This is a genomic window from Butyrivibrio sp. XPD2002 (assembly GCF_000423945.1).
In the GTDB taxonomy this organism is placed as follows: Bacteria; Bacillota; Clostridia; order Lachnospirales; family Lachnospiraceae; genus Butyrivibrio.
Genome location: NZ_KE384117.1, coordinates 9932 through 67602, shown reverse-complemented (window position 1 = coordinate 67602; position 57671 = coordinate 9932). Strand labels below are relative to the sequence as shown.

Below are 57671 nucleotides of genomic sequence, written 5' to 3'. Positions count from 1 at the left end.
AGGTAGCACATCATATGCATTGCATGAATAGCTTCAATCGACCATAACTCATATTCATTATGTTCTCTATAAAATTCAAGCTTATCCAGATATGCATCAATCAGTTGAAGGTTAACTCTTGTTACTTTTTTGCCGACTATACTATCCTGTCTCTGAAAATAGTAATAATATGGGTATTCTATATATGCTATTTTTTTAGCTCTATACAACAGTCTATGCGTCCTGGCCTCATCCTCATGTATCCTTCCTTCAGGATAGGTTATACCGTCGAACAATTCTTTTCTATATAATTTATTCCACGCAACTGTAAATGTTACTCTTCTTTCATATGATTCATTTGCCTGATACTGAGCACTTTTACCATCAATAATTGTTACTATAGGATTGTTATTACTACTATTACTCTTACTATCAGCCTCATCCGAATATGCATATTGATAATCACACATTACAATATCTGCGTCATTCTCAATAAACTGTTTCATCATATCCGAAAACATATTACTATTTATATAATCATCAGAATCAACAAGTGCTATTATTTCACCTGTAGCATTTTCAAGACCTGCATTTCTGGCAGATGAAAGGCCTCCATTCTCTTTATGAATAGTCTTAACTCGATTGTCTTGTATCGCATACTCATCACATATAGCAGAACATCCATCGTTTGACCCATCATCAATAAGTATAATTTCCAGATTTCTATACGTTTGATTTATGATCGAGTCCACACATCTTCGTAGATATTTCTCAACCTTATATACCGGGATAATAACCGATATCTTATATTCCATATACTCTTTTTCCATACCAGTAATGATTTGCCTCATTTTCCCTCAAAAATTACCCAATAATATAATTTCTCAAATTAACAATCAAAACTTCCCTAAATTACGCGCATCGTAACATATTTACACATAATCTTTGAAATTTTAACATTTATTTTCATATAAATATATTGGCATTTGTCTTAAAAATAAAAATTTACTAATGATTATTTTGTAGTATTTGTAAAACAAGAAGATGATAGCTACATAAAAAGCCGCAAAGAAGCCTGTTTTAGACCCTTGCGGCAAATAATAATCAATTCATATTGTAACTATATTTTAGTTTTTATTGATACTATTATTGATAGGGCAGACTTTGATGCAGCTGTTACAGCCAACACATAAGTTCTTATCAATGACAGGATACATGAATCCCTCTTGGTCCTCTCGCATCGAAATAATACCTTTAGGACATGTATTAACGCATGCGTAACATCCACAACATTTGTCCTTTTCGGTGTATAATACCGGAGCTTTACCAGTTGTCTTATCCTTAGGCTGGAAAAGAGACGTTTTACTATATAGTTTATAAATCCCTCTATAAATTTTATTTCTTACCTTCTGAAGCTTATTAGGCTTAATAATACCTTCTATAGCCCTGTTGACGCCTCTTCTCATAGTCATAAAGAAAAGGTCATGCATTATATGTTTCTCTGAAGTCTTCACCAAAGAAGGGTTGTGTTTTATTACCTCTTCAACATCTATTTCTTTGCTTACTATAACATCAATAATATCTGTAATTAGTTGCTTGGCCTTCTCATTATGCAGTAAAAGGACCGATACTCCATTTTTGTCATAAAAATCCGGTTCCTCTTCCTCGATTCCCCAAAAATCCCCCATTGTAATATCTGTATTTCTATTTATGCCCTTAAATCCACATTCATAGCATGATGGTCTCAAAAAGAAATTAATAATGAACCCCTTCATGTAGTTATTGTCTCTGAATATAGTCTTAAATACATCCCCATTCTTATACTTTACCTTAAAAGAATAATCTAACCATCCATTTTCCTTGTCTCTGAAATTGATTCTATCAATCTCGCGACCTTCTGAAATCTCTTTAAGATATGTATTAAAAACCTTAAAACTTGGTACTCCATGACAAATAAAATCCATCAGAATAAGCTTATCCGGCTTACCCCTTAAATAATTTATCAGTCCCTGAGCCTGACAGGGTGTTCCACAAAAAAGAACCTGCTTTCCCTCTTTCAGAAAAGACTTAACCGACTTATATACCATCCCAACATCACTTTGAACATATTTACTGCCCATAAGATCATATATTTCTTCTTTTGTTGTTATATACTTATGATATACTTTCCCTTCAGTATCGATGGTAGCACCAACTACTATCCCGGAATTATCTATCACTCTTTTTGCTATTTCAGCAAAAATTCCTCCGGATGATGATTTAATTCTATCTTTGTCGGTACTATACGCAGCCAAACATATTGGATAGTTTTCCATCTAATTCTCCCTAGCGAAAGGCCTTATCTGCAAAATCAGATGCTTCCTTTCGTTTCACTTCTAATATCCTTTGCACCTTTTCGACATCAAAATTCATATCCAGGTTTTCAACTGCACTCAAATTAGCTATTCTATGATTTTCAAGTTCAAAGGTTCTAAGCAAGGTATCTATTCTGGAATTCATATTTCCAGTTCCTTCTGTACCGATTCTATCAAATACAGCAAATGGCTTGTTAAAAAGGATTGAAAATACACTTCCATGAAAAGAGTCAACAAATGCAGCTTCTGCATGTTCATAAAGATATACAAATTCAGAAGGTCCAATTATCCACGTTTCATCCGAATGAAGAACATCAATTATCTGAGCTCCTAATTCTCTGGCTTTCTTTTCTATGAACTCATCATATTCTTTTGATACTTCTCCCAGGAAATACTTAACTACAAATTTCCCCTTAGGTTTAAACTTGCTTTTTTTAGCAAGCAGACTCCATCTTTCCTTGCTCATTAACATTGTCGGGTCTACAAGCACCTGAGCATCTTTTCCTGTAAGCTTCTTTACTATCTCTGCGCCAGCATCTTCACGTACTGATATTTGCCTAAATGATGAAAGAGCTTTTGTATATTCTTCGACATTTTCCTGCGGAATATCTGATACTCCAAAGCTTGCCGAAAACGCCACCTTCTGATCATCATCAGCATATTCAAGAAATGCTCTCGGCACATAATAATAAAAATTCGGATTCCATACCTGATCACTTCCAACAGCAAAACAATCGAATTTTTCTTTTACATTCTCCTCAACATTTTTAGCATCGTATGGAATAATGACATCTGACCAATCAATATTTAAATCAAACAATTCCCATGTATAGTTATAAGACTTTTTCCCTGTTAATTTTAAATAAACTTTCTTGATAATAGATTTTACAATAACTTTTTTTCTATCGAATTTTCTCCAGCCTATGGTTGCTACAGCATATCCTTTATCCTTAAGGAATTCCTGCAGAGCATAATTTTGCAATCGATTTCCAAGATTGTAATCAACAAGTGTAACTATGCCAATCCTTCGTTTCATTTCAAACATACTCTCCATTCAATAAAGTCTCACTGCAGACCATATTATTTCTTAAAGTCTCCTCTATACCAGGAAATATTTTCTTTAACTACTTTTGCAGGTGTACCTACTAAAATAGCATTCATACTTTTTTCTTTTCTTGTAACAACACTTCCCATTCCTACAATGCAGCCATCAGGCACAACTGCCCCTTTTAAAACTCTGCTTTCTGCACCTATCCAGACGTTATCCCCAATCTCAATGGGCTTGTTTTCGTTAATAACGTTATTTTGGGAATCATATATAGGATGTCCATCTGTATCCATAACCAGCACATTCCATCCCCACATATTATCTTTTCCTATACTAATGTTTTTTCTGCACCTTATAGAACAATATCCATTGGTATAAATACCGCTTCCTATAGAGATAATTGCATTATCCGTCACACGTATAGATATCCCCTGCGACAGATCTGCCTTTCCTTTAAAAACAATGCAGCCATTTCCTTCAATAACTACACTTGACGTTTTTCCTCCAAGCAAGCCTGTAGCAATTCTGTCAAAGCCTATCTGTAACATACCAGGATATATCTCATCTGTTTCCAAACGTATACACCCTTTCTTTACTCCAGACCACTTAACATGCCATGAAGAATAAATGGGCATCTTTCTAGCAATATCTTTAGTAAAAATCTTATTATTTATCCGATAAGAAACTATCTTATTTAGGACACGATCTACGATATTCATACTCATCAGCTTTCCGAATAATTACTTTTATTTCACCTCTGCATCCAAAAGGTCTAACAGACCTCCGGACACCTCACTCCTTACTTTTCTGCAAAACAAATCCGGTAATCCTTTAAGCTTCTCATAATCAGCACTTGTAAGAACTGATACTTCTCTTGGAAACTCAAAATACGTAAGGTTTCTCCAGTTGACAAGCCATCTCTGCTCAGGCTCATCATACTTTACGCAATGTGTTTTAAATATGGAATTATGCACCACTGTGTGGAAGTACTCCTCATCAGGGAACTGCATAATCTTCATTTTCCTATTGAACTTAAGGTGCGTTCTCTCGAATTTATCAAGATACATCGCGCAATCTCTTGTTATTGCCCACTGCGCACAACCGTAATGAATCTTATAATCACGGTCTTTTTCTTTTATCGTTCCGTTAAAACCAATCGTTGTAAGGCTGAGTAAAGATGAAACTACTGTAATCAGAAGTTTATTAGGATTCTTGATAGATGCTTTACCATAAGGATTATCCTTCATGTAGTAAAGCTTATATTTTCTGGAAAATTCCCAGTCCTTAGTTCCCCCAATCGGACAACCTCTAAGGAATTCTCTTCCCCTGTTAGCTTCAAAGAACTCCTTAATGTATTTGTTACTTTTGATCGGATAGTCCAGATTCTGCATCATGACAAAATAGTCATAATGTCTGTTACTTGCAAGCGCACATCTAAGCAGCTCAAAGCTTGCATGTATCGCATTATATCCGCCCCAGTACACCTTATGTCTGTTCGGTGTAAAGAAGACCCTGTCTATACCGCTCAAATGCTTTTGAAACGGCTCTATATCCTGTTTTGCATCGACATGTACATACATATCAAAATCCGGATCAGCGCACAATCTCCTTGCACATCTAGCCACCAGTGCAGGATCCGTATGGCACAAATTCAAAAATGCAATTCGCATGTTTTCATACCTTTATTTCACAATTCCATGTTTTAGTTAACATCCAGATATTTTCTGAACTATTTTTCTTCTTATTCTCTGAGGAATTGTAAAATCTCCCAAATGTTCTATATCAATGTTATAAAACCACAAAAGATTCTTATCTACAGTCTTGGCTGTATAGTTTTTTCTGAGCACTCTTTGTATAGGAGCATATCTGGGGCCTGAATAACCTCTCATTTTATCTCTATACATGTGCATTTTCTTAAGAAGCTTTCCAAAATCATCAAATAAAAGCATCAATAAGCGGCTTGTACTTATCAGAAAGATTAAGGCTCTCCTTCTGTCCTTCAATATTGTAAAAGGCATCTATAAGTGAAATTGCCTCATCCACTGATCCAACAAGCTGAATGTGTTTAAGGTTTTTGATCCACTCATAGCATCCGCTTACCTTATGATGATTATTACCAAATACGATACAAGGTGTACCGGTAAGCGAACAGAATACCATAGCATGAAGTCTGTCCGTAATAATAAGCTTATATCCTGAAATTCTCTTTAGCTTTTTACGAATGAGTTCTAACCTGTTCTCAATTGTAATAGATACATCATCAACCATATCGAACAAATCGTATTCATATCCTTTTTTATCAAGGTATTCATACAGAACCTTCATGGAATCATCATCTAATGCTCGCTCAACATCATTCCTCATACAAAGACCAATATTATTTCTATGGTCACTGTCATAATCCTTAAAAAGATTCCCAAAAGAAAGGACAATATCAGGGGTGAGTACTATGTCACATTTATCAAAAGCCTTTTTCATGCTTTCATATGTAATCTGATCTCTTGCAACCATCGTCAGCTTTTTATGCCCATTATATACTCTGCGTGCTCTCTCAAGATTTTCTTCAGATTGGAACATCATAGTCTGTGGAAACATTATTATTCGATTGTTATGGAAACGTTCGATAACTCCCTCTCTAAAGAGTTCTTCATCATACCAGAGATCCCCAAGATTTCCACCACCATGTAGACAGATAATATCCTTCTTCTGAATGAGCTTATCCCACATCTCATAGTCATATCCATAATCATCAATAAAGACATCTGCAATCTTGCAATTTCCCTTAAACGTATCAAAGATAAACTTTTTTTCAGCCTCAGCTATTGCACTATCGCCAATATTCCCATGTCTAGGCTCTCCTATTATGAAAATATGATTTTTATGAAACGAATAATACTTTTTATATAAATATAATTTATGCCTTGTACTGTGCAAAAACACCTTAACAAAACTCAATTTAATAATCTCCTAATAACTTCTTCCATATTAAAAAATCCGCTTAATTCTCAGCAACTTCTCTGTCCTGAAGCAACATGATGCCTATAGCTGTAGGAATCGATATCATAACACAAAGCACATATCTAAACTGGATTGCTATAGGTACAGATACCATAAGACTAAGCCAATTTGCTAAAATCGGTATGCCAATCAAGTATATTCTCCAGCCTTTACGCATAGCCATAGATGCTAAAAGGATCATAAAGAGCCAAAATAACGGTCCCTCTCTCAGCGAGAAAAATATCACAGAAGCCAATTTGTCATTTGAAACATCGTCCTGTATATCAAAACCGTTCTCAACATACCATCCTTCGAATTCTTTAGGCAACGTGTAATATGCTTGATTCCATCCCTGAGTATTATTTATAGACCAAAATCCATATGTAGCCTTTAAATAAGCATTCATATAAATCTTCGGATTATTTCTGCCTATATCTATCCATTTTTTCATTACATACTTTTTGTTATTGTTAAGATAGTCATCATTTAGACCTTCCCCACCATATTTAATCGTATCAAAATTATATGGATCATACTGTTCTTTAATTTTACTTAATGGCATTATGTTATTCAGAAAATCCTTATCATTTTCAGAAAGCACTCCATCATTAGCAACAACAGCTGACATCTGCTGCATAGGAATTCCTATAGTCTCTCTGAATAGATGCTCCACATGAAAGAATCTAAGTACAGTACTATTAATCAAAATAGTCATCAATAAAGCAGCAAAAAGTACTAATATCTGCTTAAACTTTTTTGAACCATACATAATAAAAAGTGCAACTATAATAATTCCGGTAATATATACCCCATTATTTCGTAGCATTGAAAAAAAGATCAAAACTACAGCAATTTCCAAAAAGGTCTTATTACTTAAGACTTCACCTTCCGTATCCCAGCACTCATATAATAATGGTAACCAAGCCAGAATAATTAGTGAAAAAGGGACATCCTTTACAATAGTTATCATATATAGATCACCAATAGGTAAAAGACTATATACTGCACAAATAATATGAACAACAATTCTTGATAAATTACGAATTCTCATCCACATTAGTATAAGCGCATATACTGTTGCACAAAATATAATCTGCAAAAGGGCCAGTGTGAAAATAATATACTTAAATCCTATACTTAACTTTGTAAAAATTACTGTTAGTAATTTAATAGGAAGACAGTATATCCATGGATGCTGGCCAATCATCCCACCTCCCCATCTAATAATATATATTGTGTCTATCATTCCGGTGCCAGGAAAGAAAACCACCAAGTATATAAGTCCTACGAAAAATATAGGAATAAAATAATGTATAAAGAGTAGTTTTTTATTTTTTGTTGCTATATCAGGTACGTTTATATTAAATGCCTTCAATGTCGGTATTTTATACAAGACAAAAGCTGCGACTACATATAGTATTATTGGTACGATAATACCAGAAATATTCCCCCCATCTGAGTGATATAAATCATATATTGGTGTCATTAAAGCGGCTATGCAAAACAATACAAAAGTGCATATATGAGGGATTATCTTTTTTGACATTTCCATAATAATACTCCAACCTTACCTCATTATTAACGAAAATAATCGTTCATCTAAGATATTTATAAGAATTCCAAGCGCAATACCAATAGTTACACAAATCACTCCTGAAAAGCCAAAATAATCTTTAAAACAGGAATAATAAACTGAATATACCAATGGGTGAATCAGAAATATTTCCCATGATGCTTTTCCTAATCTACTTAACATAATTGAACTTAACTTTAAGCTATGCTCCAAAGAAATAATTAAGCATAGAAAAATCTCACTACAAATTATTTGAATCCACCAATCTTGATATCCTTTTGTTGTTGCAAACAATATCCCCCCACAAATTATTGTCAATATTGGAACCAACATATTCTTCATTCTGTTTATAATAGTACTTATTTGTTTTCTATATATACCATAAGCAATACCAGTCGCATAAGCCAAAGCACTATTATACCAATAGTTACCGTTATGTAATACAAATCCATTTACAATAATGTATATGATAGTTCCAATAACAAAGATTCCCAATCCTATTTCACTTTGACTTGTAAATCTGAAGCTAATCCAGAATAGCATTGTAAAAATAAGAATTGCGGCCAAAAACCACACTACCGACCACTCATTGTATTCACCGCGAATCTGTTTAAGTGCAAGCATAGCTTTAAAATAATTAGTAATTGAAGGTCTGTAAAACAAAGCATAAATTGTATTAGTTATCACAAAAGGCAATAGTAAACGGATAAGTCTTTTAAAAAAATACTTATCCCAAAATCTATTAGCTTTTCTTTCTAATTGATACCAAGACGCATATCCTGACAGAAAGAAAAAAATTGATACTGCCAAATACCCTACAAACCAATAATAGAACATCTTTTGAGGGGGTTGAATTCTTAATGCATAGTGATGAATCATTACAATAAGCGCAGCAATCCCTCGATACACTAAAGCGGTATCCTTAGAAAAAATATCTGATTCATCTTTATTCGTTCCAATAAAAACTTTTTTAATTGAAATAACTATCATTAAAGGAACTACTACAAACGAAATAACATAAATCGGCCAAAGACTTGTCAATATATATTCTTTTGGAAAATAAAATATACCATTCATAAACATAATATTCCTTAGTTCTTACCTCTTAAACTCGTATCCCACAACATGCAGCATCTCTGTTGCCAAGAACAGAAGCCCGAACCATCCCATCTTAAGGAATATGAAAGGAATTCTCTTTACTATGGATCCCTTGCCTATCTTAAAGTTCTTGATGAGCTTTCTTACTCTCTTGTCATCCACAAAGCTTCTGAAAGCATTGTAGCGCTCTTTTCTTGAGTGCTTCTCATCCTTTTCAGAGAGTCTGAAAGCAACCTCCACCGCAGACATAACGATCGTACCTGCAAAGGTGCTTGTAACGTCTACTCCTGATCTCTCCTTGATCCTGTTTACAAGTCGCTCTCTGGCATCATTAAGTTTTTTCTTGCCTTCGAGCTTTGAAAGAGGCTCTCTCTCGTATCTATAAATCGCTGAAGTAGAGCGTGTCACAAGGTAGTAATAGCACTTCTGCTGCACATAAACCTTATTGCAGCAGCTGAGATACTCTGAAATAAAGCAGGTATCTTCTCCAACCTTGAGTGTTGTATCAAATAAAAGAGTATTCTTCGTAATCACACTCTTTTTGCATAAAATTCGCCATAAGGCAGGATTCTCAACATAGAGGGCGTCAGGCTTACCTGCCAGCCAGTTGTTGATATCCTTGTTGGAAAGGCCGATAAATGCAGGCATGACTTCCTTAATAATGGACTTGCCTTCATAGACCTTCTTAGCAAATCTGGGATAGTTGGTCTCATATACCTTACCATCCTCAAATCTGTGGTATCCGTATATAACAGCATCAGCAGATTCTCTCTCAGCTATTTCAACAAGCTCTCTACAAGTCTCCTTCTCCTGGAAATCATCTCCATCGAAAAAGAAGATGTATTCACCTGAAGCTGCTGCTATTCCATCATTTCTGGCAGCAGAAACTCCTGCATTTTCCTTGTGAATAGGTCTGATATTATCATGCATTGATGCATACTCATCAATTACATCCCCGGTTTTATCAGTCGATCCATCGTCAACAACAATAATCTCCAACTGATTTTGATCAATATCCTGCGCTAATACGCTATCAAGGCACTTCCCAATGTAGCCTTCAATATTATATGCAGGAATAATCACGCTTACTTTCATACCTTATTCCCCTTTTTCATCCCCTAAACATAATCTTTCAAATTTTATCATTTTTTTAGAAATTATTGTATTGGCAGATGTCTTAAAAAATATTGTAAACTAATGATATTTTTGTAGTAATTGCGGAAACACCCAAATCGATTATGCGACATACAAAATCCATTTGGGTGTTTCTGCTATTTGTTCATTTTTCTCTTAATTTCATCAGTTAATAAATCTGGCCTATCCTTGAAGAAATTGGCATTAAATTTTCTGTTTTTTACCGGAACCTCCACACCATACTCAAACATTTCTATATTATATCCAATAGGGAGCCCATTCTGATACTCCATAAAAAGATCAATTTTATTTTTATATGACTCCATTATGATGTCTGCCTTAGCCCGATTTATTGCGTGCTCAATATAAAAATCCCTAACCTCTTCCGGCTCTGGTAAAAGCTCAATTTTAATCAGGCTTCTGTCATTTACAACCTTTAACCTGTCTGTTTCTCTTTTCATTATTCCAGAATCTTCTACCCTTAGAATTGTAGGTCTGTTCAGGACATTATACGCATCAAAAAACATAGAATTACCATTATCATAAATTGGTGCTAATGAAATAAATTCCAAGGTTTCGCTATCCCTGATAATGCCAAAGTTATTCCAATGTCTATCTGAATTGGATATAGCAAAATCAGTTAATATCATGTAATCGATAAAGTTGCATACATATTCTCTTTTCAACCCAAATTCAGTACAAGTTCTGATAAAATGTTCAAGCTCCAGCTCGCCGTTATATTCATTCTTATTACGGAATCCACCTGACACTTCAAAAGCGGAAACAAACTCATGACCAGCATCAGTAAAATATCTACATCTGCACAGTTTGTTCAGCTCATCGCCCTCATTCAACAATTCATATCTGACAAACTCTTTAAATTCCTGCTTTTCATGGACCAATGACGCAAACAGCTCATTAACATTTAAAAGCCCACCCGGATATTTGGGATCACTATATTTATCCAAATACCATACGCCATCAATTTTTACAGAATGCTTCTCAAGATGTCCTCCCAACGCAGCATCTTTACTGTTTGAATAATGGACTTTACCTTGACCATCATGGAAATCTATTGTTTCATCGCCATTATCAAAAAGATTCACTTCCTCCCATGTAAGGTCTAGTTCTGCGGGTGAAATCCAGTAAGTATCGTTAAGACTAAGTCCCAGGTTTTTCATAAGTAATTCCTGCGGACTCTCGCAGTCATACTCTTTGAGAATATACACAAGACGTTCTCTCCCCTCAGGAATAGCTCTGTCCTTCCACCATGAGTATAGGTGTTTTTTCTCAGTTGAACCCAGATAAGGCATTCTTGCAGGATTGATTATTTCATAATTTTCTATATCACCTTCCAAAGAAAGCTGCAGCACAGCAACATCATGATTTTTTTGTTTCAGTATGAACAGTCTGTTTTCGCTCACGATATCTTGATACCTCTTCTTTAAATTTCAATTCATGTAAAAACTTCTCAACATAAAAGCCCATTCTGGATATTTCCAGTGAGTCTTTCCTCTCTTCATTTATAAAGTATGGCTCATATTCTATAGTGTATTTTCTTTTCTTGTAGTAGAAATTCAACAAATATGTCATATCCTCTTCTTCATACGAATACTTTATTCCTGTTTTCGTCTGAGCCTTAAAAGAATGATATTGTTTATCACTACCCTGCTTCATCTCATCACTGAACATCCGATCGACCGCTTCATCAACAATACATGAAGCAGATTGAATATATTCCGCTATTCTTTGATGGTAGTTCTCATTGACATAGAGCATCGGAATCTCATATTTTTTCTTCTTGCCATAATAAGTGATAATATATTTCCCCTGAGAATCATCATAATTTATTTGGAAAAGAGTCTTATGTCTGGCACTCAAGCCTATGACATCATCAAGAATTTTTCCGTTTTCTGCTCTGTTGCAAGGCTCAACGGGAATATTTTGCAAAAGCTTAAGATCCTCATCAATACCTTTAAGTGCAGTCTCTAACTCAGCTCTTTTATCAAAAGCATATTGGCATAATAAAAGCTTCTCCTTAGACAAATATACAGATGTCATCCTGTAATACCTGTCCTTAAACTGTAGATAATAGGTCTCTTTTCCTCTGATATTCTTTTTATTTATATATCCCGGAAGACTGTATTTTATAACGCTTTCTTCAAGCATTTGCTTATTTGCCAAAAGCTCTTCTTTTCTCTTCGCAAGAGTCATTATAAGGTCGCTCATAAAACAACCTCCTTTAAGATGTTTATATAGATATTGTAGGTTGTTTATTGTAGTAAGTCAATTTCTCTGTCATGAGTAAAAAAATAAGCAGCATACACGAGGTATACTGCTTATTTAATAGCGAGAGGGGGATTCGATCTACGCTCCGCTTCGGTCGGCGCAAAACCGAGGTCCCCCGGACCTCGTGCGCCCTCTCCACCGCTCCCCGCGGTGTCTCGCATTCAAATCCTATTCATGATACAAAAAAAAGAACAACATACATACTGTATGTTGTTCTTTTTGTAATAGCGAGAGGGGGATTCGAACCCTCGACACCGCGGGTATGAACCGCGTGCTCTAGCCAACTGAGCTATCTCGCCATATTCAGTTTTCGTCGGTGTCTCTCGCCGACCGACTAGTGTAGTATATCGCTCCCCAAAGATAATGTCAACAACTTTTTTAAAAAATTTTATATTCTTTATTTTATCGTTTTTTTATACTTTAAATTTTCATTTTATAGTTCATCGATTGACTTTGCTTTTTATCTACAATACCATTAATCTATAGGTTTTTGTCGATTTTAGCGCTCATACTACATGAGGTGAAATATACTGACATGATTAATTTACCTGCAATTTACGCTTCAAATGTAATTGGCTTTTTAATCATGATTGTCCTTCTGCTAAGTCGTGGATGGCGCATTCAGACCAAGAATTCTGAAAGCCAAAGTCTTCTAATGATGATAACCGCTGTAATTGCTGCCTGCATCACAGACCCGATCGTCTTCTATTTTGATGGTAGGCCCGGCGTATTACCGCGTTATATCATCCTGCTCGGCAATACTGTCCTCTTTTCCATGAATGCGATTTTAGGACCTTCCTACATTACCCTTATTGTTAATCACATCAACGAACACCAATCCAAAAAGCAAAAATATTTTCTTTCTGCCCTGATTTTCTTTCAACTCTTCATCTTATTTATAAACCTGTTTACTCCGATTGTTTTTGGTATTGATGAAAGCAACAGATACTACAGACTACCTCTCTACTGGATGTATATTATCGCAGAAGGTATGTTCCTTCTATACGGTCAGTATGTTTATTATGCAGCCAAAGCCAGAGGCAGATTCTTAAGCTTTTTCCCTACCTGGCAATTCCTGATTCCCATCATAGTCGGCATGCTCGGTCAGAGTTTCTTTTATGGTATCTCCCTTATCTGGCCCTGCGTCGGTGTGTCCGTCTGCTGTATTGCCCTCAGCCTTCAGAATGAAAATATCTATCTGGATAAGCTGACCGGAGCTTTCAACAGATTCTACCTAAACGAGATCATGGAATCAGCAAAAAAACATGGTGAACAGCTTTCTGCCATCATGCTTGATATGAACGGTTTCAAGGCCATCAACGATACTTATTCCCACACAGAAGGCGATAACGCTCTGATAGCCATGACAGATATCCTTAATCAGGTAGTTGCTACAAATGGTGTCGTTATCCGCTTTGCAGGTGATGAATTTATCATAATCCTGGATAAAACTGCCCATCACTCCGTCCAGGATTACATAAGCTATATACACGAAGCAATCGATAAATATAACGATAGCTCTGACAAGCCCTATAAGCTCTCCGCTTCAATGGGTGGTAATACATTTAGTTTAAGCAATAATTTAGACTTTGATTTAGTCAATGAAATTGATAAACTAATGTATGCTGATAAAGCATTATATTACCAGAATAATAACAGGAGAAAGTAATAATTATGGGCTACGAACTTAATGAAAAACGTTTCCTCGAAGAACTCGAGAACGAGCTGGCTATCGATTCCGTTACAGGCCAGTATCACGAGCTTCAGGACTATCTTATAAAGGAGATTGAAAGCCTTGGATTCAAGACCACTACCCTTCACAAGGGCGGCATCCTTGCCGAAATCGGCGGCGAAGGCAATCCCCTTCTTATCACCGCGCACGGCGACACAATCGGTCTCATGGTTCGTCACATCAACGATGACGGCACCATAAAAGTCTGCAAGGTTGGCGGTCTTTACGCATATCACACAGAACGCGAGAACGTCCGCATTCACACCCGTTCCGGCAAGGTCATTACAGGCTGTGTTCAGAGAAAAAATGCCTCCGTTCATGTAACAGAGGATGAGCTTAACACTGAGGTTGCTGATTTTAATAAGAACTCATTTGTTGTACTGGATGAGGATGTAAAGAGCGCTGATGATGTAAGAAAGCTTGGCATCGACATCGGTGATTATGTAGCAATTGAGCCCCGCTTCACTTATGCTAACGGCTATATAAAGTCTCACTTCATCGATGACAAAGCACTTGTAGCTGTTCTTATGGAGCTTCTTCATGATGTAAAAGATGGAAAGGTAAAGCTTTCCCGTAAAGTATACATCTACATCTCCTTCTATGAGGAGATAGGCCACGGCGGATCACTTATTCCTGAGGACGTTAAGGATTTCCTCGCAATCGATATCGCCTGCATCGGCCCCGAGCAGACAAGCTCAGAGCGTAAGGTATCTGTCTTCTGTCAGGACAGCCGTTTCCCTTACAATATCGATATGACAAGGGAGCTTGAAGAAGCAGGCAGAATATCCGGAGCTGACTACGTTCCCGATATCTTCACTCCTCACTACGGCACCGATGCAGATCCCGCGCTTGTTGCAGGCTTTGATATCAGACACGGCGCTATCGGCCCCGGCACAAGAGCAAGCCACGGCTATGAGAGAACTCACATCGATGGCATTAAGAATACATATAAGCTCCTTGCTGAGTACGTGACAATGTAATACAAAAAATTGGGAAGCCCACAAAATGGACTTCCCTTTTCATTTTAATCAGTGATTTTCTGTGAATCTCCGTTAATTCCTCTGGACTTAAGGAGCTTTTTATATGATTTAAGCTTATTCTCAGGTACGATTACCTTGGCTTCCTTATGTATCTTCTTGAAAGCCTTCTTACCGACTCTATCCTTTTTCAGATATGTTGTCTCAATCTTTACCTTCTTAAGCTTTTTACACTTGTAGAATGCCTTCTCACCTATCTTCTCAATATTCTCACCGATTGTAACCTTCTTGAGCTTTTTATTGCCTTCGAACGCATTAGCAGCAATCTCTGTAACTCTGTACTCGTTACCATCAACAGTAATTGTTGATGGAATGGTTACACTGCTTACTGTTTCTGATCTTGCCTTCTCAAATCTGACAGTTAAATCTGTGTCATCATCTGAGGTAACAACGTATGTGTCGCCAAGGCCTGTCAGAACCTCGCCCACATTATGTCGTACAGCGCTATTAACCATTACAACCTGGTTCTTTTCGTCTTTCTTATTGTTTGAAGATTTATCATCGGATTTAGTTTTGTCCTTGTACTTATCTTCAAGCTTGTCAATTAAATCCTTATCTTCCTTGTCTTTGTCATCGTCTTTTCGCTTTTCGTCGATCTTATCTTTGACTTTATCCTCTTTATCTGCCTGTTCCTGAGTTACGATGCGGAAGGAATTTGTAACCTTCTCAGTATAATTTGAACTAAGCGGTGAAACTACTGCTGTTGCAATACCGGGTTCAACGTTATTCTTATACTCAACTTCGTATTCATCTTTATTGAGTTCCTTACCCTTTACAGTTACTGTTACTTCGGGAGTCTTGGCAGTTCCATCATAGATGTATCTCTCCTCACTCAGCTTAACCATTGAAGGAAGAAGAACTATCGGTAGAGTCTGAAAATCGTTGGCAATCTCCTCTGTCTGCTCACTACCATCTACATTTTTCACACTGATAACAGCAACTGCAGTGTATTTTCCTACCTCGGTAACTTCTGATTCATCAATTTCATTTCCGTCTCGGTCTCTGTAAATAACATCACTTACAGTAATCTCATCAGGAAGGTCCTTTGAAGTATTTACCTTTACAGAAGGCTTTTCACCATATTCTTTTCCGGTAGCAACAATTGTTACTTTATACTTTTCACCACAATCTTTGCATTTGATAGTAGCATTATCATCGCCTGCAGCGATATACTCTATTTCCCATGTATGATCATGCTTACCACTATTAAGATCAAAGTATTTCGGAGCACTTGCATAGTCAGTTTCTGTAGCTTCTCCAATCTTCTCACTTACAAGATAGGGAAATTGCAAATTCTCATATCTGCTGGGAATTGTGAATGTTCCTTCAACATAATTGTATTTTTTGTTGCCACTTCCCTGCTGTGTAGTGCTGGTGACATCAACAGGTATATAAGCGAAATCAGATGTGTTTCTTACTGTCATTCCCGCTTCATATCTATCCTTAAGAAGAACTACCGAAAAAGATAAATTCTCATTATAGGATGTCTGCGGATACTTAAAACTGATCCTTGCAATATTACCATTAGTCTCACACTTTACATTTTCCATAGTGCCTAAGGCAGGATCAATAAGAGTAAGCTTATATGTATTACTGCTTACAAGTGAAGAAAACAGAATTGATGAGCGTTCTACATTAAAAGCGGGACTCACACCTGAAGCTCTTGTAGTGTACTCAGTTTCAATATCTCCATCGTAATCTATAACATAAAGCTTCTTCTTTACTTTATCCGTTAGCTCTGAATCCTTATCAAGGCGAAGCCACCATTTTTCGAGGTTGTTGCCCTTCAAAGTTCTCTTTTTTCTATTGCTTTCAATAAGTAATTCCGTAGCGCTGTTTCTATATCCATAAGTTGTATTTGTTGCTTCTGCAGGATCAAGCGCAAAAATCTTGCTTCCCCTCAACTGTTCAAAAGCACCCGTATCACCAACTCCATCCGTCTGAGATCTGGCATCCTTCTTACTTAATGCTATAGAAAGTCTTTCTGCATCAGTAAAAACTCCATCATGGTCCAAAAAGCCCTGATCATTCAAGTCTTCAAGGAGTCCTGTCTTACTTCCGGGCTTTAACATATAAAGCACATTATCACAATCAAGGAGCATTGTCTCCTTACTGCCATAATCACTTGAATCCACATCAAGTACTCTGTACTTCACGCTCTCGTCATCATATTTACCATAATACACATAGTTCCACTGACCGCTTCCCTTAACAGGATTAGCAATAGAACCTGTTCCAAGACCTGTTATTGTCTTTGAACTGCATGCAGCACTGACAGTCATAGAACCACCAAAAGCAGGTAACAGTGAAACAGACATGGCAAGAGCCATTGTTAACGACAACACCCTCTTAGGCATCGCAATCTTCATACATTATTCCTCCCAAATTTATTACTCTATAATAATACTGACTAACAGTCATAATTAAACATGCCGTATTAGTATATAACAAAACAAAGCCGCCAAGAATACAAAATATGAAATACCCCATTCATATTTCGTACTTGACGACTTTGAATTTCCATGAACCCTAGATTTCAGTAGGGCTTAATTTTTATAAATAATCCCAGAGTTTCCAGATTACATTCTGTCAGGTGCTGAGAATCCAAGTAAATCAATTCCTGTTTCCAACACTTTAAGTGTCACATTGAGGAGTGCGATATATCCGCTCTTCTTCTCCTCGTCAGCCTCTGTAAGGATCTTTGTTGAGTGATAGAAGCTGTTGAGTGCGTTTGAAAGCTCGTAGATATATGCACAGATTCTGTTGGGCATAAGGTCTCTTGCTGCACTCTCAACTGCATCTGCAAAGCGTGTGATAAGAAGCATAAGGTTCTTTTCATCTGCAGACTCAGCGTTTCTAAGAAGTGCTTCCTTTACATTTCCACCCTCTTTTTCATATTTGGAGAGGATAGACTTAATACGAACCATTGTGTAAAGGATGTACGGACCTGTGTCTCCCTCGAAGGATGTGAATTTATCTATATCGAAAATGTAATCCTTTGAAGGCTGGTTTGAAAGGTCTCCGTACTTGATAGCTGCAAGAGCAACCTTGTGGGCTGTATCCTTTGCCTCAGTATCATCGATATCCTGGTTGCCTTCCTTGATACGGCTGTACATCTGCTCATCGATCTCAGCGATAAGCTTCTCAAGACGCATAACACCGCCCTCTCTTGTCTTGAAGGGCTTGCCGTCCTTGCCGTTCATGGTACCAAAGCCTACGAAATGAAGCTCTGTCTCAGGAAGAACAAGCTTTGTCTTTCTAGCGCAGCGGAATACCTGTGTGAAATAAAGCTCCTGGCGCTTATCAACTACGTAGATAAGTCCCTCAGGCTTGAACTCTTCCATTCTCTGCTGGATTGTAGCAAGGTCAGTTGTATTGTAAAGAGAAGCTCCGTCTGACTTAAGAATCATGCAGGGCGGAATTTCCTTTGTATCAGTTTCCTCAGCAACGTCAACAACAAGGGCACCCTGGCTCTCGTGTGCGTAGCCGTGCTGCTTCATGTAATCAACCATTCCGGGGATTACTTCGTGCACGTCAGACTCACCTCTCCAAAGGTCGAAGTCAACGTTCAGGTTCTTATAGTTTTTCTTAAGGTCATTTACAGACACGTTAAGGATGTGGTGCCAAAGTGCACGATATCCCTTATCGCCATCCTGAAGAAGTTTTGTTGCTTCCATAGCCTCAGCCTTGAAAGCCTCGTCCTCTTTTGACTTTGCACTTGCTGCAGGATAAATTTCCTCGAGCTCACTGATTGTGAAAGGAGCTTCCTTGGGATACTGTCCCTTGTGGTCTTTATCAAAATAAGGAAGATCAGGCTGGCGCTTTTTAAGCTCAGTGATGATGAGTCCCATCTGAAGTCCCCAGTCACCGAGATGAATGTCGCCTGTTACCTTGTAGCCTGCATACTTAAGGATTCTCTTTAAGCTCTCTCCGATAACTGCTGAACGAAGGTGTCCAACGTGAAGGGGCTTAGCAACGTTCGGTCCGCCGTAATCGATCATGAAATTAGGCGCATGAAGAGGTGTCTTCACGCCGAAGTGATGCTCGTGAAGCATTTTTACGATGTAGCTTCTTACGAAATCTTCACTCACCTTAAGGTTAAGGAATCCGGGCTTAACGGATTCTACTGATGAAAAGATCTCACTTCCCTGAAGCTTTTCAGCAACAGCATCAGCAATCATGAAAGGTGCCTTGCCATACTTCTTGGCTCCTGCCATTGCTCCGTTGCACTGATATTCACAGAGGTCAGGGCGGTTAGAAAGAGTAACCTTTCCAAGCTCTGCATCAAAACCGGCTGCCTCAAAAGCAGCAGATACTTCTTTTGAAATTAACTCTAAGATTTTTTCCAAAGTAATCTTCCTTCCTATATATATGTAAATTATTTCTATATTTTACTTATGCATTCTATCACAAATATTTAAAAATGGGGAAATTTGTTTAAAATGTCCGCAAATCGTTCCCATTTAGGGCTTTTTCATCCTCACTCATCATCCATCCCAGGGTGCCATAAGAACCTGTCAACGTCCACATGTGTCTCATCAACAAATTCTATTCCATCTGCCTCCAGCATTTTTATCTGAATATTCTCGCCGCCAAAGGCAAAGGCTGAGGACACCCTGCCCTCACGATTAACAACTCTGTAGCATGGAATGTGCTCAGGATCAGGATTTACATGAAGAGCATAGCCTACAACTCTGCTCCACCTTCTGTTTCCGGCAAGCATAGCTATCTGTCCGTAGGTTGCAACCTTCCCCTTTGGAATCTTCTTTACAATCTCGTAGATCTTATCAAAGGTATTATTCATGACTCATTCCTTTAAGAACTTTATATCTCTTAAGTGGCTCATCTGCTGAATCTATTCCTTCAGAGCCACCCACCTTCTCAACAGCACATGATGCAACAGCACAGGCAAAGCATCCGCAGTCATCCAAAGAATAGCCTTCTGATAAGCCATATAAAAAGCCCGCCGCGAAGCTGTCCCCTGCTCCGGTAGAATCTATCATCTTACAATCGGGATACGCAGGAATCTCATAGCATTTATCTGCTGTTTTAATAAGACATCCCTTACTTCCCCGCTTAATTACGGCGCATCCAGCACCTGCAGCAACTACCTTCCCTGCGTTTTCCTTAGCATCCCTGCAGTCAGTAAGCATCGCGATTTCATCCTCATTTGCAAGATAATAATCTATATAAGGAAGAAAGCACGCAATGTCACTTAGCTTCTCACCCTTCTTAGGCTTTGTCATGTCGGTAAGTAGTGTCCTTTTGGAATCACTGCCATTCTTAATCGCCTTAAATACCCTCTCCATCGCAGGAATACCAAGAACCGGTGATACAAATATGCTTGCAAAGCTCACAATCCCGCCAAGGCTATCGGCATGCGCCAATATATCTTCTTCCGAGAGCTTCCTTAGGCAGCTCTTAGGGTCAGTTAAGAAAAAACGCTCACCCTTTTCATCAACAAGAACTATATTCACAGATGACGGGAATTCATCTGAAATTGCCGAGCGCTCCGTTGACACTCCATTATCATTAAGAAATACCTTGGTTCTGTCTCCTGCTTCATCCGTGCCAAGTCTTGTAATCAGCTCAGTTTTCTTACCAAGTCTCGATAACACAACGGCTTCATTCAGAGCATCTCCCCCAAATGATGTCCTTATAAACTCCATCGGCATTGATCCGATATCAAAGACTCCAGGATTTACAGGTCCTGCAAGGACGTCCATGACCGCTGCACCTATGACTGATATATCTACATCAGATTTCTGAATGTTCTGAGTCTGGCTTAGTCTCTCCTGCCTTGAAAACTCGCATCCGCAGAAATCCTGCCTGTAAAGATCAAACATGTGAGACAGCTCTATAGACCTCTTATAACCTTCCTTTTTCTTAAAGTCCGAAGGAAGAAAACTGACCCCATATTTATCTCCCATCTCGCTTCCGATTCTGTTAAGTCTCTCTGCATCCTTAAGAGGTGAAATTGTAAGAGTCGTTGTAAAAAACTCAAAGCCATGCTCTTTTGCAATCTTCGCAGATTCTTCAAGTCGAAGCTCAAAGCACTTCGTACATCTGTCTCCGCCCTCAGGGCATTTCTCCAAACCTTTAACAGCCTTCAGGAAGTCTGCCACATTGTGGTCACCCTCGATAATTTCAATTTTCCTGGCGGACGCATCGGAATGCATTCCCTCGAAATTACCTTCTTCAACCTGTCTGTTGTACTCAGCAATAAGGCGCTTTTCCTCCTCTACACGCTTTACATATTCAGGATCATTCATGATATTCGGGTTGTAAAAAAACACCGTGATGTCAAAGTACTGCCTAAGGTACTCGAGGCAGTAGGATGAACAGGGCGCGCAGCAGGCATGCAGAAGGAGTTTTGGGTATCTGCCTTCCTTCTGGAACTGTTGTATTTTCTTTTCAAGCTCTTTTGCGTAGTTTACTTTATTCATATTGGAATTCTTTCTATATCTATTCCTAAGTTTTTCTTTTTTGTATTAGAAATCCAGGGTTTATTCATTTATAATGTTCGTATTACATAATATTATCACAAATCGGAGGTCACATTCCCATGAATATCAGACGCGCTAATGAAAAAGACATTCCTCAGATGCTTGAGCTCTTAAGACAGGTAAATCTGGTTCACCATATAGGTCGTCCGGATCTTTTCAAAAAAGCCACAAAATACACCGGCGATGAATTAAAGGAAATCTTAAAGGATGAGACCCGTCCCATCTTCGCTGCAGTTGATGATTCCGATACCATGCAGGGCTACGCCTTCTGCGTTCATCAGCAGCACATCGGCAGTAATCTCCTCACTGATATCAAGACCCTGTACATCGATGATATCTGTGTTAATGAAAACTGCAGAGGCCAGCATGTTGGCAAAACGATCTACGACTATGTTATAAAGTGGGCAAAGGAAAATAACTACTACAACGTCACCTTAAATGTCTGGAACTGTAACGAAGGCGCAATGAAATTCTATGAATCCCTAGGCATGACACCCTACAAAATAGGAATGGAGCAGATTTTATAATCTGCCCCATTTTTTAATAAAGTTATTATCGTCTTACAGCACTATACTTGTGTAAACAAGATCATCAAGTGCTTCACTATTTCCAAGATAAATCTTGTATTTCATTCTCTCAAGCTGCCACTCTCTGTAAACAGGATTGTACCACTTAAGCTTCTCAAGAGGAGTCTTAACGGTTACAACCTTTGACTCGCCTGCCTTAAGAGATATCTTCTCAAATCCGCGAAGCTGTCTTATGGGACGATCAACTGCGGAATTCTCAAATCCCACATAGAGCTGAACAACCTCTTTACCTTCACGGTCGCCTGTGTTTGTAACCTTGACAGATGCCACAAGCTCATCTCCCTGAATCTCAGCCTCGGGATCCTCGAACCTGAAGTTGGTATAGCTAAGGCCAAATCCATAAGGTATAAGCGGCTTTACGCCATTTTTATCAAGTCTTGTGTAGCCATGATAATATTCGTAATACTGGTCTGTTGCCTCCCAGTCCACATGAGGAAGATCTTCCTCAGAAACCGGTACAACAAACGGAAGCTTTCCGGAAGGATTTACATCTCCAAAGAGAATTTCCGCAAGGGCTGTGCCGCCCTCCATTCCGGGATAATAAGCCATAAGAACCGAATTCACCTTATCAATCCAGTCTGTCATCATGATCATGTTTCCGCCGATCAGAACAACAACAGACTTTTCATTAACATCTCCTGTCTCCTGAAGGAGCTTCACATCCTCATCATGAAGTCCAAGTCCTCTCTTTCTGTCACCACCGATAGCTCCTGTGTAGTTATCAGAGGTGTCTGTTGAAATGAACTCACCTTCGTCATCATGATTATATCCAACAACATAGATAACAGCATCTGCTTCAGAAGCAGCCTTCTTTACCTCTGCTAGGTCGGAGCCATCCGCATACAAAATCTCAGCCGATGGAACTGCTTCCTTAATACCCTGAAGAGGTGTCTTTACATAAGGAGGTCTGACCCAGCTGGAGCCTTGATCACCGATAACCTCAGCATCAGCCAGTTTTCCAACTACAGCTATCTTCTTAATGTTCTTGGCAAGAGGAAGAACATTTTTATTCTTCACAAGAGTGATTGCTTCTTCAGCTGCTCTCTTTGCAAGCTCGATATGCTCCTTACTTCCCACAACTGACATATCGTACTCTTTATGATCCTTATCAAAGGCGAGAATCGTGCGGACAATTCTGATAGCTGCATCATCAATTCTGCTCTCCGGAACAAATCCATCCTTAACAGCCTGAACAAGCCTCTTACCAAAGAACTGTGTCCACAGCATCTCCATATCCTGACCGCCGTTGGCAGCTTCAACAGTATCAAGAACACCCCAGCAGAAATCGGACATTACAAAGCCGTCAAAGCCCCACTCCTTCTTAAGCACCTGACTTAAGAGATATTTGTGGTGACCACACTGTACACCGTTGTAGCGGTTGTAGGAGCTCATTATGCTTGCACAGCCTGCGTCCACGCAGTCCTTAAAGTGCGGCAGATAAACCTCCTGCTCCGTTCTCTGATCGCAGGTTACACTAACCTTGAATCTGGCATTTTCCATGTCATTAAAAGCAAAGTGCTTCACACACGCCATAACATCTTCGCTCTGGACACCCTTAACAAGTGAAGCACCCATTCTTCCTATCTGGTAGGTCTCCTCACCATAGGTCTCCTGGCTTCGGCCCCATCCGGGATTATACGGAAGATTGATACATACACCTGCAAAAAGGTTTCCGCCAAAGGCTCTTACCTCCTGCCCGATGGCATGTCCAATCTCCTCCTCAAGCGCAGGATTAAAGGTCGCACCTCTCGCCATGGAAACAGGAAAACAGGTCGACTGATTGTTACCACAAACAACGCCTCTTGGCCCGTCAACAAATTTCATAGGCGGAACGCCCTGCTCCGGAAGGCCGCCTGCTTCGTAGGGCTTTACGTTATAATGAGCACCCTCCTCTGTTCCGAGGACAAGCTCCATGATTTCGCTCTCTTTCATGGAAGTGGCATCAATATTTCCTGCCATGAGACTTACCTTCTGCTCCAAGGTCAACTTCCCAACAATTTTCTTAGCTTTTTCGTCAAATGTCATTCTTAATTTCTTGTCTTTTTTCATCCCTTAACCGCTCCTGCCATCATACCTTTAACAAGTTTATCCTGGAACACAATGAACAGTGTAATCATCGGAAGTACCGATAAAGTCAGAACCGACAAAATAATCGGTATATCCATTGAATGCTCGCCCTTAAACTGTCCAAGTGCAAGAGGAAGTGTCTTATTCTGAGGACTGATTATCAGAGTATTTGCAAAAGCAAACTCATTCCACATTGAAACACCGTTATATATTGCCAGTGTTGACAGTCCTGATTTTGATAAAGGAAGAATCATCTTAAAGAAATTCTGATAGCGGTTACAGCCATCAATTTCCGCAGATTCTTCAATCTCTCTCGGTATTGTTTTCATAAATGCCGTAAGAATGAAAACTGACATCGGAAGAGCAAATGCTACATAAGGTCCGATAAGTGCCTTAAGTGAATCATAGAATCCAATAGATGTTGTAAGCTTGAAAATCGGAATCAAAGTTACATGCATAGGCACTGCCATCATAGCTACGATCATTGCGTAAATCAGAGCATTCAGCTTAAAACTCATTCTTGCAAGCGGATATGCTGCGAAGGCTGAAATAATAAGCATCAGCACAAGTGATATCGCAACAACTATTACACTTCGGAAAAAATATCCGAAAAATCCGTGTGTAACAACTTCAACATAGTTATTGAAATACCAGGGATCCGGAAGATGGAATACACCCTGCTGCAACATGTCGAACTGCTTACGGAACGAATTCATTATCATAAAGAAAAATGGTGTAAGCGTCAGCACCAGCTGTATAATTGCAAAAATAAATGCTATTGTCCACGCAATCCTTGATTTAATCTTGGATATGCGATAATCAGCATCATTTGATTTTCCGAGACTGTTTATATCGACTGCCATGGTAGAGTCGTTTATATTGTGATTACCCTTCATAATTAATAATCCTCCTTAACCTTAAATACTTTGTTAAAGAGCAATGCTATAGCCGTTATCAGAATGAACATTCCGGCTGCTACGCAGGAACCGTAGCCCATGTTAAACTGCTGGAATGACAGCTTATACATATAGGTAGCCATAAGCTCTGTAGAACCTGAAGGTCCGCCCTGGGTCATGTTCCAGATCATATCGAAATATTTCAGTGATCCGATAAGGGACATTGTGCATGCTGTCTTGAAAATAGGGCCAAGGAGAGGTATCGCAATAAGGCGAATGTACTGCCCTCTTGTTGCACCATCTATTACAGCCGCTTCATAAATAGTAGTATCGATGTTTCCGTATCCGGCGATGAAGTAAACCATATAAAAAGGAGTAAACTGCCATGCCATAACACCGATAACTGTGTAAAGTGCATTGGGAGCTGTTCCCAAAAGGTCAATTGTAGTTCTCTTTCCATTAAAAATTGTTGCCAGAGAGGAAATAATTCCTCCGTTTGTTGCGAGCGCATAGATAAAAAGGAATGCGATAGCAACTGAACTCATAAGATAAGGTAAGAACCATATGATTTTAAAAATATTAAATTTCTTTCCACCTGCATCCAGAAATGTTGCAAGCAACATTCCGATGGGAATCTGAAGAAGAATCGAGAATACCATTACGATCAGATTGTGCTTAAAGGATTTCCAAAACATTGCATCCTTCAACAGCGCTTTCCAGTTATCGAGGCCGACAAATATTCTATCTGCCGATATTCCGTTCCATTTGTATCCGCTTATAACAAAGGTATCAACAACGGGATACACAATAAAAATTGTGATTAGCAAGAGCGCCGGTAGCAGGAACACTGTTGCTGCCTTGGCCGTACTCCTTGCTTTCGCCTGAGCAAGCCCCATATTATTACTTTTATCCATATCTCTCCTTCCTGTTTCCTTAAGCAGATATTCTGCTTTGCCTCACTAAGTGATTACCAAAAGGATTACTAAAAACTGCCCGCAGAATAGATTATCCTGCGGGCAGCGGTTTTTTAAAATCCAGCCGCAGCTTAGACTTATATTTACTTCTTACTGTTCAGCAATAGCCTTCTGCATTGCTTCATCCTGTTCCTGTCCGATCTCCTCAGGAGTCTTCTCAAGACCAAAGAGCTCTGTCATGCAGTTCTTATGAACTTCTGTAACAGATGCAGGAAGGTACTGGTCATACCAAAGCTGTACGTTTGATGCGTTGAAGAATACGTCAACTACAACCTTATTGTTAGGATCATCAACCTGTGTATCAAATCCCTTAATGGAAGGAATATTTCCGCTATCCATCTGCATCTTGTTGTATGTATCATCGTTGAAGTACTGAGTAGCCAAAACATAGCAAGCATCAAGCATATCCTGGTCTACAGAACCATCTTCCTTGAAGCAGTTGAAGGAGAATCCGTTACCGATTGCTGTTCCGATTTCTACGTTCTGAGGAACGCCTGCAGCCTTAGCTTCTGAATCCTCAGGGAAACGGAATACGCCGATGTTCTCGTTGTACCACTCTTCGTTATCAGATCTGATACCTGCTACCTGCCATGAGCCGTGAAGCATCATTGCCGCAGAGCCATCATAAAGGAGTGCTCTATCCTGGTTATCATCAGCTGTAAGAGAGTTAACACCATCCGGGAAATATCCCTTCTTTACCCAATCCTGAATCTTCTCAGCTGCATAGATGAATGCGGGACTTGTGAATGAGCCGCCGTTCTCCTGCGTATAAGCTGCATCAAATTCATCGTTACCTGAGTGACGCGCTACAAGATACATGTAGTACATGGAGCCTGTCCACTTGGATGCATTTGCAAGTGCGAAAGGTGTATAGCCTGCTTCCTTAAGCTTAGCGCATGCTGCTTCAAGATCATCGATTGTCTCAGGAACTTCAATACCCTGCTCAGCAAAAATTGTCTTGTTATAGAAGATATCGCATCCGGAAAGTCCTCCGAAAGGAATAGCGAGCATCTTACCGTCATAGGTTGACTGTGCTACTGCTGCATCGATGAAATCAGGATGATCGTATTTTGCATACATATCAGTGATATCATTAGCAAAACCTGACTTGTAGTACTCAGCCATAGGGCCGCCACCCCAGTGGATGTACATGTTGGGAGCCTGTCCTGAACTCATTGCAACTACCAGCTGCTGCTTGTAGTTATCGTTCTGCTGATGAACCTGATTAACCGTGATGTTAGGATAATCAGCCATGAATCTCTGAACAGCACCTTCCTGATTACTCTTAGCAGGATCCTCTGTAGCGATGTCCCAAAGAGTAATTGTCAAAGGCTCGGTTGTCAGTTCCGGAAGATTCTTACCATCGGTCTGTTTTCCGGTTGCTGAATCCGTAGTAGCATCTGCGGAATCAGTACTTTCAGCAGTATCAGCCTTCTCTTCGGTAGCCTCTGTAGATGTTTCTGTGGTTGTGTCAGCCGCTTCGGTCTTCGCTGTGTCGTCGCCACCAGCTGCCGGAGCCGGAGTTGATGTGGATCCCCCACATCCTACAATTGATGTAACAGTCAGAGCTGTTGCAAGAAATGTAGCAAATACCTTTTTCTTCATACAAAACCTCCTTCGTAGAAGCTTGCCGGTAAATCCACCTCCTAATTCTGAAAATACCAGCTTGCTAAAATAATTATCTGTTTCTTTATATATAATGTTAAATTAGTCCGATAATTATTGCATACAAAAAATTGCTATCCATTTTACTAAAATTGCTCTTTTATATGTGCATATTATCACTTTGATTAATACTAACCAAATATGTGATGTGCATTTTGACAGATTTTACATCATTATTCCCACTTTGATATGGTATAATGTCCATAATTTATAAAATAAGTATTAACACAGCAACCTATTGCTCTATATTAAATGGCAATTTTGGAACGCTCCAATATTGCTTGTGTTAAAAAAGAGTTTTGTTGGGGGATTTCTATATGAAAAGGCAGATGGCAAGTGCCCGGGAGAGCGTTCAACACAAGAAAAATACCAGTCTCCGTATGTACATCAATAAGGAGCACACCAACTATCCTCCCCATTGGCATACGGATGTCGAGATCATATGTGCAAAAGAGGGTGATTACAAGGTTATCTGTGCCAATCAGACCTACAACCTTGAAGAGGGTGATATTCTTCTTATCTGCCCTGCCGTTATCCATGAGATATTCTCCACCTGTATCGGAGAAAGAGTTTACATTCAGGCAGATTTTTCAAGGCTCACACTTTTAAAGGAGCTAGAGAAGGCTTTCCGCCTCATGTCTCCCGCTCTTCATATTCAGGCCAGAACCTGCCCGCCCAATATTTACAAAAAATTCTGTAACTGGATTGACGAGATAAAAGAAATCTACTTTGGCTCTGCGCCACCTGTAGAGATGTGCGAAGGCACCACAGGTCACAGTCTCATGTCCTTTACAGAACTTGAGCCCTTCGGAGAGCTTGAGATTTATTCAATCCTCATGCAGTTTACAGCCCTCGCCGGCAAGAACTTAAGTCTCTTCCAGGGCGGTGATCACAGCTCAGAGGATGCGGTATTAAAAAACAGCATATCACTTAGCAGTGTATGTGCTTATCTGTCTGAGCACTTCACTGAGGATATTTCGTTAGAAAGCATCGCGGACTATGCAGGCTTTAGTAAATATCACTTCGCCCGCATCTTTCACGATTACGCAGGAACTACCTTCTATCAGTTCCTACAGCAAAAGCGCATAGGCTATGCTCAGATGCTCCTGTCAAACCCGGAGGTATCCATAACAGACATCGCCTACCAGTCAGGCTTTGCCAGCAGTCCTGCATTCGCAAGAGCCTTCAGGAAAAGCACAGGCTATACGCCTTCCGAATTCCGAATGCTCAATGAGCTCCGCCATCCACTTCCGGAAAACGAGCATTTTGCAGACCTTGCCTCCGGCACTCCTTCATAAATTATCTAAGCAGGAATTCTCCTGCATAAAAAACGCGTCTGATACTGTTCTGTATCAGGCGCGTTACTTATTTGTTATTCTATTACTTTTCCATCCAGCACAGCTTCTGTCAGCTTATCACCCTCATAGGTCAGCTTCAGCGAGAAAAACGGCTGCTCGGGGTTCTTTATAAGGTCAAGGAAAATCAGATCTCCCTTCCAGAGATTAAGCTCAGGGATCCTTTCCCTGGAAACCCACTCGAGTGTCCCCTCATTGCAGGATATAAGTGTTCCTTCAAAATCGTCAGATGTAAAAAGGCACATATAATCAGTTACATCATTGCTAAAAGGGCTCTTCTCTTCTTTTGTGTAAAGCTCATCTCTGTCACCGGCTGCTGCCTTGGAGTAAAAGGTAACAATCCCTCTAAACCTCACTGACTTAAGTGTAAGACCTGTCTCCTCCAAAACCTCACGCCTTACACAATCGTCAGGGCTCTCACCGTTTTCGCAGTGACCGCCGGGTGCAATCCATTTTCCCTCGTTTATATCATTCTTTTTCTTCGTACGATGAAGCATCAGGTATTTACCATCATCTTCTATGTAGCAAAGTGTTGTTATTTCCATAGGTCACCCCAGATATCGTTGCAGAGCGCCTCGCAGTATACCTTTGAGAAGTCAGGATCCTGCCTAACAATCTCATTCTTATCAGCCATAGAGTCTGTATACTCATTCAAAGGATAAACAGTTACGTTCTCAGCTCCGCTCTCTACATGGCATACAATAGCTCTTATACTGTAGTCATCTATGCAGACCTCGCCGTTTTCATCACGGCCAAGCTTAACATTAGCAAGTCCGCCCACCATGCGATCTGCGACCTGATCTCCTGTACCGGATGTCCAATTTACAAAATTGCCGATTGAGTAGTAAACCAGCATATCGCCGTCGCCGTGGTTATTGGTGATCTTGCCGTCGCTGTCCTTAAGCATCTCAATAGGCTGAATTACATGAGGATGCGTTCCGATTACAAGGTCAGCTCCATTTTCTCTGAAAATCTCAGTCCACTTAGTCTGAACACTGTCTATATTGTGATCGTACTCAGTTCCCCAGTGAGGACATACGATTGTAAAGTCTGCATTTTCTTCTGCGTACTTAAGATCCGCAATAACCTTATCCTCTTCAAGAAGGTCCACTGCGTATGGCATATCTGAAGGAAGTGATATTCCGTTTGTACCGTAGGTATAGTTAAGAACCGCAACCTTTATGCCATTTCTCTCAACAATCCTTACCTTATCATATTCTTCCTCGGTCTCGTTTATACCTGCAACCGTTATTTCAGGATAGTTCTTCTTCCAGAATTCGCAGGCATTTATGATTCCCTTCTTACCCTTATCAAGAGCATGGTTTGTGGCATGACAGATAACGTCAAAGCCTGCCTTTACAAGAGAATCTCCAAGCTCGTAGGGAGCGTTAAATGACGGATAGCCTGTAACTCCGAGGTCCTCTCCTCCAAGGATAACCTCCTGATTTACAATGGCGATATCTGCTGCAGATATCTCATCCCTGGTCTTATCGAATATGAAGTCAAAATTGTAATCGCCTGATGTATCCTCTCCGGCCTCCGCCACCGGTGTATGTAAGAGTACATCGCCTGCCATAGTAACAGTCAGCTCGTCAGAGCTCTCAGCAGCAGCCATCTCGGTTGCCTCAGCAGCCTCTGCTTCGACATCATCCGATTTAGCACCTTCTATCTTCGATTTATCAATATTCGTTATCGAATTCTTAGATGCCCCCAAGTTATCGGATTCTTCTGCCGCATCCTCTTTTCCTGCATAAATAGGAACCTCTGCATCGAATAAGCTGTCAGAAGATTCATCTGCATCCTCATAGGCAAATGACTCCTCTGTCTCCTCCGTAGCCTCTGAATCGTATGCGTAATCTGCTGAATCCGTAGTTTCTGTATCCTCCATGGCCATCTCAACGCTGGCTGCAGGTGCTGCTGTTTCCATGGACTTATGACCATCAACGCCCACAAGTCTTATTACTCCGTAAGCCCCAAGCATAACGAGAGCAAAAACAGCTACCCTGGATCCATATCTTGCTACAAATTTGATAATTTTTCCGGATGAACTCTCAGCCTTCTTCTTTTCAAAGTCATTGATGTTTACCTTCTGAAAGCTCAGCGGCTCGCTACCGGCACCTTCGCCTTCCTTGTTGTCATTACCCGCGTTATCTCCTGCAACCTCCTTCTGAATATTCTCGAGGAGTCTTGCACGCATCTCGTCAGTAATGACTATGTTTTCCATAACTTCATTATACTTACTCAAAGTCATACGCCTCCTTTAGAATATTTTTCAGCTGCTGCCTTCCGCGGTTTAAGTCGGAGCGAACAGTGGATTCATTCCTCTTTAATATCTCAGCTATATCCTTGGTGGAATAACCCTCCTGATAAAAAAGATGAATTACCTCCCTGTACTTTTCCGGAAGCTGCTTGACAGCATCCCACACGAACGCAAGGTCCTCCTTATTATCCGCAACAAGCTCCTCAGAAAGCTCATCCGCTTTTCTGACATTGTTATAATCGATCTTGTTTTTACTAAGATTAGCTGCCACTGTTAAAAGCCAGGCCTTTTCATGATTTGCATTTTCAAAGGCCGGCGCCTTTCTTATGTATTGAATAAGTGTATCCTGAACGATATCCTCTGCGTCGCTCATATTGTGAAGATATGAGTAGGCTGTCCTCAGGATTGCGTTACCGTATCTGTCGAGGAGCTCCCCAGCTCTCTCTGCGGGATTCCCAATTGCTGCAGTAGCATCACCGCTTATAACAGACTTAACGGTCTTTGCGGAAGCCTGTACCATTGCAAACAGGTGACCTGCTGCTTTGGTACAGGAGTTCCATATATCATTGAATATATCTAATAAACTATTATATTTTCCCTCTATAATTTCTTCATTTTGCAGTGTAAGTGTATACATAACTCCCTCTTCCCCTAAAAGTCGCCATGTATTAGTATATCACCTATTAACTGCGCTTTGCTACCATTCTTACAAGCTGATTGAATTCATCTTTATATTCATCTGTGTTCTCAACCTGCTTGTAGCCATCCATAATGTCCTGAAGAGTAGCTGTTCCCTTGTGTTCGCTGTCTGAAAGGATCATTGCGAACTCTGCCACAAGGCCTGCAAATCTGATGTTCTCGCTGCCCTCTTCGCTGAAGTCCTTATCGCCAACAACTATTGAAAAAAGCTCTGACTTGTCTGCCTCAGGCTCCTTATAACGAACACTTACTGTTGCATACTCTGAATAGAACTCTGAATTCTCATCTGCCTTCTCCTCACTCTTGTCATCTGAAGACTTGTCCTGATACTTAAGATTTATAGCACCCTGACTTCCCTCGGGAACTATCTCATAAAGAGCAACAACGCTGTGTCCTGCGCCGATCTCACCTCCGTCCTTGGTGTCATCATTGAAATCAGCATCGTTCATGAGTCTGTTTTCATAGCCGATCAGTCTGTAGGAATTAACTCTTGCAGGATTGAACTCAACCTGGAGCTTAACATCCTTTGCAACTGTAACAAGTGTTGACCCCATCTCATCTACAAGAACCTTCTTACCCTCAAAAAGTGAATCGATGTATGAGTAGTTACCATTGCCGCGATCTGCAAGTCTCTCAAGGTTATCGTCCTTAAGATTGCCGGTTCCAAAACCAAGTACTGATAAGAAGATTCCGTTGTTCTTCTTTTCCTCAATAAGCTTCTCAAGGTCATCGGGATTATCAACACCTACATTAAGATCACCATCTGTGCACATCACTATTCTGTTGATGCCGCCATCGATGTAGTTATCCTCTGCAATCTGATATGCCTTCTGGATTCCTGCCTCACCGTTTGTGCATCCTGAAGCTGACATACTGTCTATTGCATTTATGACCTCTCTCTTATTCTTCATGCTCTCACCTGCGAGAAGAACCTCTTCATGTCCTGAATAAGTTACGATTGAGATAACGCCCTTTCCGGGAAGTGAATTAACCAGCTCTGTGAGTGACTTCTGTAAAAGAGGAAGCTTGTCAGGCTCATCCATTGATCCGGATACATCTACCAGGAATACCAGGTTGCTTGCAGGTGCCTCTGAGAGATCTATATCCCTTGTCTTCATTCCCACGAACATAAGCTCATGATCCTCATTCCAGGGGCAGGTGGTAATTTCTGTTGTAATACCGAACTTATTATTTCCCTCAGGATTATTAAGGTCGTATGAAAAATAGTTGATGAACTCTTCAGGTCTTACTGCATCTGTATTGATTTCTGAAAGAGTGTATCCATCCTCTATCATTCTTCTTACGTTTGAGTAGGAGGCTGTGTCCACGTCAGCTGCGAAGGTTGAAAGCGGCTTTGTACTAACAAGGTTATAACCGTTCTCCTCAGGCTTCTCGTAGGACTCTGTGTTATACTGAGGCTCTTCGGGATAATACATATCCGTGCATTCCTCGTATGCCTCAGTGGCATAGCATGCAGAATCTTCTGTTGCAGTCTCATATTCGTATGAGCTGTCGCTTTTTGTTTCTGTAGCAGTTGTGGCAGCTGTTTCTGTCATCTTACTGCTACCGCAGCCGCAGATAGAGCTGGCTGCGATGATTGTGCTTAGCACAACCGGTGTAACTTTCATTTGTCTTCTCATAACTTTTTCCCTCCGATAGCAATTGCTTTTGTTACCTTTCCCCTTTTGAAAAGTAACTGTTTTTTGCTGTTCTACTCTATATACAGATGGCGTTATGAAAATGTTGCAGGGTTTAAAAATATTTTTTTGCAAAAAAACGTGCCGGATTTTTCCGACACGTTTCGTTATTTATTATGCTGTTTTTCTTTATAAAAAGGTTCTCATATCTTAGCTATATCAACAAGCTCAAGTGTATCCTCTTTATATGCATCCTCAAGACTTGTTACCAGAGCTCTTGCAGTATCAAGCGCAGTGATTACGTTTACGCCTGTCTCGATAGCTGTACGGCGGATAAGGAATCCGTCACGACTCTTGTCACGTCCCTGTGTGGGAGTATCGATAACAAGGTCGATTCTGTGACCAAGGATAAGGTCGATGACAGTAGGTGACTCCTGGCTGATACGGTTTACCTTACGAGCCTTAACACCATTTTCATTCAAGGTATCAGCTGTAGATCTGGTTGCATAGATGATATAACCGAGCTTTTCAAAGCGTCTTGCTATCTCTATAACCTCACCCTTATCTGAATCCTTAACGGTGATGATCATCTGCTTATGCTTGGGAAGCTTGATACCAGCGCCAAGGAAGGCCTTGTAAAGAGCCTCACTGTAGGACTTGCTGATTCCAAGACACTCACCTGTACTCTTCATCTCAGGTCCAAGACTGATCTCAGCTCCTCTGATCTTCTCGAAGGAGAATACGGGCATCTTAATAGCGATGTGCTCAGCTTCAGGCTGAAGTCCGGGAGTGTATCCAAGGTCAACAAGCTTTTTGCCCATCATTACCTGTGCTGCAAGATCAACGATCGGAATACCTGTAACCTTACTGATATAAGGAACTGTACGTGATGATCTGGGGTTAGCCTCAATGATGTAAACCTCATCACCTACAGCGATAAACTGTACATTTATAAGTCCGACTACGTGGAGTGCCTTTGCAAGTCTTGCTGTGTAGTCAGCGATTGTCTGCTTAACCTTATCGGAAAGTGACTGTGCAGGATAAACTGAGATTGAATCTCCGGAGTGGATACCTGATCTCTCGATATGCTCCATGATACCGGGGATTACAATGTTCTCGCCGTCACAAACCGCATCTACCTCAGTCTCAACACCCTGCAGATACTTATCTACGAGGATCGGGTGATCCTGAGCAATTCTGTTGATGATGTTAATAAACTCCTCAATTTCCTGATCTGAAAGAGCTATCTGCATGCCCTGTCCGCCAAGTACGTAGGAAGGACGAACAAGTACGGGATATCCGAGTCTGTTGGCAACCTCTTTTGCTTCCTCAGCTGTGAATACTGTTGCACCCTCAGCACGCTTTATTCCTGTCTCCTCAAGGATTCTGTCGAAGATCTCTCTGTCCTCTGCAGCATCTACGTCCTCTGCCTTTGTACCGTAGATCTTAACACCCATCTTCATAAGATCCTGAGTGAGCTTGATTGCTGTCTGACCACCGAACTGAACAACTGCTCCGTCGGGCTTTTCAAGTCTTACGATGTTCTCAACATCCTCGGGTGTGAGAGGCTCAAAGTAGAGCTTATCTGCGATATCAAAGTCAGTTGAAACCGTCTCAGGGTTGTTGTTGATGATGATGGTCTCGTATCCTGCCTTCTCAAATGCCCATGTTGCATGAACTGAGCAGTAATCGAACTCGATACCCTGACCGATTCTGATAGGACCAGAACCAAGAACCAGGATTTTCTTTTTACCTGAGCCTTCGCCCTCTGCCTCGTTCTCCTCATCACTGTCTCCGTAAACTGAGTAGTAGTAAGGAGTCTCAGCTGCAAACTCAGCCGCACAGGTATCAACCAGCTTGTAGGCTGCCTTTATTCCGTAGAAATCCCTTAAGGTCTTGATAGTGTCTACTGAAAATCTTGTAAGTCTGCTTATAACCTTATCGGGATACTCAAGTCTCTTTGCCTTAAGAAGTGTATCAAAGCTGATAAGCTTTTTAGCCTCTTCAAATTCGGGGACGTTCTCCTCAGAAACCTTATGACGGGCGATTGTGCTCTTTTCACCGATTCTAAGGAGCTTTAATTCCATCTTGATAAGTGTGTGGATCTTATCGATGAACCAGAGGTCGATCATGGTAATATCATGGATCTCATCGTGGCTCATTCCTCTTCTGAGAGCCTCTGCGATAACCCAGATTCTCTGATCATCTACTACAGTCAGACGGTCCTTGAGCTCATCATCATCAAGCTCTGAAAAATCGTAGCTTGTAAGGCAGTCAACGTGCTGCTCCAGTGAACGGATAGCCTTCATCATAGCGCCTTCGAAGCTATGGCAGATACTCATAACCTCACCGGTAGCCTTCATCTGAGTTGTAAGCGTACGCTTTGCCGTAATAAATTTATCGAAAGGCAGTCTGGGGAATTTTACTACGCAGTAGTCAAGTGTAGGCTCGAAGCTTGCGTAGGTCTTTCCTGTGATTGCATTCTTGATCTCATCAAGTGTATATCCAAGAGCGATCTTAGCTGCAACCTTGGCGATCGGATATCCTGTTGCCTTGGAAGCAAGCGCTGAAGAACGGCTTACTCGAGGGTTAACCTCGATTACGCAATACTCAAAGCTTGTGGGGTGAAGCGCAAACTGTACGTTACATCCACCTGTGATCTGCAGCTCATCAATGATGTTGAGTGCAGCGCTTCTGAGCATCTGGTACTCTTTATCTGTAAGTGTCTGTGAAGGTGCAACTACTATACTGTCACCTGTGTGAACACCGACGGGATCGATGTTTTCCATGTTACAAACAGTGATGCAGTTACCTGCACTGTCTCGCATTACCTCGTACTCGATTTCCTTCCAGCCGGCGATGCAGCGCTCTACAAGAACCTCGTTAGCTCTTGAAAGACGAAGTCCGTTTTCAAGTATCTCCTCACACTCTGCTCTGTTATGTGCGATTCCGCCGCCACTTCCACCAAGGGTGAACGCAGGACGAAGAACTACGGGATAGCCAATCTTCTCAGCAAAAGCCACACCGTCATCAACGTTATGTACAACCAGAGATGCTGCGCAGGGCTCGCCGATCTTCTCCATTGTATCCTTGAATTCCTGGCGGTCCTCAGCCTTCTTGATTGTCTCAGCAGTTGTTCCAAGAAGCTTTACATTATGAGCTGCAAGGAAGCCTGACTCAGCAAGCTCCATTCCAAGGTTAAGTCCTGCCTGTCCTCCCAGTGTAGGAAGTACGCTGTCAGGCTTCTCCTTTTCAATGATCTGCTCAAGAACCTTGACTGTAAGGGGCTCAATGTAAACTTCATCTGCAATATCTTTATCTGTCATGATGGTCGCAGGATTGGAGTTAACAAGAATTACTTCTATTCCCTCCTCCTTCAGTGAGCGGCAAGCCTGAGTTCCCGCATAGTCGAACTCTGCTGCCTGTCCGATTACAATCGGGCCTGAACCTATGACCAAAACCTTTTTCACATCTTTATTCTTTGGCATTATGCATCCTTCCTCATCATCTTAATAAAACGATCAAATAAGTATCCGCTGTCCTGAGGGCCGCAGCAGGCCTCGGGGTGAAACTGAACTGTAAATATGTTTTTGCCCACATACTTAAGTCCCTCGTTTGTTCCATCATTTACATTCACAAAAGCAGGCACGGCAACCTTCGGGTCAAGCTTATCAGTGTCAACTACATAGCCGTGGTTCTGTGATGAAATGTAAACCCTGCCGGTCTCCAAGTCCTTAACCGGGTGGTTACCACCGCGGTGACCGTATTTCATCTTATAGGTATCAGCGCCGGTTGCAAGAGCCATAAGCTGATGTCCAAGGCAGATGGCAAAGATCGGAACATCTGATGCATAAAGCTTTTTGATCTCCTCAATAACTCCCGTGCACTCCTTCGGATCGCCGGGGCCGTTACTGAGCATGATTCCATCAGGCTTATCCTTGAGCATCTCCTCTGCTGTGGTATCAGAAGGATAAACTGTAACGTCACATCCTCTTGCTGCAAGTGAAGCTGCTATATTGTCCTTTGCACCTACATCAAGAAGTGCAACCTTAAGTCCCTTACCGTTTAACTCTTTTACTATGCTGGGGCGTTTTTCGCGCTTACTAAGGTCTCCCTTAAGCGCTGCCTCATAATCCTCTTTCTTAAATACAGCACTTCCGGAAAGAGGTCCGTTTTCAGCCAGGTCCCTGCTGCCTTCTATCTTCTTTATCTCCTTGCAGGAAACCTTCTCAACAACCTTTCCTGTGTTATAGGCCTTGAGCCTCGGAATGATCGAGTCAATGTTGTAATTCTCGTCAGTTGTGATCATTCCGTTCATGGTTCCCTTTTCACGAAGGATGCGAACCAGCTTACGTGTGTCTATTCTCTCTATGCCGGGAATATCATATTCTTCCAGAAATTCCTGGACTGTCATGTCGCAGCGGAAGTTAGATACCACATCTGAGAGCTCTCTTACGATAACTCCATCAAGCCATATGCGCTCAGATTCCATGTCATCTCTGCAAACACCGTAATTACCAATAAGTGGATAAGTCATGCAAACTGCCTGTCCTGCATAGGACGGATCAGTGAACACCTCTGTGTAGCCCGCCATGGAAGTATTAAAAACTATCTCGCTTATAACTTCCCTTTTGGCGCCAATGGCTTTTCCCTTAAAAACGGTGCCATCTTCCAAAATCAAAAATGCTTTCATTCGCTCCTCCTGAATATTTTAATACGTGATTTGCATGCAAGCATGCACTCAAACTTGCGCTTGCAAATAGCTTATCACTCAAAGTATCTAACTCCGCTCTCGAATATCTTCATATCCTGCTCACCGAAGATGTTCACTGCAACGCCGTCGCCGCGTCTCTCTGAGTGGCACATCTTACCAAGGCAGCGTCCGTCAGGTGATGTGATACCCTCAACTGCCATGTAGGAACCATTGATGTTCCAGAGGTTATCAAGATGTACCTGACCCTCAGGATCACAGTACTGTGTTACGATCTGTCCGTTCTCGAAGAGGTTCTTAAGAACATCTGTAGGTGCTACGAAACGTCCCTCTCCGTGAGATGCGGGGTTAACATATACGCCGCCAAGCTCAGCGCCCTGCATCCAGGGTGACTTGTTGCTTACAACTCTAAGATAAGCCATTGTTGAGATGTGGCGTCCGATTGTGTTGAAGGTCAGTGTCGGGCTCTCAGGGTTCTGACCTGTGATCTGTCCGTTAGGTACAAGGCCAAGCTTGATCATAGCCTGGAATCCGTTACAGATACCAAGTGCAAGACCATCTCTGTTCTGAAGAAGGTCATTTACAGCCTCCTTGATGCTCTCGTTCTGGAAAGCTGTTGCGAAGAACTTAGCACTTCCGTCAGGCTCATCACCAGCTGAGAATCCGCCGGGGAACATGATGATCTGTGCCTGCTCTATAGCCTTCTTGAACTCAGCAACTGACTCTACGATATCCTCAGCATTTCTGTTTCTGAAGATCTTAACGATTGTGTCAGCGCCTGCTCTCTCAAATGCCTGAGCTGAGTCGTACTCACAGTTACTTCCGGGGAATACAGGAATGAAAACTGTGGGCTTTGCTGTCTTATTTTTGCATACATATATATCTGAAGCTTTATATTCTTTTGTTAAAGCGCCATCCTCGAAGATGCTCTTCTTATCTGCGCTCTCTGTATCCTCCTCAGAAACAGGTGCTACTGAAGGGAATACCTTTTCAAGCTTGTTCTTCCAGTTCTCAAGAGCTTCCTCTTCGGAAATCTCTACATTACCGATTGTGAACTTGCCGTCATCAGTTACATAACCGATCTCTCTTGCCTCTCTGAGAGCCAGAACATCACCGGCCTTATCAGCAGGAACCTCAAGAAGGATGTTACCGATTCTGTTTGTGAAGAGATCTTCATGCTTAACACATTCTGCAATCTTCACACCGAAGCCGTTACCGAATGCCATTTTGCTGATTGCAGCTGCAACACCGTAGCAGTCGATTGCATAAGCAGCCTTTACATAGCCCTTCTGCATAAGGTCATGGATCTCATCATAGCGAGCCATAACCTTTTCATAATCAGGAAGGTCATACTCATCTCTGTCGATAGGAAGCTCGATAAGCCAGTCGCCTGCTGCCTTGAGTTCGGGAGTAATAACATCCTTGCCCTCTGCTACATCTACAGCAAAGGATACAAGTGTAGGCGGAACGTTGATCTCGCCTGATGCTCTCTTCTCGTCACCCTCGTAGAAGAAGGAACCTGACATTGAATCCTTACCACCGATTGAAGCAATACCGAATCTAAGCTGTGCCTCGAAGGATCCAAGAAGTGCTGTAAGAGGCTGGCTCCATCTTGTCTTGTCAGCAGTCATTCTCTGGAAGTACTCCTGGAATGTAAGGTGAAGCTTCTTATAATCACCACCTGTTGCAACAATTCTTGCAACAGACTCTGTTACTGCATAAGCAGCTCCGTGATAAGGGCTCCATGATGAAAGGTACGGATCAAAGCCGTAAGCCATCATTGTTACTGTATCTGTCTTACCACCAAGAACAGGAAGCTTTGCGATCATAGCCTGTGTCTCAGTGAGCTGATATTTTCCACCAAAAGGCATTGTTACTGTGCCTGCACCGATTGAAGAGTCGAACATCTCAACGAGACCCTTCTGTGAGCAGACATTGAGGTCTTCCATCTCTGCAAGCCATGCCTTCTTAACATCGTTTTCTGCAAGTGCTTTGCCTGCTGCCTCGCATGCGTATTTTCCTAAATAGTTCTCGTCCTGTTTAGGAATAAGAACCTCAACCTCAGTCTCCTGGTGAGCACCGTTTGTATCAAGGAATGAACGCTTGATATCAACGATCTTCTTACCTCTCCACTTAAGGACAAGTCTGGGCTCCTCGGTTACAACCGCAACCTTAACAGCCTCAAGGTTCTCCTCTGCAGCATACTCAAGGAACTTATCTACCTGAGAAGGATCAACAACAACTGCCATTCTCTCCTGTGACTCAGAGATTGCAAGCTCTGTTCCGTCAAGACCTGCATACTTCTTCGGAACCTTATCAAGATCTACATCAAGACCGTCTGCAAGCTCACCAATAGCAACGGATACACCGCCTGCACCGAAGTCGTTACATTTTTTAATAAGCTCTGAAACCTCAGGTCTTCTGAAAAGTCTCTGAAGCTTACGCTCTGTAGGTGCGTTACCCTTCTGAACCTCAGCTCCGCAGGTAAGGATTGAATCTGCTGTGTGAGCCTTGGATGAACCTGTTGCACCGCCGCAGCCATCGCGTCCTGTTCTTCCGCCAAGGAGTACGATGATATCTCCGGGATCAGATGACTCTCTGATAACGTGCTCCTGAGGAGCAGCACCCATAACCGCACCGATCTCCATACGCTTTGCAGCGTAGTCGGGGTGATAAACTTCCTTTACATAGCCTGTAGCAAGACCAATCTGGTTACCATAGCTTGAATAACCTGAAGCAGCCCCGCGAACAAGCTTCTTCTGTGAAAGCTTTCCTTTAAGTGTATCTGCAACCGGTACTGTAGGATCAGCTGCACCGGTAACACGCATAGCCTGATATACATAGCCTCTTCCTGAAAGCGGATCTCTTATAGCACCGCCAAGACATGTAGCAGCGCCACCGAAGGGTTCGATCTCTGTAGGATGGTTGTGAGTCTCGTTCTTGAAGAATACAAGCCAGTTTTCCTTTACAGGGCCATTGCCGTAATCAACATCGATCGGTACAACTACTGTACATGCATTGTTCTCCTCAGACTCTTCCATATCTGTGAGCTTTCCGTCTTTCTTAAGCTTCTTCATACCCATAAGAGCGATGTCCATAAGGGAGATGAACTTCTCCTCACGCTTCTCCGGATCAGCGTAAACATCCTCTCTTGCGCTTAAGTACTTATCATAGGAAGCCTTGATAGGTGCTGCGTAGAAGCCATCACCAAAGCTTACATTCTTAAGCTCTGTTCCGAAGGTGGTATGACGGCAGTGGTCAGACCAGTATGTATCAAGAACGCGAATCTCTGTCATTGAAGGATCGCGCTTTTCATCATCGTGGAAATACTGCTGAATCCACTTGAAATCGTTAAATGTCATGGCAAGTCCGAAGGACTCATAGAGCTTTTTGAGCTCATCCTCTGCCATATCCTTGAAGCCATCGAGAATCTTAACGTCTGCGGGCTCCTCAAAATTATCAACAAGAGTCTCCGGCTTTTCTTCGTCAGCGATTCTTGAATCAACAGGGTTCATGACGTACTCTTCTATTTTTGTGAGCTCGTCCTTAGAGATGTCACCCATGAGCATGTATGTAACAGCTGTACGGATAACCGGCTCCTCGTCTCCCTTTATAAAACGTACACACTGAACAGCAGAGTCAGCTCTCTGATCAAACTGTCCGGGAAGTGCCTCAACGCTGAAAACCAAAGCTCCTTCGGGAATCTCAATCTCTTCGCGATAAAGGATATCAACAGGTGGCTCTGAAAAAACTGTTGTACAGGCCTTTTCAAAAACCTCATCGGAAATATTCTCCACATCATAGCGGATGAATTCTCTCACCTTTGTCACACTCTTAATACCAAGATAGCTCTTGATCTCCTTGCGGAGCTCCTTAGCCTTTCCGGCGTAGGGTGCCTTCTTTTCAACATAGACTCGTCTGACGTTGCTCATAAATCTCCTCCTGGGTAAATTATTATTATTCCAAATATAGAAAACGCTCCAAGAAAATCTTGAAGCATTAATTATCTGCGGGCACTAACCCCTCTAATATATATAACAATTCGCGGTCAACCGCGGCCTCACTAACACCAATAGTTTTAGCGGATACTTTAAGACCCTCAACCACGTACATGAGGTTGCGGGCACAGCCGTACGGATCAGCACAATAGAATTCACCTGAACGTACACCATTTTCAATTAAAGTCTGAACTATCTGAACTCCTGCGTCGAATTGCTTACGCAGAGGATTATCCTGAACGGGCATATCCTTATTAGAGAAATACTCATAGGAAGCAATAACAAGACTATTCTTCTTGCGAAGAATCTCTTTCTTCTGTTCCTTCAAGAAAAGAGCCAGCATATCGCCGGCAGTAGCGTCATTATTAAGAGCCTTGACAACAGCCTCATCGTCGTCATCATCGGTCTCATCGGATAATACGGCAAGGAAGATTTCTTCAATAGATGAGAAATAGAGATAAAGCCCCCCACGACTGATGTCACAAGCTTCTACGACATCCTTCATGGTGACGTTCTTGAATCCCTTTTCTGCAAAAACCTCGCGGGCTTTTTCCAGAATGTATTTTCTTTTCTGAGCAGACTTCTCACTCATTCAAAAAACTCCTGAAAAAATAATTATTACCGTTTGTGTTGCATTTAATAAGACATGGTTCCCCAAAAATGAATAAGGTCATCCATTTTGAAAATAAGCTCATAGAGGACTCCGGTGTAAACACCCTCTGCCCATACAGTGCCTTTTGTCTGCCCTTCAAGAATATATCTTGAAAGAATTCCCGCAAGGTCATCCATATCCATTATCTCAGCATTCTTTATAAAAATAAGCTCATCCTTATAGGTTGCAATATGATTCCTACTATATACATAGGAATAATTGCGATCGATCATATTGGTCTGCTGTGCCTGTTTTACAAAACTAAGCAGTTCTGAATCATAAACAGGAAACGGAATTGATTTAGCCAACTCATTGTTAGAATAGGTCTCGGCTACCTGTTGCTTAGTGTGTTCCTTAAGCCATGATATATATGGAGCCAGAGTTGCCACATCATCTTTATAGCGGGAAATAATATCCTCTACACTGTTTTCGCCGTCTTTTCCTTCAAACATATGACTGCCCCCTCGCATTCATTAGAATTTTACTTCTTAATAAAAGGTAAAATCTTGCGGAACGTTTTATCTCAATGAATTATAACATAAGAAGCAAAAATGTATAGATGCAATTTGTTCAAATAAAATTTTTGAGTTATACTTGGTGCTAACTAAAATGCACATGTGGAGTTTATTATGAAATATTTTCTTCTATATATAAAGCAAACACTTAGATTTGTATTAAAGCCAATGTCCTTTTTACCGGCCATTGTCATGATGTGCCTGATCTTTAATTTTTCAGGTCAAAGCGGTGACGAAAGCTCTGCCCTAAGCTACAAGGTTGGTGTCGAGGTCCTTACAGTGACCAATGATGTTCTTGATAAGGGCTGGACTCCTGATCACATCTCAGAGCTAAGTGAATTCTATCAATTTTATATAAGGAAGCTTGCGCACTTTACTGAATATCTTCTGCTTGCAATAAGCGTCGCATTCCCGCTGTATGTTTACGGACTTCGCGGATTCCCACTTGTTCTGGTCGCAGGCATAATCTGCGTGGGATACGCCTGCCTGGATGAGTACCATCAGTCCTTTATTTCAGGCAGATCACCTCAGAAAAGAGATGTCATCATTGACAGCTGCGGCGTCCTGACAGGTATCATCATCACAAGGATCCTGGGCTGGACAGGAATGAACACAATTTTCAGGCCGCTAATAAACAAGCCCAAAAAGAAAAAGCGTAAGTAATCAGTGTGAGAGTCAGTCAAGAAGATGTGCGATATCGCCGTCTGCGACGACTCTCACATTTTTTGTTGTCACATTTATTTTCTTCATCTCTTCTTCGATCTTCTTATCGCTCCATCCAAAGGTATTGAGGAACACTCCCGGAAGTCCGCAGGCAGCTGCGATTCCCATGTCACATTTCATCTCGTTACCTACCATAACTGCGGATTCTCTGTCTATATCAAATTCCTTTATGAGCTTCTCCATAAACTCAGGCTGCGGCTTCTTGATCTGCTTATCAGATGAAATATATACTCCGTCAAGATATGGCAAGACTCCTGCCATCTCCAGCTCAGTCCTTGTAAAAATTCCCTGAGCATTGGATAAAAGGTATAGCTTGCAGCCATTTTCCTTAAGAGTCTTAAGCGTACTTATTGTGTTGGGATAGCATCTGTACCATTCTCTTGATATTATCCTGAAGGTATTGCTAACCATATATGCCCACTCACTGTCTGCAATATCATCAGCAGATAAAAGTCTTACCGGTTTTCCTTCGATAGTAGCAGCGGTCTCATGGTGATTTTCTGCTTCCGTAAGAAGTCTTGCAAATACTCTCTCCAGCAAAATCTCCGGGTACTCAAGCTCCATGTTGGGCTCCCATACCTTCAGAATCTTTCGAAGATGTGCTTCCTCTGCCTCGCATAGCTCAGAGTACTTTTTCTGCAACTCCTCAGGTGTATAATCTGCGCCATATGCTGAATATATTCCGGCCAGATGCTTCCAGAGCTCAGGCTTACTCTCGTCTGTCTTAATATCAACAAGTGTTCCGTAATAATCAAAAATATATGTCTTGTACAGCTTTTTAGAATTTTCAGTTGTGTTCTTTCCCATATTATTTTCCAGTCATTTTCCTCTATCAGCTTTCATCAGTAAGAATCGCTATTCCAAATGAAGGAACCGTAAGTATGTCCCCTTCAAGAGTTATATCCTCTTCACCAGTAACCAGTGTTGTGGCAAGATTTCTGTAGCCATCAGCACCCTGATCCTTACTAAGATCGATTTCTGCAGGCTCATCACCGTTGTTGAATGCGATAAGAACCTTTGCCCCCTTAGTACCCTCTGGCACTTTATCTGTTCCATCCTTTATCCAGACTACGTTTCTGTCTCCGGAAAGTCCTTCAAGAATAGTACATTTACCGCGGGCAATGGCAGGGAATCCGTTTCTTATGTGAATTGCCTTCTTATAATAATTGTAAATTGAATCAGGATCATCCTTCTGCTCTTCAAGACTGCCATAGGACATCTTAAGGCTGTCCATTCCAGAAGGTCCCTTGGTCATTCCTTCTGTGCCTTCAGCAGCCCACTGCATGGGAGCTCGCTTATTCTCATCCTTACCGGAACCCTTCATACCAAGCTCCTCGCCATAATATATGAAGGCATTGCCGCTCATCAGAAGATTAAGGGCGCCTGAAACCTTAACGCCGTCCTTAGCCTTTTTACCGGTGTAATAGCCTGCGCTTCTTGCCATGTCATGGTTTGTATAAAAAGGAGCGTTGATATAGTTTTCATTATATGAAGCGTATAATTCGTCCTCATCAATCTGTGCCTGCACATATCTCACGGGATCAGCTTTTCCCTTGGCACATTTTGATATGATTCCCTCACTTCCTGAAAAATCAAAATCAAAGAGAGAATCTATTCCGCTGGCATAATATTTTGCATAGCCGCCTGAAGCAGTCCAGGCTTCACCAACGATATAGGCATCAGGATTTATCGCCTTTACCGCATCCACAAACTTGGAGAGCTGCTCAGTACTCATAGTTATGTCATCAGTAGTAAACTGTGTTACCGCATCCATTCTGAAGCCGTCGCAGCCAAGATCTATCCAGAATTTTGCTATATCAGCAAACTCCTTCTGAACAGCCTCGCTATCAAGATTTAAGTCAGGCATTTCTGACCAGAACTGGCACTCATAATACCAGTCAGCACCCAGAACCTGCTCATAGCCAGTCTGTGGCTCTTTTGAAAAGTGGTAGTAATCAATGTATGGACATTCCTCAGCGTTTGGCTCTGCGCCCTCGGGAAGACTCTTAAGATATTCGGTAGCTTCCTTAAACCAGGTATGCTGGGACGAAGAATGATTCATTACCGTATCGTTTATCACACGGATCCCGCGCTTGTGAGCCTCCTCCACAAGCTTCTTGTAGTCATCCAGGGTTCCGTACTCCGGGTCCACGTTACAGTAATCTGTTACATCATATTTATGATAGGTTGTAGATGGGCATATCGGCATGAGCCAGATCTGGTTACACCCAAGATCATCATTTGTATTTGGGTCGCCATCATTTATATAGTCCAGCTTATCTATAACTCCCTGGAGGTCTCCGATTCCGTCACCGTCACTGTCATAAAAGGAATAGACGAATATTTCATAGGTTGTTCTATATACATCATCTATTGGATCCCCATATATTTTGCTTTCTTCTGTTTTGGCTTCTTCTGTCTTTTTCTCTTCTTTTTCTTCTACAGCTTCTTCTGCCTTATTATCTACAGGCTCTGTAGCCTTCTTACCACATCCTGCGATGGTGCAGCAGATAGCCATTCCTGCCAGAATTCCCGCTAAAAATCTCCTTTTCATAACGCCTCCTGTTTGCTAACATATACTTTGCATTTTACTATTTGTTTTTATTTAAAAAAACTGTTTACATTATTTTTTCTCTATGCTATAATTTCATTCGTTGGCGACAGAAAGCGTCAAGGATAGGGGAATCATACAATGGCTAGTATTGCGGTCTCCAAAACCGTTCATGCGGGTTCGAATCCTGCTTCCCCTGCTAGTTAAAAAGACCGTTCACTTATGTGAGCGGTCTTTTCGTATTCTTACATTTTTTCTTATATTATCTGAGCTTGAAGTTCTTAACTATTCCATCAAGAGTAACAGCGATATCCTCCTGCTTCGTAGACATGTCACTGACATTTTCTACTACATCAGCAACAGTATTGATGGAATCTGTAATATCCGAACTGTGTGATGCAGTCTCCTGTGTGGACTCTGCGATGTTCTGGATAGCGTTGTTTACTTCGTTCATTGCATTTCTGATATTCTCAACCATCTGAGAGATCCTATCAGACTGAGAGCCAAACGACTGAGCATCATCGCCATACTGACGAGCTACGTGAACGAAATTCTCATAATCAGGTGCTGCTGTATCATTGACAAATCCAAGGAGTTCCTGTGAACTGTCTGTCAATGTCTTGAAAGCATCCTGTACGCCATCAATTGTTGTCTGGATCTGCTGAACTGCCTCTGCAGTATCGCTTGCAAGCTTGTTGATCTCAGATGCAACAACCGCGAAGCCTTTACCATGCTCTCCTGCTCTTGCAGCCTCGATGGATGCATTCAGTGACAGAAGGTTGATCTGGTCTGCGATCTCAGCAATGGACTGAGCCATGTTGCTGATTTCCTCAACAACCTTTGCCTTTTCTGAAGCCTCAGCAAGCTCTCTGCTTCTCTCCTGAGCGATGTTGATTGCATTGTCATAAGCCTTCTGGCTGCTCTGCTCAATCTCCTGAGCTCTTACCATAATTTCCTTGGTTGCTGCAAGGCTCTCTTCACTGACCTCTGCAAGACTCTGAACTGAAGTATTTACTTCCTCAACAGAAGCACTTACTTCCTCTGTTGCTGCGCCTGAAGACATCATCGCATCGTTAACACCTGACATGTTGCTCTGAATCTTTTCAAACTGGCTTGAAAGCTCATTAGCCATGGATGATAGTGATGAGCTTGCGGTACTGATATTTTCAGACTCATCAGAAATCTGACTTATTACGGTACGGTTAGACTCGTACATATTATTAAGTGAATCGCTCATCTGACCAAGCTCATCACCTGATTTATTAAACAGCTTTGATACTGTAAAGTCACCGCTGGCAAGAGCGCCTGCAAACTTCTTAACATTTGCAAGGTTCTTTGAAATAGCACGTACAAGAAGAATTACTACAATTGAGCTTATAAGCAGTGCTGCGATAAGAATTGAAATCATTACAAGTCGAAGAGAATTAACCTTCTTCTCCAGCTCATCCTGATTCATTCTGATCATAAGCTTCCAGTTTACATCCGGAATAGTTCCGAATGTAATAATGATGAATTTTCCTGCTTCCTCAAATCTTGCCTGGCCGGATTCTTTTCCCAGAACCTCTGAAGCGGCTGATGCAAGAGATGCATTCTCATCTGCTGTAATGTTTGCTCCATCAGAAACCTTCTTGCTATCTGAAGTATAGAGATATGTACCATCAGAAGTTGTAAGGATCGCTGAACCGGTCTCCCCAACCTTGATAGCCTCTGCGATTCCTGAAATAGAATCGAGCACCAGATCTACAGTCACGCATCCGATGAACTGTCCTGAAGGATTGTAAATAGGAGCTGAACATGTGGACATGATTGTTCCTGAAGTAGGATCATAATATGGATCTGTTATCTTTGCAGTTCCCTTCTGAAGAGCCTTTGCATTGGTATAGTATTCCTGGTTGATATAATCATACTCAGCGTTACTGTAATCCCATGTCTCCACGATTGAACTACCATCCTTATACCAATAAGGTCCCTGATACTCTTCCTCTGCAGAATATGCATAGGGCTCAAACCATATTCCGGCACCGGATATCATGTCATTATCATTCTGAACGTTTGAAAAAACGTCCTTATAATTTTCCATGGTAGCCGTCTGATAGGTGCCGCCAACGGTCTCAGCAAGCCCTATTGCCGTAGCCTTTATCTCATCCAGATAGCCTTTAACCGTAGCAATATTGCCATTTACTATGGCATTATTTCTCTCCTCAGTCTGCTCCTGGATAAGCGCACTACTCTGAGTAACACTGACATAAGTCATCAGAATCATTGCGATAGCTACAATAGGGATAATTCCTACCAGCATCTTAGCCATTATTGACATTTTCTTCCACATAATCAGACCCCCTCGTAAATGAATCTAGGAAATCGCATTCTCCAAAAAACAATTTTCATTATCTCTGTAAAAATGCAGATTTTTTCTTCATGTGTCTATATAAATCTTATCATATTCGAAGTCTTCAATTATCAAAAATTCGATTATTTTTTATTAAACTTTTAAAAAATAAATCAAGATTTAAGAGCGAAATAATTTATACTTTTTTAATAAAATGAATTTTTATGCGTTTACTTTCAGACTTTAACGTGGTATAGTGGAAAACGAAATGTTTTTTCTGTATCATTACTTATTATAAATAGAACTTTCGGAGGTATTATCACTATGTCTTTTCAGTATATACAGCAGCTTCCCTCTCCCGAGGAAATAAGAGATGAATTCCCTCTTAAGAAGGAGCTCGCTGAGCTTAAGAAAAATCGCGATGCACAGATTGCTGATGTTCTCACAGGTGCAAGCGATAAGTTCATGGTAATTGTTGGTCCCTGCTCAGCAGATAATGAAGATGCTGTTTGCGACTATGTTTCAAGGCTTGCTAAGGTAAACGAGAAGGTAAAGGACAAGCTGATCATCGTTCCCAGAGTTTATACCAATAAACCCAGAACAACCGGTGAAGGCTACAAGGGTATCACATCCCAGCCCGATCCTGAGGGAAAGACCGATTTCCGTGCAGGTCTCATCGCTATGCGTCACATGCAGATCCGTGCCATTGAGGAGTCCGGCCTTACTGCTGCCGATGAGATGCTCTACCCTGAGAACTGGGGCTATGTTGAAGATATTCTTTCATATGTAGCAATAGGTGCTCGTTCAGTTGAGGATCAGGAGCACCGTATGGTTGCCAGCGGATTTGGCGTTCCTGCAGGAATGAAGAATCCTACCAGCGGAACCTTAAGCGTAATGCTCAATTCCGTATATGCAGCTCAGCTTCCTCATTCCTTCGTATACAGAGGCTATGAGGTTAAGACCAACGGTAATCCCCTTTCACACTGCGTACTTCGTGGTTCACAGAATAAGCACGGTCAGTCACAGCCCAATTACCACTACGAGGATTTAAGTCTTCTCGCTTATCTGTATTCAGAGAGAGACATCAAGAATCCTGCTGCGATCATTGATGCAAACCACAATAACTCAGGTAAAAAGTACAAGGAGCAGATTCGTATCGTCAAGGAAGTACTCCACTCCAGAAGCCAGAACAACAACATCCGCGACCTTGTTAAGGGTGTTATGATCGAAAGCTATATCGAGGAAGGCTGCCAGAAGATCGGCGAAGGTATTTATGGAAAATCCATCACAGATCCCTGCCTTGGTTGGGAAGATACAGAGAGACTTCTTCTTGATATTGCAGATCTTGTATAAAAAAGGAAGCTCAATTCCTATGAGATAAATATACAGACAAAAATTTACCCCAGCATATAAATGCTGGGGATTTTTGTTCTCCTAAGTACGTTACTTATAACGACGGCATCAATGCGTCCTGTCGTAAACGTCTCTTAAATAATCACGATTTTCTCTTGCGTATCTTACAGTAGATACAGGGCTGACATGTCCCATCATGATCTGAACAGCCTCTATATCAGCACCACGCTCAACAAGATGAGCTGCAAAGCTGTGTCTTAATGCTTCAGGTGTTATCGGCACCTTTATCTGTGCCTGACTGGCATATCCCTTAACAAGCTTCCACACACCCTGTCTGCTCATGGCATCGCCCTGATAATTTATGAAAAGAAGCTCTTCATCTGTACTCTTGATAAGATGTCTTCTTCCATCCTGAAGATATCTCTGTAAAACCTCTTTAGTTCTCTTATCAAAAGGAATAGTCCTATCCTTTTTATCACTCCTGCACTCGATATTACCAAGCTGCATATCGATGTCTGAGACCTTAACAGCTATAAGCTCTGATACCTTGATTCCTGTAGCATACATCAGCTCGAGCATGGCTGAATCACGCTGTCCCTTTGCGGTTCTTGTGTCAGGCATATTCATCAGGTCTTCTATCTGTTTTCTTGTAAGTACGTTAGCCTTAGGCAGCTCTACCTTCGGTGCTACCAGATTCTCTGAAGCATCTATAGCTACCATCTCACCCTTTACGAGGTGCTTAAACAGGGCCTTTATTGATACGATATTCCTTGCCATCGTGGCAGGTGAATATCCTTTTTGTGAGAGTATTTCCAGATGATCCTTCAATACTCTCTCAGTTATTCCCGATACCTCGGTAATGTTATGCTCGTTTAAATAATCCTGTAATTTGTTGAGGTCACACTGATAGGATTTTGCCGTATTCTGGCTCATGTGACCGGAAAGCTTGCACTCAGTAATAAAATCCTGAATAACGTCCATTTCTAGTTTACTCAAATTCCTTCATAATTTTGTCAAGCTCGGAAAACATAGGCAACTGATCCAGAGTCGCAAAGTAATCTCTGGGAGTCTGTGCTCTTCTGATCTGCTCTACGCTACCGTCCTCTTTTAATAAGAGTTCAGCGCACCACAACTTGCCGTTGTAATTATACCCCATTGCGAAGCCATGTGCACCTGCATCATGAATAAAAAGATAATCTCCCATATCAATCTTGGGAAGCTTTCTGTCTATCGCGAATTTATCGTTGTTCTCGCAAAGTGATCCTGTAACGTCGTATACATGATCAAGAGGAGCCTCCTCTTTTCCAAGAACAGTGATGTGATGATATGAGCCGTACATAGCAGGTCTCATAAGGTTAACTGCGCAGGCATCAACACCGATGTACTCCTTATAGATGTGCTTTTCATGGATAGCCTTGGTAACAAGTGCACCATAAGGACCGAGCATGAAGCGTCCCATCTCTGTGTAAATAGCAACATCACCCATTCCTGCAGGAACAAGGATTCTCTCGTACTCCTTACGAACACCCTCCCCGATAACTGCGATATCATTACCTGTCTTATCAGGCTCATAAGGGATTCCTACACCTCCTGAAAGATTGATAAAGCATACATCAGCTCCTGTCTCCTTCTCAAGCTCGACAGCAAGCTCAAAAAGTTGAGCTGCAAGTGTGGGATAATACTCATTTGTTACTGTATTACTTGCAAGGAAAGCGTGAATACCAAAGCGCTTAACACCTTTACTCTTAAGGATTCTGAAGCTCTCAAAAAGCTGTTCCTTAGTCATTCCATATTTTGAATCACCGGGGTTATCCATGATTCCGTTACTCATGGTGAAAACTCCGCCCGGATTGTATCTGCAGCTTATTGTCTCCGGAAGCTTTCCTCCCAGTGCCTCTTCTGCAAACTCGATATGTGTAATATCATCAAAATTGATGATGCCACCAATCTTGTCACAATAGACGAACTCCTCTGCAGGAGTATCATTTGATGAAAACATGATGCTCTCGCCGGTAGCACCAATAGACTTACTGAGCATAAGCTCTGTTATTGAAGAACAGTCAAAACCGCACCCCTCAGCCTGCAATAACTTCATGATCATCGGGTTAGGTGTAGCCTTTACAGCAAAATACTCCCTGAATCCAGTGTTCCAGGAAAACGCCTTCTTTACGGCTCTCGCATTTTCCACAATTCCCTTTTCGTCATATAAATAGAACGGTGTTGGGTAAGTCTTTGCAATATTTTCAACCTGCTGCTTAGTTACGAATGCTTTTTTCATAATATCCTCATGCTCTCCTGTTCTCTATATTGTAATTATCCAGAGCTAATACTCGGAAACTTTTTTCACTTTACTACGTTATCACGAAAAAGTATTTGTGTCCAATATTATTTTGAAAAAATCATCATTAAATGTTCTCAATCTGCCAATCTATCGGCTCCAGATTGTTAGCCTTGAGAAACTCATTGCACTGTGAAAAGTGTTTGCAGCCAAAGAATCCACGATACGCTGAAAGCGGACTTGGATGAGGCGCAGTAAGAATCAGGTGCTTGGGATTGTCAAGCATAGCCATCTTAGACTGTGCAGGCTTTCCCCAAAGCATGTACACGATAGGTCTGTCCTGCTCGTTAAGAGCTTTGATGATTGCATCGGTAAAGTGCTCCCAGCCCCTTCCCTTATGAGAATTAGCAGCATGTGCTCTAACCGTGAGAACTGTGTTAAGAAGGAGTACTCCCTGATCTGCCCATTTTTTCAGATATCCATTATTTGGGACATAGCAGCCAAGATCATCCTTCAGTTCAGCATAAATATTCACAAGAGACGGCGGGGCGTCCTGTCCGGGAAGCACCGAAAATGACAAGCCGTGTGCCTGTCCCGGCTCATGGTAGGGGTCCTGCCCCAGTATCAGCACCTTTACATCCTTTAAAGGTGTAAGATGCAGTGCATTAAAAATATCATCCGCAGGTGGATAAACCACCTTGGAATGATATTCATCAAGTACAAATTTATATAAATTTTTATAATAATCCTTGCCAAATTCTTCCTTCAACGCAGGAAGCCAGTCATTGGAGATCATCGGCATAAAAAATCACACCCTTCTTTCATATTATCGAATGCCTGAAGCTGTTTTCACATCAGCGTGTCTGTCTTCCGGTTAAACAATCAAAGTCTTACAGGCACGTTCTTATCTCGCAGGTACTCCTTAACCTCGCTTATCTCAAGCTCCTTGTAGTGGAAAAGAGAAGCTGCAAGCGCTGCATCAGCGCCGCCCTGTGTGAGCGCCTCATAGAAATGCTCGCAGTTACCTGCTCCGCCTGAAGCAATAACCGGAATAGAAACAACATCTGCTACTGCTCTTGTAAGTTCAAGATCGTAGCCGTCTTTCGTGCCATCTCCATCCATACTTGTAAGAAGGATCTCACCGGCACCACGTCTTTCTGCCTCCTTGGCCCATTCAATGGCATCAAGACCTGTGTCTATTCTTCCGCCGTTTTTATATACACTAAAGCCACCCTTATCATTTCTCTTGGCGTCAATCGCAACAACCACGCACTGTGATCCGAACTTCTCAGCTGACTCTGTAATAAGGTCAGGTCTGTTTATCGCAGCTGAATTTATCGCAACCTTATCAGCACCTTCTCTGAGTACGGCTCTAATATCCTCTACGCTTCTGATACCGCCACCCACAGTGAAGGGGATGAAAATCTGCTCAGCCACTTTTCGTACAAGATCAACTACTGTATTCCTGGCATCTGATGTAGCCGTGATGTCAAGAAAGACAAGCTCATCCGCTCCGGCCTTGGAATATGCCTTACCTACTTCCACAGGATCTCCTGCGTCGCGAAGCTGGACGAAATTTATACCTTTTACAACTCTGCCATCGTTAACATCGAGGCATGGGATTATTCTCTTAGTAAGCATGTTTTTTCCTTTTCTATTTAAATACTGAGGAAATTCTTCAGAATCTCCATTCCGACCTCTGCGCTCTTCTCCGGATGGAACTGGCATGCAAAGACGTTTCCCTTTTCAACAGAAGCATCTATTGTAGTTCCATACTCGGTTGTCGCTGTTACTATGCTCTTATCATCAGCATCAAGATAATAGGAATGGACAAAATACACGTAAGAATCCTCATCTATTCCCTTAAAAAGTCTACCCTTGTTAGGATATGTCAGGCTGTTCCATCCGATCTGAGGAACCTTCAACACGCCATTATCCGGAATTCTTTTTATTTTACCACGCAAAATGCCTAGACCCGAAACTCCTTCTGACTCATCACTTGAATCAAACAGGAGCTGCAAGCCCAGGCAAATTCCCATAAACGGTGTTCCGCTTCCAGCTACGTCGCGGATGACCTCCGTAAGTTTATATTCTTCCAGTTTTCTCATCGCATCGCCAAAGGCACCAACTCCTGGCAGGATCACGCGATCTGCCTTCATGATCTCCTTGGGGTCTCTGGTTACGAGAGCATCTGTTCCCAAAAACTTAAAAGCGTTAACAACACTTTTTATATTACCGGCATCGTAGTCAATTATTGCAAGCATCAGTAGGCATCTCCTTTTTTGATGTCGACCTCTGCATCTATCACTCCGGCATTATAAGTTCTATTGTTCCAGTAGTTTCCATTATACGTCTCGTGTATTCAGGCTTAGTCTTAATCTCATTTATCTCTGCGATATCCTGAGAAGACAGTCCATATTCAGAAGAGAGCGTCGACTCGATATTAGAATACACGCTTTGAACCTCATTGACAACCTGAAACTCTTCAGCTTCTCCCATTATCGAATCCTTTGTCTTCATTGCTATCAGCAAAATATCCAATGCTTCATCTTCCATTTTCATGGCTTTATAGCTCTTGTAAGCATTGAAATAATACTGCGCACTGGTCATTACTCTGGCCTGATGATACATAAGACTCTGCTCTTCGTTAAGCTGTTTTCCATATAAAAGCTTATATGCTGTCGCGTAATCCTGCTTCTCAAATGCACTGTTTGCGCGGCCCATGATAATTCTTCCCGGAAGAAGAAGTGCAGGAAGTGAAAACAGAACGCCAATACTAAATGCAAAGAGCATAGCAATTGCAACCTTCTTAGGTGCAAGTGCCTTCTCCGGAACGCCGTCATCCGGTTTCGGCTTCTTCTCCTTCTTCGGCTTTTCCTTCTTCGGCGGCTTCGGCTTCTTTTCCTTCGGCGGCTTCTTTTCCTTCGGCTTCTTTTCTTTCTTCTTTTTCTCTTTCTTAGCCTTCTTGCCATCCTCTGCTGCCAGCTCATCAAGAACCTGCTGGTTCTCATCTGTCAGACTTGCAAGCTCGTCCTCCGCAGACTTCGGATTCAGGTCTTCATCTGTCTGTGTGAGTACTTTGAAAAGTGCAGCGAAAATAAGGAAGATAATATTAGGTCTGCGCTTCTTTTTCTTGCCGCCTTCCTCGCCCTCTTCAGGTTCTTCTCCTGAAAGTCTCAGAGCAATATCATCATAATCTCCGCCATTGTCATTGACTTCATCAGGATCAGGAATATCATCTGAAAGTCCGATATCATCAAGACCTTCTTCTCCCATCGCTCCAAGAATATCTTCGGGATTTACATCCTCTCCCTCTGCGCCGCCTTCATCCAATCCGCCTGCATCAAGGCCCATATCGTCGAGGCTTATCTCTTCAGCACCTGCTCCCTCTTTTTCATCAATATGAGCGGTGCTTTCAACGTCCTCGGCATCATCACTTGCAAGGCTGTTCATGATCGCATCAAGATCAGGCATCTCAACATCAGCGGGTTCACTTCCTCCTGCCTCCGCTTCCGAAGAATCTCCGCCAAGATCTTCAAGCATGCTGTCGAGATCCATATCGGCGCCTATGTCTTCGCCGTCCTCAGCTACGTCATCAAGATTTTCTCCTGAATCCTTTAACAGGTCATCTAGCTCTGCGCTGACTGATTCAAAATCAATATCTGATTCCTCAGCTGCAACCTCGCCCTCTGTTCCGCCTTCATTCATAGCGTCAGCGAACTCTGCAAAGGCATCTGCCAGCTCTGCCTCATCAGCAGTCGGCATGGGCTCTTCACCAGCGGGCTCTCCAAGGTCTTCCGGAGAAAGATCATCAACAGCTATCTCATCAAGAGGAGCTTCCTCCGCAGCAGGCTCTTCTGCAGGAATATCCTCCAGACTAATCTCCGGCATTTCCTCTGCCGCGGCTGCTTCTCCTTCAGCAGAAGCTTCACCTGCTGCCGCTTCTTCGGTATCAACGCCCATTTCAGCCATCATTTTCTCGATGTCTTCAGGAGACATCTCTTCTGATGCCGCATCATCTGCGGCGGGTTCATCTAATGATAATTCAGGATTATCTAAGGATGCTTCTTCTGCCATCGGAGCCTCCTCTGCTGCCGGTGCTTCTTCTGTTGCTGGAATATCCTCCAGACTAATCTCCGGCATTGCTTCTTCTGATACCTCTTCCAGAGGTATCTCTGGTGCTACTTCATCTAACTGAGATTCCTCTATAGGCATCTCAAGTGCTACTTCTCCTGCCAGATCACCCAAGTCAATGTCAGGTGCAACTTCTGCTGTCTCGGGTGTTGGTGCTTCTGCAGCAGGCTGTTCTGCCTCTGTTGCTACGCCCATCTCTGCCATCATCTTCTCGATGTCTTCTGGTAACATCTCTTCCGATCCTGCTTCTGCTGCAGGTGCTTCTACTTCTGGTATATCTTCTAATGCTATCTCCGGTGTTGCTTCTGCAACTGGTTCTTCTGCTGCAGGCATCTCTTCAACAGTAGGTGTTTCCTCTGCTGCAGGCACCTCTACCTCAGGTATATCTTCTAATGCGATTTCTGGTGTTGCTTCTGCAACTGGTTCTTCAACCGCAGGTGTCTCTTCAACAGTGGGCATATCAACTGCAGGAGCTTCTTCTGCAACAGGCTGATCTGCCTCTGCTGCAACGCCCATCTCTGCCATCATCTTCTCGATATC

Annotated in this window: 42 protein-coding genes, 2 tRNA genes and 3 pseudogenes (1 of these 47 cut by a window edge); 7 read left to right on the top strand and 40 right to left on the bottom strand. The window is 41.7% G+C overall.

All coding sequences use genetic code 11. The annotated features are described in order from the left end of the window. The 13 genes from G587_RS23765 to G587_RS0119820 form a co-directional block, all read right to left on the bottom strand. On the bottom strand, positions 1-809 hold the 5' portion of the coding sequence (locus G587_RS23765) for a glycosyltransferase family 2 protein (protein ID WP_196812633.1). It extends 190 nt beyond the left edge of the window; 809 of the gene's 999 nt are visible here — the first part of the coding sequence; the start codon lies at positions 807-809; its stop codon lies off the left edge, out of view. 297 nt (positions 810-1106) lie between these two features. Then, the gene (locus G587_RS24825; RefSeq protein ID WP_051201185.1) at positions 1107-2294 is read right to left on the bottom strand and encodes a Coenzyme F420 hydrogenase/dehydrogenase, beta subunit C-terminal domain; all 1188 of its coding nucleotides are present in this window, start codon (positions 2292-2294) and stop codon (positions 1107-1109) included. 10 nt (positions 2295-2304) lie between these two features. Next, positions 2305-3369 carry a polysaccharide pyruvyl transferase family protein gene (locus G587_RS0119870; protein ID WP_196812632.1) on the bottom strand — a complete coding sequence of 355 codons (1065 nt, stop codon included), beginning with the start codon at positions 3367-3369 and terminating at the stop codon, positions 2305-2307. Positions 3370-3413: 44 nt separating this feature from the next. Then, complete coding sequence (locus tag G587_RS23755; protein WP_196812631.1) at positions 3414-4100, bottom strand: acyltransferase; 687 nt, start codon at positions 4098-4100, stop codon at positions 3414-3416. 27 nt (positions 4101-4127) lie between these two features. Then, on the bottom strand, positions 4128-5051 hold the full coding sequence (locus G587_RS0119860) for a beta-1,6-N-acetylglucosaminyltransferase (protein WP_081673534.1): 924 nt from the start codon (positions 5049-5051) through the stop codon (positions 4128-4130). Positions 5052-5087: 36 nt separating this feature from the next. Beyond that, positions 5088-5330 carry a hypothetical protein gene (locus tag G587_RS0119855; RefSeq protein ID WP_207637487.1) on the bottom strand — a complete coding sequence of 81 codons (243 nt, stop codon included), beginning with the start codon at positions 5328-5330 and terminating at the stop codon, positions 5088-5090. After that, positions 5317-6336, bottom strand: coding sequence for a polysaccharide pyruvyl transferase family protein (locus tag G587_RS0119850; protein ID WP_026493669.1), 1020 nt, complete (start codon positions 6334-6336; stop codon positions 5317-5319). Before G587_RS0119850 ends, G587_RS0119855 begins: the two co-directional genes overlap by 14 nt. A gap of 43 nt (positions 6337-6379) precedes the next feature. After that, a complete protein-coding gene (locus G587_RS0119845; protein ID WP_026493668.1) occupies positions 6380-7930 on the bottom strand; it encodes a DUF6020 family protein in 1551 nt (516 codons plus the stop codon). Positions 7931-7945: 15 nt separating this feature from the next. Continuing rightward, positions 7946-9028, bottom strand: coding sequence for an acyltransferase family protein (locus tag G587_RS0119840; RefSeq protein WP_196812630.1), 1083 nt, complete (start codon positions 9026-9028; stop codon positions 7946-7948). Positions 9029-9049: 21 nt separating this feature from the next. Further along, positions 9050-10144: a glycosyltransferase family 2 protein gene (locus G587_RS24820; protein ID WP_026493666.1), complete on the bottom strand. Its 1095-nt coding sequence runs from the start codon at positions 10142-10144 to the stop codon at positions 9050-9052. Positions 10145-10320: 176 nt separating this feature from the next. Further along, positions 10321-11607, bottom strand: coding sequence for a hypothetical protein (locus tag G587_RS0119830; RefSeq protein ID WP_026493665.1), 1287 nt, complete (start codon positions 11605-11607; stop codon positions 10321-10323). Then, positions 11564-12412 carry a hypothetical protein gene (locus tag G587_RS0119825; protein WP_026493664.1) on the bottom strand — a complete coding sequence of 283 codons (849 nt, stop codon included), beginning with the start codon at positions 12410-12412 and terminating at the stop codon, positions 11564-11566. Before G587_RS0119825 ends, G587_RS0119830 begins: the two co-directional genes overlap by 44 nt. 285 nt (positions 12413-12697) lie before the next feature. Next, positions 12698-12771 (bottom strand) — tRNA-Met (locus tag G587_RS0119820). Between the two features lie 236 nt (positions 12772-13007). Here G587_RS0119820 and G587_RS0119815 point away from each other — a divergent pair. Beyond that, a complete protein-coding gene (locus tag G587_RS0119815) occupies positions 13008-14141 on the top strand; it encodes a GGDEF domain-containing protein (protein ID WP_026493663.1) in 1134 nt (377 codons plus the stop codon). Between the two features lie 5 nt (positions 14142-14146). After that, positions 14147-15184 carry a M42 family metallopeptidase gene (locus G587_RS0119810; protein ID WP_026493662.1) on the top strand — a complete coding sequence of 346 codons (1038 nt, stop codon included), beginning with the start codon at positions 14147-14149 and terminating at the stop codon, positions 15182-15184. 44 nt (positions 15185-15228) lie between these two features. On the opposite strand, the gene G587_RS0119805 is transcribed toward G587_RS0119810, so the two are convergent. The 5 genes and pseudogenes from G587_RS0119805 to G587_RS26915 form a co-directional block, all read right to left on the bottom strand. Further along, positions 15229-17610, bottom strand: a complete 2382-nt coding sequence (locus tag G587_RS0119805; RefSeq protein WP_026493661.1) for a leucine-rich repeat protein — start codon at positions 17608-17610, stop codon at positions 15229-15231. Positions 17611-17820: 210 nt separating this feature from the next. Beyond that, a complete protein-coding gene (gene argS, locus G587_RS0119800; RefSeq protein WP_026493660.1) occupies positions 17821-19590 on the bottom strand; it encodes an arginine--tRNA ligase in 1770 nt (589 codons plus the stop codon). Positions 19591-19721: 131 nt separating this feature from the next. After that, entirely contained in the window at positions 19722-20045 is a 324-nt protein-coding gene (locus G587_RS0119795; RefSeq protein ID WP_026493659.1) for an MGMT family protein, read from the bottom strand. Then, a pseudogene (locus G587_RS26920) lies at positions 20038-20979 on the bottom strand (carbohydrate kinase family protein); the annotation flags it as partial. The pseudogene G587_RS26920 and the gene G587_RS0119795, both read right to left, overlap by 8 nt. Before the next feature lie 51 nt (positions 20980-21030). Further along, a pseudogene (locus tag G587_RS26915) lies at positions 21031-21687 on the bottom strand (epoxyqueuosine reductase QueH); the annotation flags it as partial. Positions 21688-21806: 119 nt separating this feature from the next. On the opposite strand from G587_RS26915, the gene G587_RS0119785 reads away from it, so the two are divergent. Then, complete coding sequence (locus G587_RS0119785) at positions 21807-22274, top strand: GNAT family N-acetyltransferase (RefSeq protein WP_026493658.1); 468 nt, start codon at positions 21807-21809, stop codon at positions 22272-22274. 33 nt (positions 22275-22307) lie between these two features. Here G587_RS0119785 and G587_RS0119780 read toward each other — a convergent pair whose 3' ends face one another. The 4 genes from G587_RS0119780 to G587_RS23740 form a co-directional block, all read right to left on the bottom strand. Further along, on the bottom strand, positions 22308-24383 hold the full coding sequence (locus tag G587_RS0119780) for a beta-glucosidase family protein (RefSeq protein ID WP_026493657.1): 2076 nt from the start codon (positions 24381-24383) through the stop codon (positions 22308-22310). Then, positions 24380-25297: a carbohydrate ABC transporter permease gene (locus tag G587_RS0119775; protein ID WP_242830118.1), complete on the bottom strand. Its 918-nt coding sequence runs from the start codon at positions 25295-25297 to the stop codon at positions 24380-24382. The genes G587_RS0119780 and G587_RS0119775 overlap by 4 nt, the downstream gene beginning before the upstream one ends. 2 nt (positions 25298-25299) lie before the next feature. Continuing rightward, positions 25300-26211, bottom strand: a complete 912-nt coding sequence (locus tag G587_RS0119770; protein ID WP_051201183.1) for a carbohydrate ABC transporter permease — start codon at positions 26209-26211, stop codon at positions 25300-25302. Positions 26212-26361: 150 nt separating this feature from the next. Then, complete coding sequence (locus tag G587_RS23740; protein ID WP_051201182.1) at positions 26362-27876, bottom strand: extracellular solute-binding protein; 1515 nt, start codon at positions 27874-27876, stop codon at positions 26362-26364. 377 nt (positions 27877-28253) lie between these two features. Here G587_RS23740 and G587_RS24815 point away from each other — a divergent pair, with 377 nt between their 5' ends. Beyond that, positions 28254-29234, top strand: coding sequence for an AraC family transcriptional regulator (locus G587_RS24815; RefSeq protein ID WP_051201181.1), 981 nt, complete (start codon positions 28254-28256; stop codon positions 29232-29234). Positions 29235-29308: 74 nt separating this feature from the next. Here the strand turns inward: G587_RS24815 and G587_RS0119755 are convergent, their stop codons facing one another. The 9 genes from G587_RS0119755 to G587_RS0119715 all read right to left on the bottom strand — a co-directional run bounded on the left by G587_RS0119755 (position 29309) and on the right by G587_RS0119715 (position 43700). After that, the gene (locus G587_RS0119755) at positions 29309-29836 is read right to left on the bottom strand and encodes an NUDIX hydrolase (RefSeq protein ID WP_026493654.1); all 528 of its coding nucleotides are present in this window, start codon (positions 29834-29836) and stop codon (positions 29309-29311) included. Further along, on the bottom strand, positions 29827-31536 hold the full coding sequence (locus G587_RS26415) for a CapA family protein (RefSeq protein WP_051201180.1): 1710 nt from the start codon (positions 31534-31536) through the stop codon (positions 29827-29829). Before G587_RS26415 ends, G587_RS0119755 begins: the two co-directional genes overlap by 10 nt. Continuing rightward, positions 31529-32188, bottom strand: coding sequence for an RNA polymerase sigma factor (locus tag G587_RS0119745; RefSeq protein WP_242830117.1), 660 nt, complete (start codon positions 32186-32188; stop codon positions 31529-31531). The genes G587_RS26415 and G587_RS0119745 overlap by 8 nt, the downstream gene beginning before the upstream one ends. Positions 32189-32234: 46 nt before the next feature. Continuing rightward, entirely contained in the window at positions 32235-33890 is a 1656-nt protein-coding gene (locus tag G587_RS0119740) for a vWA domain-containing protein (RefSeq protein ID WP_026493652.1), read from the bottom strand. A gap of 200 nt (positions 33891-34090) precedes the next feature. Next, positions 34091-37375 carry a carbamoyl-phosphate synthase large subunit gene (gene carB / locus G587_RS0119735; protein ID WP_026493651.1) on the bottom strand — a complete coding sequence of 1095 codons (3285 nt, stop codon included), beginning with the start codon at positions 37373-37375 and terminating at the stop codon, positions 34091-34093. After that, complete coding sequence (locus G587_RS0119730; RefSeq protein ID WP_026493650.1) at positions 37375-38580, bottom strand: carbamoyl phosphate synthase small subunit; 1206 nt, start codon at positions 38578-38580, stop codon at positions 37375-37377. The genes carB and G587_RS0119730 overlap by 1 nt, the downstream gene beginning before the upstream one ends. A gap of 74 nt (positions 38581-38654) precedes the next feature. Beyond that, entirely contained in the window at positions 38655-42530 is a 3876-nt protein-coding gene (locus tag G587_RS0119725) for a phosphoribosylformylglycinamidine synthase (RefSeq protein ID WP_026493649.1), read from the bottom strand. Between the two features lie 67 nt (positions 42531-42597). Continuing rightward, a complete protein-coding gene (locus G587_RS0119720; RefSeq protein WP_026493648.1) occupies positions 42598-43188 on the bottom strand; it encodes a TetR/AcrR family transcriptional regulator in 591 nt (196 codons plus the stop codon). A gap of 44 nt (positions 43189-43232) precedes the next feature. Beyond that, the gene (locus G587_RS0119715) at positions 43233-43700 is read right to left on the bottom strand and encodes a hypothetical protein (protein WP_026493647.1); all 468 of its coding nucleotides are present in this window, start codon (positions 43698-43700) and stop codon (positions 43233-43235) included. A gap of 177 nt (positions 43701-43877) precedes the next feature. Between G587_RS0119715 and G587_RS0119710 the strand changes: the two genes are divergently transcribed. Next, on the top strand, positions 43878-44426 hold the full coding sequence (locus G587_RS0119710) for a VanZ family protein (RefSeq protein ID WP_026493646.1): 549 nt from the start codon (positions 43878-43880) through the stop codon (positions 44424-44426). 12 nt (positions 44427-44438) lie between these two features. Here the strand turns inward: G587_RS0119710 and G587_RS0119705 are convergent, their stop codons facing one another. Both G587_RS0119705 and G587_RS0119700 read right to left on the bottom strand, forming a co-directional pair. Continuing rightward, positions 44439-45293: an HAD family hydrolase gene (locus G587_RS0119705; RefSeq protein WP_051201179.1), complete on the bottom strand. Its 855-nt coding sequence runs from the start codon at positions 45291-45293 to the stop codon at positions 44439-44441. 25 nt (positions 45294-45318) lie between these two features. After that, a complete protein-coding gene (locus G587_RS0119700; protein ID WP_026493644.1) occupies positions 45319-47040 on the bottom strand; it encodes an alpha-amylase family glycosyl hydrolase in 1722 nt (573 codons plus the stop codon). 124 nt (positions 47041-47164) lie between these two features. On the opposite strand from G587_RS0119700, the gene G587_RS0119695 reads away from it, so the two are divergent. Then, positions 47165-47236: transfer RNA gene (locus tag G587_RS0119695), tRNA-Trp, on the top strand. A gap of 63 nt (positions 47237-47299) precedes the next feature. Here G587_RS0119695 and G587_RS0119690 read toward each other — a convergent pair. Next, on the bottom strand, positions 47300-49366 hold the full coding sequence (locus tag G587_RS0119690) for a methyl-accepting chemotaxis protein (protein WP_026493643.1): 2067 nt from the start codon (positions 49364-49366) through the stop codon (positions 47300-47302). Between the two features lie 324 nt (positions 49367-49690). Between G587_RS0119690 and G587_RS0119685 the strand changes: the two genes are divergently transcribed. After that, positions 49691-50719, top strand: a complete 1029-nt coding sequence (locus tag G587_RS0119685) for a 3-deoxy-7-phosphoheptulonate synthase (protein ID WP_026493642.1) — start codon at positions 49691-49693, stop codon at positions 50717-50719. Positions 50720-50827: 108 nt separating this feature from the next. Here G587_RS0119685 and G587_RS0119680 read toward each other — a convergent pair whose 3' ends face one another. The 6 genes and pseudogenes from G587_RS0119680 to G587_RS24805 all read right to left on the bottom strand — a co-directional run. Continuing rightward, complete coding sequence (locus G587_RS0119680; protein WP_155829633.1) at positions 50828-51715, bottom strand: tyrosine-type recombinase/integrase; 888 nt, start codon at positions 51713-51715, stop codon at positions 50828-50830. Further along, positions 51708-53000 carry a diaminopimelate decarboxylase gene (locus G587_RS0119675; protein WP_026493640.1) on the bottom strand — a complete coding sequence of 431 codons (1293 nt, stop codon included), beginning with the start codon at positions 52998-53000 and terminating at the stop codon, positions 51708-51710. The genes G587_RS0119680 and G587_RS0119675 overlap by 8 nt, the downstream gene beginning before the upstream one ends. A 124-nt stretch (positions 53001-53124) precedes the next feature. After that, positions 53125-53799 (bottom strand): uracil-DNA glycosylase, encoded by a 675-nt coding sequence (locus tag G587_RS0119670; RefSeq protein ID WP_026493639.1) that lies wholly within the window; start codon positions 53797-53799, stop codon positions 53125-53127. An 80-nt stretch (positions 53800-53879) separates the two neighbouring features. Then, positions 53880-54638: an imidazole glycerol phosphate synthase subunit HisF gene (gene hisF / locus G587_RS0119665; protein WP_026493638.1), complete on the bottom strand. Its 759-nt coding sequence runs from the start codon at positions 54636-54638 to the stop codon at positions 53880-53882. 17 nt (positions 54639-54655) lie between these two features. Beyond that, entirely contained in the window at positions 54656-55261 is a 606-nt protein-coding gene (gene hisH / locus G587_RS0119660; RefSeq protein WP_026493637.1) for an imidazole glycerol phosphate synthase subunit HisH, read from the bottom strand. A 40-nt stretch (positions 55262-55301) separates the two neighbouring features. After that, a pseudogene (locus G587_RS24805) lies at positions 55302-57671 on the bottom strand (hypothetical protein); the annotation flags it as partial.

Bases quoted from the DNA above. Each gene is read 5' to 3' on its own strand.
- G587_RS0119795 (WP_026493659.1), bottom strand. From the start codon at position 20,045: ATGAATAATACCTTTGATAAGATCTACGAGATTGTAAAGAAGATTCCA.
- G587_RS0119770 (WP_051201183.1), bottom strand. From the start codon at position 26,211: ATGGATAAAAGTAATAATATGGGGCTTGCTCAGGCGAAAGCAAGGAGT.
- G587_RS0119700 (WP_026493644.1), bottom strand. From the start codon at position 47,040: ATGAAAAGGAGATTTTTAGCGGGAATTCTGGCAGGAATGGCTATCTGC.
- G587_RS0119840 (WP_196812630.1), bottom strand. From the start codon at position 9,028: ATGAATGGTATATTTTATTTTCCAAAAGAATATATATTGACAAGTCTT.
- G587_RS0119725 (WP_026493649.1), bottom strand. From the start codon at position 42,530: ATGAGCAACGTCAGACGAGTCTATGTTGAAAAGAAGGCACCCTACGCC.
- G587_RS0119855 (WP_207637487.1), bottom strand. From the start codon at position 5,330: ATGCTTTTATTTGATGATTTTGGAAAGCTTCTTAAGAAAATGCACATG.
- G587_RS0119780 (WP_026493657.1), bottom strand. From the start codon at position 24,383: ATGAAAAAAGACAAGAAATTAAGAATGACATTTGACGAAAAAGCTAAG.
- G587_RS0119715 (WP_026493647.1), bottom strand. From the start codon at position 43,700: ATGTTTGAAGGAAAAGACGGCGAAAACAGTGTAGAGGATATTATTTCC.
- G587_RS0119845 (WP_026493668.1), bottom strand. From the start codon at position 7,930: ATGGAAATGTCAAAAAAGATAATCCCTCATATATGCACTTTTGTATTG.
- G587_RS23755 (WP_196812631.1), bottom strand. From the start codon at position 4,100: ATGAATATCGTAGATCGTGTCCTAAATAAGATAGTTTCTTATCGGATA.
- hisH (WP_026493637.1), bottom strand. From the start codon at position 55,261: ATGCTTGCAATAATTGACTACGATGCCGGTAATATAAAAAGTGTTGTT.
- G587_RS0119720 (WP_026493648.1), bottom strand. From the start codon at position 43,188: ATGAGTGAGAAGTCTGCTCAGAAAAGAAAATACATTCTGGAAAAAGCC.
- G587_RS0119825 (WP_026493664.1), bottom strand. From the start codon at position 12,412: ATGAGCGACCTTATAATGACTCTTGCGAAGAGAAAAGAAGAGCTTTTG.
- G587_RS0119690 (WP_026493643.1), bottom strand. From the start codon at position 49,366: ATGTGGAAGAAAATGTCAATAATGGCTAAGATGCTGGTAGGAATTATC.
- carB (WP_026493651.1), bottom strand. From the start codon at position 37,375: ATGCCAAAGAATAAAGATGTGAAAAAGGTTTTGGTCATAGGTTCAGGC.
- G587_RS0119810 (WP_026493662.1), top strand. From the start codon at position 14,147: ATGGGCTACGAACTTAATGAAAAACGTTTCCTCGAAGAACTCGAGAAC.
- hisF (WP_026493638.1), bottom strand. From the start codon at position 54,638: ATGCTTACTAAGAGAATAATCCCATGCCTCGATGTTAACGATGGCAGA.
- G587_RS23740 (WP_051201182.1), bottom strand. From the start codon at position 27,876: ATGAAGAAAAAGGTATTTGCTACATTTCTTGCAACAGCTCTGACTGTT.
- G587_RS0119740 (WP_026493652.1), bottom strand. From the start codon at position 33,890: ATGAGAAGACAAATGAAAGTTACACCGGTTGTGCTAAGCACAATCATC.
- G587_RS0119710 (WP_026493646.1), top strand. From the start codon at position 43,878: ATGAAATATTTTCTTCTATATATAAAGCAAACACTTAGATTTGTATTA.
- G587_RS0119860 (WP_081673534.1), bottom strand. From the start codon at position 5,051: ATGCGAATTGCATTTTTGAATTTGTGCCATACGGATCCTGCACTGGTG.
- G587_RS0119785 (WP_026493658.1), top strand. From the start codon at position 21,807: ATGAATATCAGACGCGCTAATGAAAAAGACATTCCTCAGATGCTTGAG.
- G587_RS0119805 (WP_026493661.1), bottom strand. From the start codon at position 17,610: ATGAAGATTGCGATGCCTAAGAGGGTGTTGTCGTTAACAATGGCTCTT.
- G587_RS24825 (WP_051201185.1), bottom strand. From the start codon at position 2,294: ATGGAAAACTATCCAATATGTTTGGCTGCGTATAGTACCGACAAAGAT.
- G587_RS0119730 (WP_026493650.1), bottom strand. From the start codon at position 38,580: ATGAAAGCATTTTTGATTTTGGAAGATGGCACCGTTTTTAAGGGAAAA.
- G587_RS0119670 (WP_026493639.1), bottom strand. From the start codon at position 53,799: ATGCCGATGATCTCCAATGACTGGCTTCCTGCGTTGAAGGAAGAATTT.
- G587_RS0119775 (WP_242830118.1), bottom strand. From the start codon at position 25,297: ATGAAGGGTAATCACAATATAAACGACTCTACCATGGCAGTCGATATA.
- G587_RS0119815 (WP_026493663.1), top strand. From the start codon at position 13,008: ATGATTAATTTACCTGCAATTTACGCTTCAAATGTAATTGGCTTTTTA.
- G587_RS0119705 (WP_051201179.1), bottom strand. From the start codon at position 45,293: ATGGGAAAGAACACAACTGAAAATTCTAAAAAGCTGTACAAGACATAT.
- G587_RS0119870 (WP_196812632.1), bottom strand. From the start codon at position 3,369: ATGAAACGAAGGATTGGCATAGTTACACTTGTTGATTACAATCTTGGA.
- G587_RS24820 (WP_026493666.1), bottom strand. From the start codon at position 10,144: ATGAAAGTAAGCGTGATTATTCCTGCATATAATATTGAAGGCTACATT.
- G587_RS0119755 (WP_026493654.1), bottom strand. From the start codon at position 29,836: ATGGAAATAACAACACTTTGCTACATAGAAGATGATGGTAAATACCTG.
- G587_RS0119745 (WP_242830117.1), bottom strand. From the start codon at position 32,188: ATGTATACACTTACACTGCAAAATGAAGAAATTATAGAGGGAAAATAT.
- G587_RS0119685 (WP_026493642.1), top strand. From the start codon at position 49,691: ATGTCTTTTCAGTATATACAGCAGCTTCCCTCTCCCGAGGAAATAAGA.
- G587_RS24815 (WP_051201181.1), top strand. From the start codon at position 28,254: ATGAAAAGGCAGATGGCAAGTGCCCGGGAGAGCGTTCAACACAAGAAA.